Source organism: Desulfurobacterium pacificum, assembly GCF_900182835.1.
GTDB classification, from domain to species: Bacteria; Aquificota; Aquificia; order Desulfurobacteriales; family Desulfurobacteriaceae; genus Desulfurobacterium_B; species Desulfurobacterium_B pacificum.
In genome coordinates, this window is record NZ_FXUB01000001.1 from 1 (window position 1) to 56,862 (window position 56,862).

General features: G+C 37.8%; 57 protein-coding genes and 1 CRISPR repeat array (1 of these 58 only partly in view). Of the genes, 25 read left to right on the forward strand and 32 right to left on the reverse strand.

The features are described from left to right. Positions 1 to 102 precede the first annotated feature (102 nt). From QOL23_RS00005 to QOL23_RS00025, 5 genes are read left to right on the forward strand one after another with little or no spacing between them, the layout of a single operon-like run. On the forward strand, positions 103 to 576 hold the full coding sequence (locus QOL23_RS00005; protein ID WP_283399519.1) for a Crp/Fnr family transcriptional regulator: 474 nt from the start codon (positions 103 to 105) through the stop codon (positions 574 to 576). A 36-nt stretch (positions 577 to 612) separates the two neighbouring features. Next, positions 613 to 2,001, forward strand: a complete 1,389-nt coding sequence (selA, locus tag QOL23_RS00010) for an L-seryl-tRNA(Sec) selenium transferase (protein WP_283399520.1) — start codon at positions 613 to 615, stop codon at positions 1,999 to 2,001. Between the two features lie 35 nt (positions 2,002 to 2,036). Further along, complete coding sequence (locus tag QOL23_RS00015) at positions 2,037 to 4,046, forward strand: TonB-dependent receptor plug domain-containing protein (RefSeq protein ID WP_283399521.1); 2,010 nt, start codon at positions 2,037 to 2,039, stop codon at positions 4,044 to 4,046. Further along, positions 4,019 to 4,807 (forward strand): hypothetical protein, encoded by a 789-nt coding sequence (locus QOL23_RS00020; protein WP_283399522.1) that lies wholly within the window; start codon positions 4,019 to 4,021, stop codon positions 4,805 to 4,807. The genes QOL23_RS00015 and QOL23_RS00020 overlap by 28 nt, the downstream gene beginning before the upstream one ends. After that, positions 4,792 to 6,057: a GGDEF domain-containing protein gene (locus tag QOL23_RS00025; RefSeq protein WP_283399523.1), complete on the forward strand. Its 1,266-nt coding sequence runs from the start codon at positions 4,792 to 4,794 to the stop codon at positions 6,055 to 6,057. Before QOL23_RS00020 ends, QOL23_RS00025 begins: the two co-directional genes overlap by 16 nt. 24 nt (positions 6,058 to 6,081) lie before the next feature. Here the strand turns inward: QOL23_RS00025 and QOL23_RS00030 are convergent, their stop codons facing one another. The 5 genes from QOL23_RS00030 to QOL23_RS00050 form a co-directional block, all read right to left on the reverse strand. After that, a complete protein-coding gene (locus tag QOL23_RS00030) occupies positions 6,082 to 6,411 on the reverse strand; it encodes a DUF7132 family protein (RefSeq protein WP_283399524.1) in 330 nt (109 codons plus the stop codon). Then, positions 6,408 to 7,127: a LysM peptidoglycan-binding domain-containing protein gene (locus QOL23_RS00035; RefSeq protein WP_283399525.1), complete on the reverse strand. Its 720-nt coding sequence runs from the start codon at positions 7,125 to 7,127 to the stop codon at positions 6,408 to 6,410. Before QOL23_RS00035 ends, QOL23_RS00030 begins: the two co-directional genes overlap by 4 nt. A gap of 3 nt (positions 7,128 to 7,130) precedes the next feature. Then, the gene (locus tag QOL23_RS00040; RefSeq protein WP_283399526.1) at positions 7,131 to 7,469 is read right to left on the reverse strand and encodes a coiled-coil domain-containing protein; all 339 of its coding nucleotides are present in this window, start codon (positions 7,467 to 7,469) and stop codon (positions 7,131 to 7,133) included. 63 nt (positions 7,470 to 7,532) lie between these two features. After that, the gene (locus tag QOL23_RS00045; RefSeq protein WP_283399527.1) at positions 7,533 to 10,781 is read right to left on the reverse strand and encodes an efflux RND transporter permease subunit; all 3,249 of its coding nucleotides are present in this window, start codon (positions 10,779 to 10,781) and stop codon (positions 7,533 to 7,535) included. A 3-nt stretch (positions 10,782 to 10,784) separates the two neighbouring features. Continuing rightward, positions 10,785 to 11,960: an efflux RND transporter periplasmic adaptor subunit gene (locus QOL23_RS00050; protein WP_283399528.1), complete on the reverse strand. Its 1,176-nt coding sequence runs from the start codon at positions 11,958 to 11,960 to the stop codon at positions 10,785 to 10,787. Positions 11,961 to 12,098: 138 nt separating this feature from the next. Here QOL23_RS00050 and thyX point away from each other — a divergent pair, with 138 nt between their 5' ends. From thyX to QOL23_RS00095, 9 genes are read left to right on the forward strand one after another with little or no spacing between them, the layout of a single operon-like run. Then, positions 12,099 to 12,701, forward strand: a complete 603-nt coding sequence (thyX, locus tag QOL23_RS00055) for an FAD-dependent thymidylate synthase (protein WP_283399529.1) — start codon at positions 12,099 to 12,101, stop codon at positions 12,699 to 12,701. A gap of 9 nt (positions 12,702 to 12,710) precedes the next feature. Next, a complete protein-coding gene (locus QOL23_RS00060) occupies positions 12,711 to 14,039 on the forward strand; it encodes a TldD/PmbA family protein (protein ID WP_283399530.1) in 1,329 nt (442 codons plus the stop codon). A 4-nt stretch (positions 14,040 to 14,043) separates the two neighbouring features. Beyond that, on the forward strand, positions 14,044 to 14,343 hold the full coding sequence (gene rbfA / locus QOL23_RS00065) for a 30S ribosome-binding factor RbfA (protein ID WP_283399531.1): 300 nt from the start codon (positions 14,044 to 14,046) through the stop codon (positions 14,341 to 14,343). Continuing rightward, positions 14,340 to 15,320, forward strand: a complete 981-nt coding sequence (locus QOL23_RS00070; RefSeq protein WP_283399532.1) for a DHH family phosphoesterase — start codon at positions 14,340 to 14,342, stop codon at positions 15,318 to 15,320. Before rbfA ends, QOL23_RS00070 begins: the two co-directional genes overlap by 4 nt. 12 nt (positions 15,321 to 15,332) lie before the next feature. Further along, the gene (ahcY, locus tag QOL23_RS00075) at positions 15,333 to 16,592 is read left to right on the forward strand and encodes an adenosylhomocysteinase (protein ID WP_283399533.1); all 1,260 of its coding nucleotides are present in this window, start codon (positions 15,333 to 15,335) and stop codon (positions 16,590 to 16,592) included. A 1-nt stretch (position 16,593) separates the two neighbouring features. Continuing rightward, positions 16,594 to 16,941 (forward strand): phosphoribosyl-AMP cyclohydrolase, encoded by a 348-nt coding sequence (gene hisI, locus QOL23_RS00080; protein WP_283399534.1) that lies wholly within the window; start codon positions 16,594 to 16,596, stop codon positions 16,939 to 16,941. Further along, positions 16,934 to 17,224 (forward strand): phosphoribosyl-ATP diphosphatase, encoded by a 291-nt coding sequence (hisE, locus tag QOL23_RS00085; protein WP_283399535.1) that lies wholly within the window; start codon positions 16,934 to 16,936, stop codon positions 17,222 to 17,224. Before hisI ends, hisE begins: the two co-directional genes overlap by 8 nt. After that, entirely contained in the window at positions 17,224 to 17,562 is a 339-nt protein-coding gene (locus QOL23_RS00090; protein WP_283399536.1) for a PocR ligand-binding domain-containing protein, read from the forward strand. The genes hisE and QOL23_RS00090 overlap by 1 nt, the downstream gene beginning before the upstream one ends. Positions 17,563 to 17,586: 24 nt before the next feature. Further along, positions 17,587 to 18,444, forward strand: a complete 858-nt coding sequence (locus QOL23_RS00095) for a GGDEF domain-containing protein (protein WP_283399537.1) — start codon at positions 17,587 to 17,589, stop codon at positions 18,442 to 18,444. Here QOL23_RS00095 and QOL23_RS00100 read toward each other — a convergent pair whose 3' ends face one another. Together QOL23_RS00100 and QOL23_RS00105 are read right to left on the reverse strand one after the other, a co-directional pair. After that, positions 18,445 to 18,786, reverse strand: coding sequence for a histidine triad nucleotide-binding protein (locus tag QOL23_RS00100; RefSeq protein ID WP_283399538.1), 342 nt, complete (start codon positions 18,784 to 18,786; stop codon positions 18,445 to 18,447). It abuts the gene before it with no gap. A gap of 3 nt (positions 18,787 to 18,789) precedes the next feature. Further along, positions 18,790 to 20,058 carry a penicillin-binding transpeptidase domain-containing protein gene (locus QOL23_RS00105; protein ID WP_283399539.1) on the reverse strand — a complete coding sequence of 423 codons (1,269 nt, stop codon included), beginning with the start codon at positions 20,056 to 20,058 and terminating at the stop codon, positions 18,790 to 18,792. A gap of 53 nt (positions 20,059 to 20,111) precedes the next feature. Between QOL23_RS00105 and QOL23_RS00110 the strand changes: the two genes are divergently transcribed. The 3 genes from QOL23_RS00110 to mnmH are packed head-to-tail and all read left to right on the forward strand — an operon-like array spanning position 20,112 to position 22,883. Beyond that, on the forward strand, positions 20,112 to 21,161 hold the full coding sequence (locus QOL23_RS00110; protein ID WP_283399540.1) for a DNA double-strand break repair nuclease NurA: 1,050 nt from the start codon (positions 20,112 to 20,114) through the stop codon (positions 21,159 to 21,161). Then, positions 21,151 to 21,846 carry a class I SAM-dependent methyltransferase gene (locus QOL23_RS00115; RefSeq protein ID WP_283399541.1) on the forward strand — a complete coding sequence of 232 codons (696 nt, stop codon included), beginning with the start codon at positions 21,151 to 21,153 and terminating at the stop codon, positions 21,844 to 21,846. Before QOL23_RS00110 ends, QOL23_RS00115 begins: the two co-directional genes overlap by 11 nt. Positions 21,847 to 21,848: 2 nt before the next feature. Continuing rightward, positions 21,849 to 22,883, forward strand: coding sequence for a tRNA 2-selenouridine(34) synthase MnmH (mnmH, locus tag QOL23_RS00120; RefSeq protein ID WP_283399542.1), 1,035 nt, complete (start codon positions 21,849 to 21,851; stop codon positions 22,881 to 22,883). On the opposite strand, the gene QOL23_RS00125 is transcribed toward mnmH, so the two are convergent. Next, entirely contained in the window at positions 22,838 to 23,722 is an 885-nt protein-coding gene (locus tag QOL23_RS00125) for an SPOR domain-containing protein (protein WP_283399543.1), read from the reverse strand. The genes mnmH and QOL23_RS00125 overlap by 46 nt on opposite strands. 104 nt (positions 23,723 to 23,826) lie before the next feature. Here QOL23_RS00125 and amrS point away from each other — a divergent pair, with 104 nt between their 5' ends. The 3 genes from amrS to QOL23_RS00140 are packed head-to-tail and all read left to right on the forward strand — an operon-like array spanning position 23,827 to position 27,507. Then, positions 23,827 to 24,828: an AmmeMemoRadiSam system radical SAM enzyme gene (gene amrS, locus QOL23_RS00130; protein WP_283399544.1), complete on the forward strand. Its 1,002-nt coding sequence runs from the start codon at positions 23,827 to 23,829 to the stop codon at positions 24,826 to 24,828. Next, entirely contained in the window at positions 24,818 to 26,071 is a 1,254-nt protein-coding gene (locus QOL23_RS00135; protein ID WP_283399545.1) for an MBL fold metallo-hydrolase, read from the forward strand. Before amrS ends, QOL23_RS00135 begins: the two co-directional genes overlap by 11 nt. After that, positions 26,068 to 27,507: a hypothetical protein gene (locus tag QOL23_RS00140; protein WP_283399546.1), complete on the forward strand. Its 1,440-nt coding sequence runs from the start codon at positions 26,068 to 26,070 to the stop codon at positions 27,505 to 27,507. The genes QOL23_RS00135 and QOL23_RS00140 overlap by 4 nt, the downstream gene beginning before the upstream one ends. Here the strand turns inward: QOL23_RS00140 and QOL23_RS00145 are convergent. Genes QOL23_RS00145 through QOL23_RS00230 form a run of 18 tightly spaced genes read right to left on the reverse strand, consistent with a single transcriptional unit; the run spans position 27,497 to position 44,763 of the window. Beyond that, on the reverse strand, positions 27,497 to 28,165 hold the full coding sequence (locus tag QOL23_RS00145) for a uracil-DNA glycosylase (RefSeq protein ID WP_283399547.1): 669 nt from the start codon (positions 28,163 to 28,165) through the stop codon (positions 27,497 to 27,499). The genes QOL23_RS00140 and QOL23_RS00145 overlap by 11 nt on opposite strands. Before the next feature lie 7 nt (positions 28,166 to 28,172). Continuing rightward, complete coding sequence (locus QOL23_RS00150; RefSeq protein WP_283399548.1) at positions 28,173 to 28,991, reverse strand: hypothetical protein; 819 nt, start codon at positions 28,989 to 28,991, stop codon at positions 28,173 to 28,175. A gap of 23 nt (positions 28,992 to 29,014) precedes the next feature. Beyond that, on the reverse strand, positions 29,015 to 29,836 hold the full coding sequence (locus tag QOL23_RS00155; RefSeq protein ID WP_283399549.1) for a hypothetical protein: 822 nt from the start codon (positions 29,834 to 29,836) through the stop codon (positions 29,015 to 29,017). Next, positions 29,836 to 33,678 carry an Eco57I restriction-modification methylase domain-containing protein gene (locus tag QOL23_RS00160; RefSeq protein ID WP_283399550.1) on the reverse strand — a complete coding sequence of 1,281 codons (3,843 nt, stop codon included), beginning with the start codon at positions 33,676 to 33,678 and terminating at the stop codon, positions 29,836 to 29,838. The genes QOL23_RS00155 and QOL23_RS00160 overlap by 1 nt, the downstream gene beginning before the upstream one ends. A 35-nt stretch (positions 33,679 to 33,713) precedes the next feature. After that, complete coding sequence (locus QOL23_RS00165; protein ID WP_283399551.1) at positions 33,714 to 33,878, reverse strand: hypothetical protein; 165 nt, start codon at positions 33,876 to 33,878, stop codon at positions 33,714 to 33,716. Next, positions 33,879 to 34,139 (reverse strand): hypothetical protein, encoded by a 261-nt coding sequence (locus QOL23_RS00170; protein WP_283399552.1) that lies wholly within the window; start codon positions 34,137 to 34,139, stop codon positions 33,879 to 33,881. It lies immediately after the preceding gene. 47 nt (positions 34,140 to 34,186) lie between these two features. Then, positions 34,187 to 37,351, reverse strand: a complete 3,165-nt coding sequence (locus tag QOL23_RS00175; protein ID WP_283399553.1) for a helicase-related protein — start codon at positions 37,349 to 37,351, stop codon at positions 34,187 to 34,189. After that, entirely contained in the window at positions 37,348 to 38,178 is an 831-nt protein-coding gene (dapF, locus tag QOL23_RS00180) for a diaminopimelate epimerase (protein WP_283399554.1), read from the reverse strand. Before dapF ends, QOL23_RS00175 begins: the two co-directional genes overlap by 4 nt. Continuing rightward, positions 38,178 to 39,758, reverse strand: coding sequence for an AMP-dependent synthetase/ligase (locus QOL23_RS00185; protein WP_283399555.1), 1,581 nt, complete (start codon positions 39,756 to 39,758; stop codon positions 38,178 to 38,180). Before QOL23_RS00185 ends, dapF begins: the two co-directional genes overlap by 1 nt. Positions 39,759 to 39,769: 11 nt before the next feature. Next, positions 39,770 to 40,057, reverse strand: coding sequence for an RNA-binding S4 domain-containing protein (locus QOL23_RS00190; RefSeq protein ID WP_283399556.1), 288 nt, complete (start codon positions 40,055 to 40,057; stop codon positions 39,770 to 39,772). Further along, positions 39,987 to 40,304 (reverse strand): lipopolysaccharide assembly protein LapA domain-containing protein, encoded by a 318-nt coding sequence (locus QOL23_RS00195; RefSeq protein WP_283399557.1) that lies wholly within the window; start codon positions 40,302 to 40,304, stop codon positions 39,987 to 39,989. The genes QOL23_RS00190 and QOL23_RS00195 overlap by 71 nt, the downstream gene beginning before the upstream one ends. A gap of 11 nt (positions 40,305 to 40,315) precedes the next feature. Next, complete coding sequence (locus QOL23_RS00200) at positions 40,316 to 40,783, reverse strand: DUF4149 domain-containing protein (protein ID WP_283399558.1); 468 nt, start codon at positions 40,781 to 40,783, stop codon at positions 40,316 to 40,318. Positions 40,784 to 40,798: 15 nt separating this feature from the next. After that, on the reverse strand, positions 40,799 to 40,993 hold the full coding sequence (locus QOL23_RS00205; protein ID WP_283399559.1) for an ATP-binding protein: 195 nt from the start codon (positions 40,991 to 40,993) through the stop codon (positions 40,799 to 40,801). Then, a complete protein-coding gene (gene folD, locus QOL23_RS00210) occupies positions 40,990 to 41,847 on the reverse strand; it encodes a bifunctional methylenetetrahydrofolate dehydrogenase/methenyltetrahydrofolate cyclohydrolase FolD (protein WP_283399560.1) in 858 nt (285 codons plus the stop codon). Before folD ends, QOL23_RS00205 begins: the two co-directional genes overlap by 4 nt. Continuing rightward, positions 41,804 to 42,622 carry a TIGR00282 family metallophosphoesterase gene (locus tag QOL23_RS00215; protein ID WP_283399561.1) on the reverse strand — a complete coding sequence of 273 codons (819 nt, stop codon included), beginning with the start codon at positions 42,620 to 42,622 and terminating at the stop codon, positions 41,804 to 41,806. The genes folD and QOL23_RS00215 overlap by 44 nt, the downstream gene beginning before the upstream one ends. A 3-nt stretch (positions 42,623 to 42,625) precedes the next feature. Next, on the reverse strand, positions 42,626 to 43,195 hold the full coding sequence (gene coaE / locus QOL23_RS00220) for a dephospho-CoA kinase (RefSeq protein WP_283399562.1): 570 nt from the start codon (positions 43,193 to 43,195) through the stop codon (positions 42,626 to 42,628). Beyond that, entirely contained in the window at positions 43,164 to 44,234 is a 1,071-nt protein-coding gene (locus QOL23_RS00225) for an AI-2E family transporter (protein WP_283399563.1), read from the reverse strand. Before QOL23_RS00225 ends, coaE begins: the two co-directional genes overlap by 32 nt. After that, on the reverse strand, positions 44,215 to 44,763 hold the full coding sequence (locus tag QOL23_RS00230) for a CDP-alcohol phosphatidyltransferase family protein (protein ID WP_283399564.1): 549 nt from the start codon (positions 44,761 to 44,763) through the stop codon (positions 44,215 to 44,217). The genes QOL23_RS00225 and QOL23_RS00230 overlap by 20 nt, the downstream gene beginning before the upstream one ends. Positions 44,764 to 44,788: 25 nt before the next feature. On the opposite strand from QOL23_RS00230, the gene nadC reads away from it, so the two are divergent. Further along, a complete protein-coding gene (gene nadC / locus QOL23_RS00235; RefSeq protein WP_283399565.1) occupies positions 44,789 to 45,631 on the forward strand; it encodes a carboxylating nicotinate-nucleotide diphosphorylase in 843 nt (280 codons plus the stop codon). Next, on the forward strand, positions 45,628 to 46,212 hold the full coding sequence (locus QOL23_RS00240; protein WP_283399566.1) for a CvpA family protein: 585 nt from the start codon (positions 45,628 to 45,630) through the stop codon (positions 46,210 to 46,212). The genes nadC and QOL23_RS00240 overlap by 4 nt, the downstream gene beginning before the upstream one ends. Here the strand turns inward: QOL23_RS00240 and gap are convergent. Further along, positions 46,209 to 47,216, reverse strand: a complete 1,008-nt coding sequence (gap, locus tag QOL23_RS00245) for a type I glyceraldehyde-3-phosphate dehydrogenase (RefSeq protein ID WP_283399567.1) — start codon at positions 47,214 to 47,216, stop codon at positions 46,209 to 46,211. The genes QOL23_RS00240 and gap overlap by 4 nt on opposite strands. 108 nt (positions 47,217 to 47,324) lie before the next feature. On the opposite strand from gap, the gene QOL23_RS00250 reads away from it, so the two are divergent. Continuing rightward, a complete protein-coding gene (locus QOL23_RS00250; RefSeq protein WP_283399568.1) occupies positions 47,325 to 47,732 on the forward strand; it encodes a hypothetical protein in 408 nt (135 codons plus the stop codon). A 32-nt stretch (positions 47,733 to 47,764) separates the two neighbouring features. Here QOL23_RS00250 and QOL23_RS00255 read toward each other — a convergent pair whose 3' ends face one another. The 3 genes from QOL23_RS00255 to cas1 all read right to left on the reverse strand — a co-directional run bounded on the left by QOL23_RS00255 (position 47,765) and on the right by cas1 (position 52,607). Beyond that, positions 47,765 to 49,804 carry a DEAD/DEAH box helicase gene (locus QOL23_RS00255; RefSeq protein ID WP_283399569.1) on the reverse strand — a complete coding sequence of 680 codons (2,040 nt, stop codon included), beginning with the start codon at positions 49,802 to 49,804 and terminating at the stop codon, positions 47,765 to 47,767. Positions 49,805 to 49,862: 58 nt separating this feature from the next. After that, positions 49,863 to 50,926: direct repeats of the CRISPR family, unit length 36 nt; unit sequence GTCGCAATCCCTTCCGCTTTTTAGGGCATTTCAACT. Positions 50,927 to 51,099: 173 nt separating this feature from the next. Beyond that, complete coding sequence (cas2, locus tag QOL23_RS00260) at positions 51,100 to 51,714, reverse strand: CRISPR-associated endonuclease Cas2 (protein ID WP_283399570.1); 615 nt, start codon at positions 51,712 to 51,714, stop codon at positions 51,100 to 51,102. Continuing rightward, entirely contained in the window at positions 51,702 to 52,607 is a 906-nt protein-coding gene (cas1, locus tag QOL23_RS00265; protein WP_283399571.1) for a CRISPR-associated endonuclease Cas1, read from the reverse strand. The genes cas2 and cas1 overlap by 13 nt, the downstream gene beginning before the upstream one ends. 155 nt (positions 52,608 to 52,762) lie before the next feature. On the opposite strand from cas1, the gene QOL23_RS00270 reads away from it, so the two are divergent. Continuing rightward, positions 52,763 to 54,046: an anthranilate synthase component I family protein gene (locus tag QOL23_RS00270; protein WP_283399572.1), complete on the forward strand. Its 1,284-nt coding sequence runs from the start codon at positions 52,763 to 52,765 to the stop codon at positions 54,044 to 54,046. On the opposite strand, the gene QOL23_RS00275 is transcribed toward QOL23_RS00270, so the two are convergent. Next, positions 54,038 to 54,994 carry a KpsF/GutQ family sugar-phosphate isomerase gene (locus tag QOL23_RS00275; RefSeq protein ID WP_283399573.1) on the reverse strand — a complete coding sequence of 319 codons (957 nt, stop codon included), beginning with the start codon at positions 54,992 to 54,994 and terminating at the stop codon, positions 54,038 to 54,040. The genes QOL23_RS00270 and QOL23_RS00275 overlap by 9 nt on opposite strands. After that, entirely contained in the window at positions 54,957 to 55,799 is an 843-nt protein-coding gene (locus QOL23_RS00280) for a M48 family metallopeptidase (RefSeq protein WP_283399574.1), read from the reverse strand. The genes QOL23_RS00275 and QOL23_RS00280 overlap by 38 nt, the downstream gene beginning before the upstream one ends. Positions 55,800 to 55,831: 32 nt before the next feature. Between QOL23_RS00280 and rpoN the strand changes: the two genes are divergently transcribed. Next, positions 55,832 to 56,862, forward strand: partial view of an RNA polymerase factor sigma-54 gene (rpoN, locus tag QOL23_RS00285; RefSeq protein ID WP_283399575.1) — the 5' portion only. It continues 247 nt past the right edge of the window; only the first 1,031 of its 1,278 coding nucleotides appear in the window; it begins with the start codon at positions 55,832 to 55,834; the stop codon falls past the right edge of the window.

Consider the following 56,862-nt stretch of genomic DNA (forward strand, 5'->3'; position numbering starts at 1 on the left):
CTCAAGAGGCTTTAGAGCCTATGATACATGGAGTCCTTGTCCCTCTTTCGCTTTTTGTAGTTTTAACTCTAATATAAACTAATTTTTTGCAGGAGATTAGATATGGTTAAAGAGGAACTTGCCAAAGAATTCCCGCTGTTTTCTTCGTTTTCTGAAAAAGAGATAGAGGAAATTGCGAAGTATCTTAATTATGAAGTATTTCCGGAAGGAGAAGTTCTCTTTGAAGAGGGAGACCCGGGGGACTGGATATTTTTTATAGTAAAAGGTAAAGTAGGGCTTTTCCGTTCTGACCCTTTTGGGAACGATGTAAAAGTGGCTGCAATTGATGCCGGGACTCCTTTAGGTGAGCTTTCTTTTTTCAGTGACCATTACCATTCTTCTAAAGCGGTTGCTTTGAAGGAAACTCATGCCTTAGTTCTTGATAAAGAAGGGTATGAGAAGTTAAAGCAGGAAGACCCTGCTCTTGCTGTTAAGTTACTTGAAATGATAACACGCGTTATAGCTGAAAGGTTGAAAGAGATGAACAAAAAATTTGTGGACACAGTGTGCTTTATATGGGGTGGACCTAAAGGTTAGTATAATTGTGCCCACGATTTTTACAGGGGAGATGGTTTGAAGGAACTTCTAAAGAGGATTCCTAAAGTAGATTACTTTTTGAATGATAAAGATTTGTTGTTTCTTTTGGGGGACAAGCCCAGGTATCTTCTTCTGAAAGCTATAAGAGATGTTTTAGATGAGGTAAGACAAGATATACTCAGCGGTAAGAAAGTAGAGCCTGAACCTGATTTCCTTAAGGAAAAGATAAAGCAGAAGCTTAAGGGTTTTTTGAGACCTAAACTTCACAGAGTTATTAACGCCACTGGAGTTGTTCTTCATACCAATCTTGGAAGAGCCGTAATATCTGAAGAGGTAGCAGAATATTTAAAAGAACTTATTACCGGTTATTCAAATCTTGAATATGACCTTCAAAAAGGGAGGAGAGGGTTAAGGTATAGGAATTTAGAGTGGATATTAAAAGAGCTAACAGGAGCTGAAGACGTTTGTGTTGTAAACAACAACGCTGGAGCAGTTCTATTAGTTCTCTCGGCTCTTTCTAAGGGAAAAGAGGTTGTTGTTTCAAGGGGTGAGCTTATAGAGATAGGTGGTTCTTTTCGTATCCCGGAAGTTATGGAACAGAGCGGTGCAATTCTGAAAGAGGTGGGAACGACAAATAAGACACATCTTAGAGATTATGAGAACGCTATTTCTGAAAATACAGGGCTTTTGTTAAAGGTTCATACAAGTAACTACAAAATTATGGGCTTTACTGCTTCTGTTTCCACAGAAGAGCTTGTTAGATTGGGGAAAAAGTATGGCATTCCTGTTTATGAAGATTTGGGTAGTGGAAGCTTTATAGATGTGAGGAAAATAGGACTTTCTTACGAGCCTACGGTTCAGGACGTTCTTAAAGCTGGCGTTGACGTTGTTTCTTTTAGCGGTGATAAACTTTTGGGTGGCGCTCAGGCGGGAATAATATTGGGTAAAAAGCAGTATTTAGAAAGAATAAAGAAGCATCCTTTGAATAGAGCTTTACGTATAGATAAAATGACTTTAGCGGTGCTTGAAAATACGCTTGTCTACTATCTTGATGAAAAGTTGGCTTTTGAGAAAGTTCCTACGTGGCGTTTGCTTTCTCAAACCCAAGAAGAGATAAAGAGGAAAGCAGAAAAATTAATTCAGTTATTGAAAGAGAAAAATTTCCCAGCCAGAATATCTTTAGTTCAAGATACTTCAGAAGTTGGTGGTGGAGCTTTACCTACTCAACAGCTTCCCACCTGGTGTGTTGCTGTCCATCTTTCTCCTGAAAGACTTGATGAGGTTTTAAGAGGTCAGGAGATACCTGTTATAGGAAGGATTAAAAATAATCTCTACCTTCTTGATATGAGGACGGTAATGCCTTCGGAGATTTCCGCCCTTTCTGAAATACTTCTAAAGGCTGCAAATTCGGTGAAAATGGTATAAATAATAAAGGTGAGTAAAGTGTTGAGGAGAAAATAGTGGTAAAGAATAAAATTTTTGCTTTTGCTATAGGTGTTCTTTGTTCTCTCTCTTTGAGTTCTAAGGCGCAAGACAACAATTTCTCTTACTATATGGTGGAAAAAGAGTTAGAGGTCATTTCCGCTACGAAAGAGTACGTTTCTTATACTTCAGTTCCAAGATATATGAGAGTAATAACTCGTGAAGAGCTTGATAGATGGGGAGTAAGAAATCTTTTTGATTTGTTGAGGAAGTTTCCTGAGTTCTATGTTAGAAAAACGGAATTCTACCTTAATGCTGTTGGAGCTTTAGGGCTAAAACAAAGTTACTTTTCAGAGAAAGTGCAGGTGCTAATAGATGGCATTCCAATGATGGACCCTTCAACTGGTTCTTCTTTTAGTACTAACAATAACTTTTCTCTTGATAACGTTAAAAGAGTAGAAATCGTTTATGGACCTATGACTTCTCTTTACGGATTTAACGCTTCTTTGGCTATTATTAATTTGATAACTTACGATTCTGATGACCTTAATTTCAAGACCGGAACTTATGTGAATACTGATGGCTCAAATGATAGTTATTTTGTGAAAACCTTCAATTCCAACCATTGGAAGGGATTGTTAAGTTTGGATTACAACGAAGAAAAAGGTCCGTACAAAGAGTATACAGACCCAATCTTTGGTTTAAGCTCTTCTATATCTGCGTATCATAAGCACTTTACTTATTACGTAAAACTTAAGCACGATTCTGGTTTGTACTTTAACTTTTACGGCGTTAATAGAGATTCAACGTTTCCTATTTCTTTAACAGGTTTGATAACTGATGGTGATAATACCTATACAGATAGAGTTGCTTATATAAATAAGATAGGTTTGAGACGTAGTTTTGGTGAAATAAACGTAGATACTTCACTATTTTACAATTGGTTCTATTTAAAGAGGGGATATAACATCTGTCCTGCTGATTATCCTTATTGTGCTTCCATAGATTCTTCTGGTTTAATTGCCACTGAAAAGAGATACGTTAGAAACTACGGAGTAAACACGGAAGTTTCTTTTAGAGCTGCTAACGGAAAAGTAACGACAGGTTTTGAGCTTTCTCAGGTGGATATGTATAAAACGGAGATGGCTGCTAATTTTATACCGGCAACAACTCTTACTGCTCTTTTGTTAGGTAATAAAACTGCTGTTCAGACGTTCCCGTATAGAGAACTTTCAGATGAGGATAAGATTCTTGATGAAGCGGAAAGGACTATAGTATCACCTTATTTTCAGTACTTCTTTAGTGGAGAAAGATATTCTGTTCTTACGAATGTAAGGTGGGATAGGTCGTCAGATGTGGGGAGTACGCTGTCTTACTCTCTCTCTGGAATGTTTAAGGCTTCTGAAAGAACGTTCTTGAAATTGAACGTTGGTAAGTCGGTAAGGATTCCGTCTTTTGAGGAGATGTACATTAAAAACAATCCTGTCCTTTTGGGTAATAGAGATTTGAAATACGAGAAAATTTATTCTTTTATGCCTTCGGTTGAATATACAGGTGATACTTTCAAATTTTCTGCTCTTTTTTACGTTTCTTTAATTAGAGATATGATTTATAAGAGGGAGATTTCTAAGATTACACGTAAGTGGGATAACGCCTCTGAAGATGTGAGAGTAAAAGGTTTTGTTCTGTCTTTGAACAAGAATTTCTTTGAGGGGGAGGTTTATGGGGAATTGGGGAGGAGAATGAGTTTCAAAGGGATAGAGGGAACTTCCTGTGCTGAATTTCCCTCTTGGAAAGGAGTTGTAGGTTACTCTTTAATTCGTCAGAAATTTGATTTTGACGTTAATACTGAGGCTTATTCAAGAGTAGGAGACGTTCCAGGATATTACCTGGTTAATATGGTTTTTACCTTTAAACCGATGCGGTATGCAAGTTTAGGATTGAGAATTGATAACTTGCTTGACAGAAAGGTTCTTTATCCTGTATCCTCTGGCGCGATTGAAGGGGAAGGGAGAATTTTATGGTTAGGTTTAGATATTTTATTTTAATAGTACTTGCATGCATTAGTTTTTCCCCGATTTTCAATCGGGATTCTTACGCTGCCGATGTATGTATTATTGATTCGTACAAAATAAAGATAACACAGAAAATTAAAGACCAACTTTCTATGGTTCTATCTCAAAATGGGAATGTGTCGTATGCTAATTATGGAGATACTCGCCAATGTAGAGTAAAGATAATATTGGGAACGCCTGGAGTAGTAAAAGAGTTAAAGAAGGCTTCTCCTTACGAAAAGGTAATTTATACCTTTGTAATGTTTCCTGAAGTACTGGGTCTTGATAAGAAAAAGAATTTTTATGGGGTGAGGATTTTTCCTCTTCCTATGAGGACTATAAACAAGTTTTTCTCTTATACTGGTATGAAGAAGAGGAAAGTTGCGGTTATTGTTAGTAAAATGAATGAAAAAATAGCTAAGAAATATCTGCCGTCGCATTCTTTTGATATTCTTCTTATAAACTCTCGGGTTGAAGAGGCATTTCCAAAGTTAAATAAGTATAAATACATTTATATTTTTCCTGACCCGGAAGTTTTGAAGTTAGTTAACGTATTAAGCCTTGTAAATTACGCAAAACATACTGGTAAAATTCTTATAGCAGGGTTACCTGATTTGGATAGGTACGATATCAATTTTATATACGCTGTTGATTTTCCGGCTTTAACGAGAGAGTTGATTAAACTTACCAGAGAGAATCCGAAAAAGCACATACTACCGTGTCCTGCGAAGGTTAAAGTATGGGTTTCTCGTTAAGAGGGCTATTCTTTCTTGTAATTCTTTCTTCTATAGCTATCGGTTCTTTACTTGTTTCTTTTTTTTCTATACGTTTTTCTAACGATGCTGCGAATTTTTACCGTAAGGATTGTAAATACATAACTTTTTTGGCTGCAAAGAACCTGCAGTACGCTTTGAGTTTGTATGCTAATGATGCAATTATCTATCAAAACTTACAGAATATTCAGTTTCGTTTACAGGATTCTGAAGCTGCATACCTTGAATATAAGGGGAAAAGCTACATTTATCCCGATAATAGAATGGATTTGTTAAAGATTTTTGATGTATGTAAAAAGGTTGACCAAGAGAAAGTTATAGAAACCGATGCAGGTATAGTTGCCTGTTATCCGTTAAGAGAAGAGCTTGCTTCTCAATTACTTGGAAGACCTAAAAGAATAGGGACTTTTGCCATTCTTTTCAAGAAGGAGTTTTATGAAAAGGTAAAGAAAGATTGGTTGTTAAAAATTGGTATATCGTTTCTGGCGCTTATTATGGTTTTGACGGGAGGGTATATCTTTTTCTATAAAAAGATTGGTAGAGATTTGAACGTTCTTGATGAAATAATAGCAAAGGTGAATGAGTTTATAAATTCTGAGAAGAAAGAGGATGAGGATAAACTTCTTGAGGAGCTTAAAGATAGGGTAAGACGAATATTCTTTAAGGAACTTAGAGAAATAGCCAGTTTAATATATAAACTTTCTTACCGATTTGTGGAGTTGAACAACAGGCTTAAGAGAGAAGCGATAGAAGACCCATTAACTGGTCTTTATAATAGGAATTATCTCAAGAAGATTGCTAAGAATTTTATTTCTCTTGCTAAAAGGGAGAATATTCCTTTTTCTGTTGCTATTATAGATATAGATGATTTTAAAAATATTAACGATACTTACGGGCATCAGAAAGGAGATGAAGTATTGAAGGCTTTAGGAGATGTAATAAAAAGTAGAGTTAGGGGTTCTGATGTACCGATTAGGTATGGGGGAGAAGAGTTTTTAATTCTATTTATGAATGCTGGTAAAAAGGAAGCTGCTAATGTTCTTGAGGAGATAAAGGATAAGTTTTCTCAGATAGATTTTGGATTCAGAAGGAGAGTAACTTTTAGTGGAGGGGTGGCTTCTTTTCCTGAAGATGTCGCCGTTTTAAATTCGCTTGATGATTTAATTGAAATAGCCGACGAGAGATTGTATACGGCAAAGAGATTAGGTAAGAACAGGATAATTTGGTATTAAGGAAAAATCCCCGGCACCTTCTAACTAACCGGGGATTTCATCTTTCACGTCTTCGTAAGATTTATAACTCTCATCAGAAAGAATAGAGTCAATAAACTTGTCTATGTCTTCTTTCTCCAAAAATGTTCCTGTTAAAAGACGACCTGTATATTGGTCTGCTTTAATTTCCCAGAACATGTAGAAATCTGGATAAATAGCTTTTATCTTTTTGTACGCAACGCCATACTTTGAAGGCTTTTCCGGGTTTTGTTCAAGGAAAAAGTGAGAAGGGGAAACTACTATTCTCAGTAATTCTACGCCTGTTTTCGTAACTATCTTCTGTAACCTTAGTTCTTTACTTTCTTTTACTCTCATCTCTGCTGACACTCCTTGCATAAGAAGTAGTCTGTAGCTGTTTCAGGGATTTCTTCCGCTTTCACAGGATGACCGATTTTCTTAGGTTTTACGCCTTTAGGTGGAGGCGTTTTAAGAGCCTCTCTCCTTGCAGCTATTATGTCTTCACACGTTATGTCCCTTGGTATGTCAAGTATTTGGTTGGGGAAAATCAGGTGAGGATTTTTAATCTTATCAAGGTTGGCTTTATAAATGAGAGGCCACTGCCAAGGGTCTCCATAAATGTAGTCTTTGGAAGCAATTCCCCAAAGAGTATCTCCCTTCTTAACGGTGTAAGTTTTTGGTAGAGCGTTCCACTTTTCAAGCATAGATTCGCACTCGTTAACTTTAGCTTTTACTGCAGCTTCCAGTTCGGATAGCTTCTGCATCAAAGCTTCTCTTTCTGCGATTTCCTGCTGTAGTTGTTTTACTTCTTCCGAAAGCGCTCCATACCTTTCTTCAAGCTCTTTCTTTTTCTCTTCTAACATTGAGAGTTCCTGCTGACACTTTTCAAGCTTTGCCAGTAGCTCTTGGTGTTCTTTCTTCGCTTCTTTGTATGCCTTAATTAGTGATTCCGGGTAGAAAGCAAAATCTGGCGGATATAAAACGTACTCTTCAGTTGGATTTGGGCATCCAGCCTGTGCTACTCCTAATCCTGAAAGCATAACTATTGAAAAAGCGGCGATTAGTTTTCTCATTTGTTACCTCCTGAGTTCCTCTTGTAGCTGTTGAATTTTGCTTATTAACTCATCTTTTGATAGATAGGAAGAGAGCTTTTGAGTTAAAGACTCTTTTTCCTTAGTTAGTGAGTCAATTTGGGAGTTTAGCGATTCTATCTCGCTTTTGAGTTCTTCTTTCTTTTCACAGCAGGAACTTAGTTGTTGCTTTAGCTCCTCGTTCTCTTTTTTAAGTTTCTGATACTTAACAGGCAAGGTGTCCTTCTTCGTTTCTGCTTCTGGCTTTACGGTACACACTCCTGCAAGAGCAACACTGGAGCTTAATGCTATTCCTAAGAACGCTATAGCCAATTTTCTATACATATTCCCTCCAATTAATTGTCTATGTTTAGCTTACTTTTCAGTATAGCATTTACGTTTTAATAGTCAAGCTTTCCAGCTTCGTTTTTCTATCATATAGTAGATTACTGGAATTACCACCAACGTTAACGTGGTGGATGCAAATACACCAAAGAGTAGAGATATAGCTAATCCTTGGAATATAGGGTCAAGCAGAATCACTGCAGCACCAACCATTGCAGCAGCTGCTGTTAGAACAATCGGTCTAAAACGTACTGCTCCTGCTTCAATGATGGAGTCTTTCAATGGTGCGCCTTCTCTCTTTCTCATCAAGATGAAGTCAACTAATATGATGGAGTTTCTTACAACAATTCCTGCAAGGGCTATAAATCCAATCATTGAAGTTGCTGTAAAGTATGCGGTTTTGCCTAAAAGTTTTGACATTATCCAGTGTCCGGGAACTATACCTATCATCGTCAGTGGAATAGGTATCATTATTATCATTGGAATTATGAATGACTGGAACTGACCAACTATTAGTAGATAAATCAGGATTAACGCTACTGCAAAAGCTGCTCCCATGTCTCTAAACGTTTCGTAGGTTATCTGCCATTCGCCGTCCCACTTCATCATAGGTTTAAAGTCGTCTTTCGGCATTGATGGCGGGATAAACGAGTATTTAAGTTTGTAGCCGTCGGGGAGTGGATGTGTAGAGAGGTAGTGGTTTATCTGAAGTATTGGGTATATCGGCGCTTCATACTTTCCTGAAACATCTGCTATGACGTAAGAAACAGGATGTAAGTTTTTGTGGTAGATGGTTTTATCGGCAAGAACTTTTTTGACTTCTACCAGCTCTTTTAGTGGAATGAGCTTCCCTGTTTTACTCATAACTGAGAGGTTTAGGATATCTTCTACGTTTTCTCTTTGGTTCCTTGGAAGCCTTACGAAGATGGAAACGGGGTCTGAGTCGTACTGGGTATGAGCTTCGGAGACAGAAGCACCTTTAAGTGCCATGGAAATTGTTTGGGCTATTTGGGCTTCCGTTACGCCGGATTCTCTTGCTTTTCTCCTCTTAACTTTAAATTCGTATTTGTAGTAGTCTGCGTCAACTAACGTATCTACGTCAACAACTCCTGGAGTTTTCTTAAATATCTGTTCAACCTCTTTAGCTATTCTTCTTCTAACGTTGTCGTCCTTGCCGTAGATTTCTGCAACTAAAGTGGAAAGAACGGGTGGACCTGGAGGAACTTCAACAATTTTTACGTTGGCTTTCGGATTTACCTGTCTTGCTACTGCTTGAATTTTAGGTCTTTCCTCTTTTGCTATGTCGTGTGATTGCCTCTTTCTTTCGTGCTTATCTATAAGGTTTATTCTGATATCTGCTACGTTTCCGCCTTTCCTTAAATAGTAATGTCTTACAAGTCCGTTAAAGTCAAAAGGAGATGCTGTACCGATGTAGGCTTCAAAGTCTTTAACTTCTGGTATCGTTTGTAAATAGTTTGAGATGGCTTTTACTACTCTTGCTGTTTCTTCCAAAGAGGTGCCTTCAGGCATATCAACAACAACTTGGAATTCGCTTTTATTGTCAAAAGGCAGGAGTTTGACTACTACGTGTTTTGTAACGAAGAGAGAAACTGCACCTAACATAAGTATTACTACTGTTACAAGAAAGACTGCTCTTTTAAGAGAAGAATCAAGGAGAGGTCTGACTATCTTGTTGTAGATTTTGTAGGTTCTGGTTTCTTCTAAAACTAACTTTTCTTCTTCTTTTTCCGATTCTTTGCGCAGTAAGTAGTAAGCAGCCCAAGGGGATATAACAAACGCTACAATCAGGGAGAAGAACATAGCTATTGATGCGTTTACTGGGATGGGTCTCATGTAAGGTCCCATAAGACCGCTGACAAATGCCATCGGGAGAAGTGCAGCTATTACTGTGAAAGTTGCAAGGATTGTTGGGTTCCCGACTTCTGCAACAGCGTAAATGGCTGCTTGAAGCGGCGGCATCTGTTTCATTTTTAGGTGTCTGTGTATGTTTTCAACTACAACAATTGCGTCGTCAACCAAAAGACCCAACGTGAAGATAAGAGCGAACAGTGTAACTCTGTTTAACGTATAACCTGTAAGGAGGTCAACGAAGAGGGTTAAGGCTAACGTTGTTGGTATGGCGATAGAAACGACAAACGCTTCTTTTATTCCTAATGTTAGACCGATGAAGATAACAACGGCAAAGATAGCTACACCTAAGTGGAACATAAGCTCTTTGAACTTGTCTTCTGCAGTTTTGCCGTAGTTTCTGGTGACGGTTACGTGAACGGAGGGGGGGAGGATTTTGCTTTTTACATCTTTCACTTTGTCAAGAATCTGCTGAGCAACAACAACGGCGTTAGTTCCTTTCTTTTTAGCTATGGCTATTGTCACTGCAGGGAATTGGTTTCCGTGTTCTTTAAGAAATTCTTTGCTTACACCGTCTTTTTCGGCGTGGGGACCAAAACCTATATAAACGTAGTTGTTGGGGTCTACAGGAGCATCAACGACTTTTGCTACATTTTTTAAATAAACAGGTTTTCCGTTGTAAACAGCTATTACTAAATTTTTCAAATCGTCTAACGTTTTTATGAATTCTCCTGCTTCAACGGGAAATTCTTTATCTCCTTTGGTTATTTCTCCTGCAGGTAGTTTAAGGTTTGCCGACTTTATTGCTTGTGCTACCTGGAGTAATGTTACGTGATAGTTTTTAAGTTTATTTTCATCTACTATTACCTTGAACTTTCTTGTATCACCACCAATTATCCAGGCTTTTGAAACGTTTTCTACTTGCTTAACCTGAAGGCATAGTTCTTTGGCAAACTTCCTGAGTTCGTAGGGGGGGAGTTTATCGCTCCATAACGTTAGCGTTACTATAGGTACATCATTAATATCCATTGGTTTGACTAAAGGTTGAAGAGCGCCAGGAGGAAGCTTGTCAAGGTTTGACATCAATTTGTTGTAAAGTCTGACTAATGCGTCTTCCATATTCTCGCCGACTTTGAAGCGGGCAATTATTAAAGCCATGTTAGGCTTTGAGATGGAATAGACGTAGTCCATTCCTTTTATTTCCCAAATCAACTTCTCAAATCTCGTTGCTACTTTCCTTTCAACCTCTTTTGCTGAAGCACCAGGATAGGGAATGAAAATATCAACCATGGGAACTACAATCTGAGGTTCTTCCTCTTTTGGAGTAAATACTACGGCTGCAAAACCTATTAAAAGAGAAGCCAACAGGAACAGAGGAGTTAACTTTGACGTTATGAACTTTTTAGCTATGTTTCCTGCTATACCAAGTTCCAATCTTTTCATCTTTTACCTCTCTACCTTTGCTCCATCGCATAGGTTTTCTATGCCTGTCACTGCTATTCTGTCTCCGGGACGCAAACCGGAGATAATCTCAACTTTTCCGTCTATCTTTCTTCCTGTTTTAACGTATCTTAGATGAGCAACATTGTTTTTATCTATTACGTAAACGTATTCAAGAGCGCCTACTCTATATATAGCTGATTGGGGAATTAGGATTCTCTGCTCTTTCTCTTGAGGAATAAGGACGGTTGCGTACATTCCAGGAATTACGTTTTTGTAGTTTTTAAGCTTTAGTTTTATTGCAAATTTATGGGATATAGGGTCGGCGTCTTTGTCAATTTCTACTACTGTAGAAGGAAAGCTTTCGTTGTTTATTATCGTTGTTAGAGAGTCTCCTACTTTTAGTTTGTCTGCGTATTCTGAATCTATTAATGCCTTTACCTGGAGAGGGAAAGTGCCCACTTTCAAGATTCCTACGCCAGGAGATACTAAGTTACCTTCATCTGTTAATTTTTGTAAAACTACTCCATCAACTGGTGATTTCAAATACGTAAAAGATACGTAAGCTTTAGCCTTTTCAAGCATGGCTTTTGCCTGTTCTTTTTTCGCCAAGAGCTGTTTTTCTTTTGCTTTAAGTTGTCTTTCTTTCGCTTCTACAGCTTTGAGGTTTGCTTTAGCCATTTCGTACTGAGCTTTTACTTCGTCAAATTTCTGCTTTGAAACAGCGTCTTCTTTGAGCAGGTTTTTAAACCTGTTGAACGTTTTTTCGGCTAAGTTGAAAGAAGCTTCAGCAGCCTGTTTTTTTGCTTTTACTTCTTCAAGGGCGTTTTCAATCTCTTTTAATCCGGCTTCCGCCTCTTTTATCGCTGCTAAAGCTCTTTTAACGTCTGGAGTTAGAGCTTTTTTGTCTATTACAGCTACAGTTTCTCCTTTTTTGACGTTGTCTCCTGCTTTTACCTTTATTTTTAACAAGTATCCAGGGACTTTAGGAGAGATGATAATCTGGTCGGAAGGGATTACTACTCCTGAAAATGAATCGTAATCCTTAACGTAGGAAGGCTCTACAGTTTGGATTGAAATACCTTTAACAGTTTTAAATTCCAGTTTTTCTGCTTTTTCTGAATGACCGCACGAGAAGAGTAGTAGTGCTGATACGCCTGTTAGTATAAGTTTACGCACCATTGTTTACCTCTCTGAGAATGCGTTTTTACGATAGATTATCTTATTAGAATTTATTGAGATGTCAAGCATTAAATATGGTTTTCCAAACAAGTTTATGTATAATTTACAGCCTCTTAAGTTACTGTGCTGGAGAAAATCATGAGAATTGAGTTACTTTCCTTTTCCTGTATTCCTTTAGATGAAGGGGAAGATGCCTTTTTAAGGCATTCTCATTTCTGTTTTTTAGTTGATGGTATATCTCGTGCCTGTTCTCATCAGCTTGTGAGGCATAGGGTAGCTTCTTACAGTCAGCAATCTCAAAGGTACGTTTCTATGAAAGACTTTCCTTACGTTAAGCCGAAAACTGTTGAAGGTAAAGTTGTTGAGATTGATGGATTAAAGATGGATTTTGATGGATTGATGAGATTTATAGGTAAGTTTTACGAGGCTTTGGTAGAAGAGGGAGTACCTAAAGAAGATGCCAGATTTGTTCTTCCTAACGCTTGTTCAACAAGAATAGTGTTTACTATGAATGGAGAAGAGCTGGTTCACTTTTTAAGGCTTAGAACGTGTAATAGAGCGCAGTGGGAGATAAGGGATATGGCTATAGGAATTTTAAAAATTCTTATTAAGAGATTTCCGAAAGTTTTTTCCAAGGTTGGTCCTAACTGTTATTATTTGGGATATTGTACTGAAGGAAAGAAGAGTTGCGGTAAGCAGGATGAAGTTAGAGCGTTCTTTTCCAATCTTTCATCAAGTTAGGAGGTTAGCATGGAGAAGCTTATAGAGAGGGCTGCAAGTATTCTGAAAAAGCAGAGCATAGAGAATTTTGATATATACGGCGTTGAGTCTAAGGGATTTAGTGTTGAAGTTAAAAGTGGAAAAGTTGAGAAGATAAAATCGTCCAATAAGAAGGGACTGGCGTTTAGGGTTGTTGTGGATGGGAGGTTAGGATTTTCTTATACTTCCGACGTTTCAGATGATGGAATAAAGGTTGCTATAGAGTGTGCGAAAGAGAACAGTAGAGTTGTTTCTCCGGATGAGTACTATTTCTCTATGCCTGCCAAAGCAGAGGAACTGTTCCCTCTTGCTGATAGTAGGTATGAAGAGATTCCGGTTGAGAGGAAGATAGATATTGCAAAAACTTTGGAAGCTAAAGCGTTAGAGTATAGTGAAAAAGTTAAAAGAGTTAGAAAGGCTTCTTATGGAGATGGTCTTTCTACTGTTTACTATATGAACTCAAACGGTCACGGTTTCTCTTACAGTACTACAAGCTTCTCTTTGAGTATTCTTTTAGTTGCTTCGGAAGGCGAAGAGTCTCAGATGGGGTGGGATTTTGAAACTGTTAGGTACTTCTCGGATATTAATCCTGATAAAGTTGCTACAAGGGCAGCAGAGAACGCCGTTGAACTTTTGGGTGCACGTCCGTTAAAGACAGCTAAATTGCCTGTGATTTTTAAGAATACTGTTTTTGCTGAACTGATAGAAGCTCTTTCTCCAGTATTTTTGGGAAACAACGTTTTAAGGGGTAAATCTCTTTTTGCTGGAAAATTGGGTTACGAAGTGGCTAACCACGTTTTAACTATTTACGATGACCCGACAGTTAGAGATGGTATCGGGAGTATCCCTTTTGACGATGAGGGTATTCCTACCAGGAAGAAAGCTGTAATAGATAGAGGAGTTCTTAAAAATTATCTGTTAGATACCTATTCAGCTAAGAAGTTGGAAATGGCGCCTACAGGGAACGGTTTGAGAGCTTCTCTTTCTTCTCTTCCTCAGCCTGGTATAACCAATTTGGTAGTTGAAAGAGGTGTTTTGGATTTTGACGGTCTTGTTCGGACACCTGAAGAGGTGATAGTTGTTACAGATGCTATGGGTATTCATACTATAAATCCCATATCAGGTGAATTTTCAATAGGTATAAGCGGAGTTTACTATAGAGATGGGAAAAAAGTTCAGCCTGTTACTGGAATGACTGTTGCAGGAAATATTAGGGATTTATTGTTTGGAATTACTCAAGTTGGAGCTGATGAAAGGTGGTTGGGGAACGTTTCAACTCCATCTGTTCTTATTAAATCGCTTACTGTAAGTGGGGAATAGTGTAATGAAAAACGTGAGGAGAGAAAGGTTAAAATCGCTTTTAATAAGAGAGATTTCTGAGATTATTCGCCGTGACGTAGACCTTCCGGAAACGCTTTTCGTGACGGTTCAGGGAGTAGAGCTTTCCAAGGATAATTCAAAAGCTACCGTTTACATTTCTTCCTTGAAGAAAGAGGATGCGTTACGCGCCGTTAATATTCTCAACAAGGCTGAAGGGTATATTCATCACCTTTTGGGTAAGAGATTAAAGATGAGGGTTGTTCCAAGACCTCATTTTGTTGTTGCTCCGGAGGTGTTATTTTGAAAAGTTTATCAAGAGAAGAAATGGCTGAGCTTTTAAAGTCTCTGTCTGGAAAAATCCTCATTACCACCCACAAAAATCCTGATGGTGATGCCATAGGAAGCTCTGTAGGCTGGAGGAATTTCTTAAAGAAATTAGGAAAGAACGTTAAAGTTATTCTGAGGGATAGAATTCCTTACTTTTTTGATTTTATCCCTGGAATTAACGACGTTGAAGTAAGGGAAGAGATATCTGAAGAATTTGATTGGGTGATAATTACAGACGTTTCTGAAGCTAAAAGAACGGGGTTTGAATCTCTTCCTGCTAAAAGGTCAATAGTGATAGACCACCATATAACAGCAGAGCCGTTTTCTGATTACTACATAGTAGAACCTGAGATTTCAAGTACTTGTGAGCTTTCCTACCATATAATGAAACTAATTGATGAGTCTCTTATAGATAGAAACGTAGCTCTACCTATCTATACAGGAATAGTTACAGATACGGGTAGTTTTAGCTATACAAACACTTCGCCTGAAACACACCACGTTGCTTCGGAGCTTATAAAGAGGGGAGCGGAGCCTTACTTAGTAAGGAGAAACATTTTTGAGAGAAATCGGATAAACAGGTTTAAACTTCTTGAATTGGTTCTTAGAACTTTAGAGTTTGCCCTTGAAGGTAGGGTTGCTCATATAACGGTTTATAAGAGGTTTTTGGAAGAAACGAAGGCGTATCCTGAGGAAACTGAGGGGTTTATCAACTATCCTCGCTCTATTGAGGGTGTGGAAGTGGCTGTCTTTTTTAAGGAGATAGAGGAAGGGAAGTGGAAGGTTTCTTTAAGGTCAAAGGGTAGCGTTAATGTAGCTTTTGTGGCTAAAAGGTTTGGTGGTGGCGGTCACGTTATGGCTGCCGGCTTTGAAACGGAAGGAAATCTTGAAGATATAAAAAAAGATTTATTTAGAGAACTACAAGTTGAATTTGATAAAATATCAAAACTTTAATGGGAGGTGGTGGTGGATTTTCACGTTAAGGATTTGTCTCTTGCAGATAAAGGAAAAGATAGGATAGAGTGGGCAGAAATGGATATGCCCGTTTTAAGGAAGGAAATACGTGAGAGATTTTTGGAAGAACAACCGTTGAAAGGTATAAAAATAGCTGCTTGTCTTCACGTTACTACTGAAACGGCAAATTTGATGAGAACATTAAAGGAAGGAGGAGCTGAAGTTTACCTTTGTGCTTCCAATCCGTTGTCCACTCAGGACGACGTTGCTGCAGCTCTTGTAAAGCACTACGATATTCCAGTTTTTGCGATAAAGGGAGAAGATGAAGAGACTTACTATAAACACATAGAGGCTGTTTTAAACGTTAAACCTAACATTACTATGGATGATGGAGCAGACCTTATATCAACTCTGCATAAGAAACATAAAGAACTTATAGATAACGTTATCGGTGGAACGGAAGAAACAACGACCGGCGTGATAAGGCTTAAAGCGATGGCAAAAGATGGGGCGCTTAAATACCCTGTTATTGCAGTTAACGAAGCCCTTACAAAGCATCTTTTTGATAACCGTTACGGAACAGGTCAATCAACTATAGATGGCATTTTGAGAGCGACAAATAGGCTGCTTTCCGGTTCTGTTTTCGTTGTTGCCGGTTACGGCTGGTGCGGTAAGGGCGTTGCTATGAGAGCTAAAGGAATGGGAGCAGAAGTAATAGTTACTGAGGTTGACCCTATTAAAGCCATAGAAGCGAGAATGGACGGTTTTAGAGTTATGCCTATGTCTGAAGCGGCAAAGTTAGGAGACATATTCTGCACCGTAACTGGCAACATAAACGTTATAAGGGAAGAACACTTTAAAGTCATGAAAGACGGCGCTATTGTTTCTAACTCTGGTCACTTTAACGTTGAGATAGATATTCCTGCACTTGAAAGAATGGCAGTTAAGAAGCGTAGAGTTAGAGATTTCGTTGATGAATATACGCTTGAGGATGGTAGAAGGATTTACCTTTTAGCTGAGGGAAGACTCGTTAACCTTTCTGCTGCAGAAGGACATCCTGCTTCTGTTATGGACATGAGTTTTGCCAATCAGGCGCTTTCTGCTGAATATCTCGTGAAGGAAGGTAAAAACTTGAAACCTGATGTTTACGTAGTTCCGGGACATATAGATAGGAAGGTGGCTGAGCTGAAGTTAAAAGCTATGGGAATAGAAATTGATGAATTAACGCCAGAACAGATTGAGTACCTTAATTCCTGGGAGATGGGAACGTAGAATGGTAAATAGGGAATTATTGGAAAAAATAGACTTTGAGAAAGGTGGCGGGCTTGTTCCTGTTGTAGTTCAGGATATTAATACGAAAACAGTACTCATGTTAGCTTATGCAAATAAAGAAGCTTTGATAAAAACTATTGAAACAGGCTACGCTCATTACTACTCACGTTCCAGAAAGAAAATCTGGAAAAAGGGTGAAACGTCCGGTAACGTTCAAAAGGTTGTAAGAATATTTTTGGATTGTGACGAGGATACGTTACTTTATTTGGTTGAGCAGAAAGGGGTGGCTTGTCATACTGGAGAGTATAGTTGCTTTTTCAGAACGATTGCGGAGTTTGAGGATGAATAAGATGGGAGACGTTCTTGATAGATTGTACAGCGTGATAGAGGAAAGAAAGAGTACGATGCCTGAGGGTTCCTATACGGCTGAGCTATTTAGAGCTGGAGAGGACAGAATTCTCCAAAAAGTAGGAGAAGAAGCTATAGAGTCCATCTTGGCGCTGAAATCGGGGGATAAAAATCATGCCATATACGAAGTTGCTGACCTTATTTATCATCTAACCGTAGCGTTAGTTGATAAAGGTATTAAATGGGAAGATATAGGAGAGGAACTCAATAAGAGAATGAAGTAATGGCTAAAGTTCGTATTGAAAAATTGGAAGATTACATGTCTCCTGAAGATGTAGGGAGATTGCTGCAGAAATTTTTTATGCATTTAGGCTGTTCTTCTATGGTCTGGAATGAGAAAGGGGAGCTTAAATTTGTTGATTTCGTTACTCCTTACTGTCAGGAGATATATTCAAGGGTGCCTGAGCGGTGCGAAGAGGATAGAAGAAAACGTTTCAGGAGGGCTTTGCGTTTAAGGAGACCTTTTCTTCACAGGTGTTTTGCTGGAAAGTTGAACTACGTTATTCCGTTAATGGTTGAGGATAGGAACGACGTTTACTTTTTGGGAGTTGCCGGAGGGTGACAGGGGCTTGATAGGCTTTCCCGTGTGGAAAGGATAAAAATTAAAAAATTGGCTGAAGAGATAGGTGTTTCTCCTGAAAGGCTTCTTATGTTGGCACAGGAAGATTACGATTACGGTTGTAGAAGGAACGGGAATGTAGTAGCAAAGGATTTATCAAGAAAGCCTATTCTTATGTTTCAATCAAATCAGTTTCTTAAAGCTTTTAAAAGAAGAATCTTTATATCTCGTGATGAAAACTTTCCTAAGGACTATTTGGTAATTCTTAACAGGATAGAGGATTTCATTGCCGGAAGGTATAGTAAAAGGTATTTACCTTTGGATAACAGCAAACAGTTAGAAGTGATTTTTGATGCTTTTAACGACCTTGCCGATTCTATTAACTTTTTCATGTCTGTTGTAGCTCCAGAAAGGATTAAGTATTTAGCTTTTAAAGACCCGTTGACAGATGCTTACAATAGACATTTCCTATTAGAGCATATTAGGTTCTTGAGTAATTACAACGATTACTTTCCTGTTGGTGTAATTTTTATTGATATGGATGATTTAAAGAAGATAAACGATATGTTAGGGCATAAAGTTGGAGATATCTATTTGACAAAAGTTGTGGAAGCTATTAGAAATTCAACGAGGAATAGTGATAAGGTATTCAGGATAGGTGGAGATGAGTTTGTAGTTCTTGTTCCAAGGGCTGATAGAGAGATTTTAGAAAGGATAATGGATAGGATTTACAGGCAGATAGACTATATAAATAGAGTGGAGGAGTTTAATCCTCCACTTTCTGTTTCAATGGGTTATTCTATATGGAGTTCTCCAGAAATTCCATTTACTAAAGCTTTAGAAAAGGCTGATTTAAGCATGTACAGAAGGAAAAAAGAGGAATAATTACTTGCAAATCATTGGTCCTAAAGGTTTACCTGCGAAGAAGTGGAAATGTATGTGGTAAACTTCCTGCCCGCCATCTTTGTTGCAGTTTATGAGAATTCTATATCCTTTTTCATCAACGCCTAATTCTTTCGCTATTTTCTTTGCCACTAAAAATATGTGTCCTATAAGTTCTTTGTGGTTTTCCTGTAAATCATTAACGGTTTCTATGTGTTCTTTTGGGATTATAAGAATATGTATAGGTGCTTGAGGGTTTATATCGTGGAACGCCATTACTTTGTCATCTTCGTAAACGATTTTTGCAGGTAACTCTTTTTTAACGATTTTGCAGAATACACACATCTTTTACCTCCTACAGGTGTATCGGTAGTTTTTATAAAGTTTAGCAAAACTCATTGCAACTAAGGCAGATAGGTCGTAACCTGTTACGTAGTAACGACTTCCGTTAATTGCAAGGGAAGAAAAGGCTAATTTTTTGTTTCCTAACTCTAAAAAGCCTGTAAACCATTCACATCTACCTTCAGGATAGGTAAGTTCTGAAAGAGTGCCTGTCTTCCCGCCTATTGTCAAGTAAGGATACCTTCGCTTTAAAACTCTGAAGTACCGTTTATCGGAAGCTGTACCTACTTTGACGGTTAGTAGCATCATCTTTCTTATTTCTTGAGCGGTTTTAGAGGAAATTACGTTTCTGTCTATTTGAGGTTTGAATGAATATATTACTTTACCGTTTTTGAGAATTGTTGATATAAGGGAAGGCTTTAGCATAGTTCCGTTGTTTTCTATGGTTAGAGCGATTAAAGCTTCGTGAAAAGGGCTTGTGCGGGTCTCACCTAATCCTGCTGCAGTTAAGGCTAAATCGTTGTCATCAAGAGGTTTTCTTATTATTCCCCACGGGAAGTTGTAGTCGTGTCTGTTGAAGCCGAACTTTTTAGCGTATTCAAGGAGCTTCTCTTCGCCTAATAGTCTTCCCAAGTTGCCAAAGAATGGATTTGCTGAGGTGGCGAACGATTGGGCAAAGTTCCGTTTCATTTTATAAGGACTGCTTAACCATACGGTTGGAGAGCAGGAGTCTCCTTTACCGCCGCAGAGGAGGTTTGTGTCTGGCGTGGCTATTCCTTCTTCAAGGGCAGCTGCTGCAGTGATGATTTTGAAGGTTGAAGCTGTTGGAAAAGTGTTTTTAGTAGTTAAATCGGGGTAATCAATACTTGATACGGCGGCTAAAACCTTTCCTGTTTTTGGGTCTAACGCTACATAGGCGCCGTATTTTAGCTTATAGGTTTTAAAGATTTTTTTGACTTTTTCCTGTAATTTCGGGTCTATTGTGAAGATTATTGTGTAGTTTCCTGTTGTATATATGTATTTTCCGTCGGTGAGGGTGGATTTTTTGAAGAGGGAATACTGCATTTGAAAATTTGAGAGCAGCTTCTCAACGAACGTTTCTCTTTCTGAAGGCTTGGGTGCCGGTTTTTCTATTTCTTTTTCTACTTTTGTTTGGATTTGGGTTGAAGCTTCAACGTCGTCGCAGTTTGAAAACAATAGATTTATTGTGCTTGCTATTATGTAGAACAGAATACCTGTAAGTAACGGGTAAACAATAAGCTTGCGTCTTTCCATTTAAACCTCCACCTTTTCTGGACGTATAATATATGCTTGTGACGGAGGAAGCGATGAGAATAACAACTTTTCTTTTGCAAAAAGCCAAGTCTTTGACCGGAATTTCTGAAAGTTCGGAACGTTTAGGAGATTGGGAAAGCAGGGTTTTGGGTGTGTGGAACAGTGATTTTGAGGTTGAGGAGGGGGATTTTTCTCTTGCAGCTGTTGATGGGAGTGGTAATAAAAGAGCGTTTTCTGGGTATTGCGTTTACGCCGTTGGAGCTGTTGCTGTTGAGTTTTTCGGCGATGAGAAGAGGAAAGAGGTGTTTATAGCCGATGTTGATGTTTTAAAACCGGAGGAGTTTTCTGATGCGAGGATGAGGATTTTAATGGGAATCTTGGAAAATAAGGTGGCTTTGAGCGTTATTGATGAAGTTGATTATCTGCTTCTTGACGGTTCTTTGCTTGCTTCCTTTATAAAGCCTGCCGTTTTTGTTGGAGAGTTAAATGATGAAGAGAGAAAAAAGGTTGAGGGGATTTTTAAAGAGGTTAGAGGAAGATTTTCTTTAACGGGTATAGATGCTAAGAGTTATTACAGAGAACTTGAGAAGATTTTTGAGGGAATATCTTTTGCTGCGGCTTCAGGGTATCTTGAATATTTGGAGTACCTTTATTCTTTAGAGCTTTTACTGGAAAGAGGGAAAGGTAAACTAATTTCTGTTTCTAAAAGGTCAAATTCGCGAAATTACGGGTTTGACAGGTTTTTCCCAGACGCAGCGGTTCTCAACCACCTTCCGTACCTTGAAGGTTACAGTACTCCTTTAAAGGTTAGTATCTCTAAAGAAGTAAAGTTTCAATTTCCTGAAATGTTTGAGGAGGTTTTTAGGGACTTTGAATTTTCTGTGTTCTTCTATAAGGAAAGGAACTGTCCTGCTTTTAAGGTGGAAACGTTGGTTCCTTTGTCTGAAGCTTTAAAGGTTATAAGGAGGCACAGGACAGGTGGATATCCTTTTCCTTTAAAGATGGCGCATGATAATGTGAAGATTGGCAAGAAAGATATGGAAAAAGTTATTTACGCCTTAAAGCATAGGGGAGTTTCAGGGAGGGAGGCACTTGGGGAGTAGCAGAAAGGTATTTGTAGGAGAGAAAGCTTTAAAGTACGATGAGTTCTTTTCTACAAAGTATGGAAGAAAGGTTTTTTTGTTAGAAAAGGATTTAATGGCTTATTGTTTGAAAAATTTGAAGGTTTCGTCGGTTCTTGAGGTTGGTTGTGGAACGGGGGTGTGGGGGGAGTTCTGGAAGGACTATTTGAAAGCAAGATTTGTTGCAGGATTGGATATTTCTTACGATATGTTGAGACTTGCAAGGACTAAGGGATTTGGGGAATTATTGTTAGGTTCGGCAGAGAGTATGCCTTTTAAAGAGAAGAGTTTTGATTTGGTTGCTTTTGTTACGAGCCTTGAGTTTATTGAAAATAGGGAGAAGACAGTTTGGGAGGCTTTAAGAGTAACAAAGCGTTATTTGGCTGTTGGGTATTTAAACAGGTTTTCTTTTTTGGCTTTTAAGAGGAGGGTTAAGAGTTTTTTTCATAGGTCTGTTTATAAGAAAGCTCAGTTTTTGACTGAGAAGGAAATTGAAAAGTTAGTTGGAAGAGTTGCGGAAAAGATAGGTAAGTCTGTTAATTTGATTAAAGGGGGAACAACGCTTAACTTTTCCACTGAAAGATTTGTTAGTTTGAAATTAGAGAGATTTTTGAGTTTTAACTTGCCTTTTGGTGGATTTGGCTTTGTCGTTTTTGAGGTAGGTTGAGGATGGAGCTTGTGAAAGAGATAGACGTTAAAGATGCTGTTGAAAAAGGATTTACGTTGGTGGACGTCAGAACACGGAGAGAATTTGAGGAGTTTCACATTCCCGGAGCTGTAAACGTTCCGCTTTTTGATGAAGAGGAAAGGGAAAAGGTTTCTAAGGTTTATTACGAGAAGGGTGAGAAGGAGGCGAGGATTTTTGCGCTTGAGCTTGTTTCTCCTAAACTTTCAGGGATTGTCAGAAAGATAAGAGAAATTAAAGAGAAAAAAGAGAGAGTTGCTGTTTACTGCTGGCGTGGAGGGATGAGGAGTTTAGCCGTTGCTTCTATTTGTAATTTATGTGGCGTTTACGTTTTCAGATTAAAAGGCGGATACAGGGCTTTCAGGCGGTATGTGTTGGAAGAGATTGAAAGGTTAGTGGAGGATAAAAAGTTTATAGTTCTTTATGGTCCTACTGGAGTGGGTAAGACGAGGATTCTGAGGAAATTGAAAGAAGGGGGTTTTCCGATTTTAGATTTGGAAGGGCTTGCTGGACATAGAGGGTCGGTTTTTGGTGGTATAGGGTTGCGCCAGCCTTCTCAGAAGATGTTTGATTCTCTTTTATGGTTGGAGCTTAAGGAGTTAAAGAACCAGCCTTTTGTTATAGTAGAGGGTGAGAGCAGGAAGATAGGGAATATTCACCTGCCAGAGCCAGTATGGAAAAAAATGCTTGAAGGAAGAAGAGTTTTAGTAGAACTGCCTTTAGATGAGAGGGTGAGGATTTCTATGGAGGATTATGGGGTGGGGGATTTTCCGATTTCTGTTTACCTTGATGCTTTGAAAAGGATAAGGAGGATTTTGGGCGATAAGAAGTACTCAGAAATAAAGGGGTTAATTGAGAGTGGAAAGTTTGAAGAAGCAGTTAGGGAATTGATGGTTAATTACTACGATAAGCTTTATGAAAAATCCACCCCACCCCCCCACACCACCATTAAAGCAGAAACCTTTAATCAAGCCTACGAATTGCTTAAATCTTTTTTAACCCAGCGTTCAGGTAAATAGTAGCACTTTCTAATGAAAGCTTCTGGATAGATTTTCCGGGCATCTCTCAAGAACTTTTTTGCCGTTTTATAATCGTTCCAGAAACCGGCACGTAGTGAGTAATACTTTCCTATTTTTTCAATCCTTATGAAAGGAAGAAAAGAAACGTCTTTCAACTTTTTGTCAAAATCTTTTATGGATGTACCTGTGGCAAGTTGAATGCAGTAGTAGGTTTGTCCCTTTTTTAAGTTTTCATCCTTTCTTTTCTTGATTGTTCTATCCTTTTGCGGAGGCGGTATTATTGTTTTACTTGAAAGAGCTGTTTTTCGCTTGTCGGATTTTGTTTTTCTGGTTGTGATACTAATCTGTTTCTCATCAAACGATGAAAATCTGTTGTAGAGTCCGGTAAGGACAAAAGCACCTAAAATAGTAGCTAAAACGATAGTTATAACTTTAAGATAGTTTTTTCTCTTCTTTTCGGAAGATTCAAAGTTCTTTAAAGTTTTGCGGATGGCTTCTGATTCTGTGTAATTCATTGAGTTCTGGGGAACGTAAAGAATCAGTTTTTTGCGAAAACTATCAATGATAAATCTCAGAAGCTTTTGTTGTTTTGGGGTTAGCGATATAAATGAACATATACACTTTCCATCTTCAATACTGCAAGAGAACTTTACGTCCTCTATTACAATTTCGTTGTAAAAATCGTAAGGTATTACTATTTTTCCTGTTAAGAGTTCGTTTGATTTTGTAAGTTCTCCTGGCGTTGGAATTTCTACTTCAAATCCTTTTTCCCATAATTTTTTGATTCTGTAAACTTCACCGTTAACCTCAAGGTGTGCGATGAGGTTTACCTTTTCCATTTCCCTCCCCTTTAGTAAAAATTGATATTTGCAAGGAATTATACAAACTCAAATCTTTATAAGAGACTATATTTAAACTTGATAACCTTCATTTGGAGAGAAAAATGCCTGCTGTAGAAGGAAAGTACTGGACTGCCTTAGATAACGGTTTTGTAAGGTGTGAACTCTGCCCGAGGCACTGCACGATGCCGCCAGGCGGAACGGGATTCTGCCTTGTAAGAAAAAACGTTGACGGGAAGCTAATTACTACCATTTATTCTGAAATAACTTCTGGTGCTTACGACCCTGTAGAGAAAAAGCCTCTCTACCACTTTTATCCCGGTTCTGTAATCTTTTCAATCGGAACGAATGGCTGCAACCTTGACTGCAAATCGTGTCAAAACTGGGAAATATCAAGGAGAATAACGTTAAGGGAAGTTTTTACTCCAGAAATGGCGGTTGAATACGCCGGAAGATACGGTTCAATAGGCATCGCTTACACTTACAACGACCCGATAGTGTGGTTTGAATACGTTCTTGATACGGCTAAACTGATGAAAGAAGCAGGTTACGTAAACGTTATGGTGACAAACGGCAACATAGAATTAGAGCCATTGAGGGAGTTACTGCCGTTTATTGACGCTTTTAACGTTGACCTTAAAGGTATGGATAGGGATTACTACTTGAAGTTTTCTTCCATGCCGAATCCAAACGTATGGCAGGTGTGTGAAGAGATAAAGAAAGTCGGTAAGCACCTTGAACTGACAAAACTTATCGTTCCGGGCTTTGATGAGTTTACTCCCGAATACTTTGAAAGGTTTGGAAAGTGGATAAGCGAGAACTTAGGTAAAGAAGTCCCCATTCACTACTCAAGGTTTTTCCCTGCCTACAAGCTTTCAAATACGCCGCCAACTCCTGTTGAAGTTTTGGATATGGCTTACGACGTTACGAGGGAATACCTTTACTACGTTTACGTTGGCAACGTGGTTGAGCCGGAGAGGGAATCAACTTATTGTCCTAAGTGCGGGGCGCTTCTTGTGAGGAGAGTGGGCTACAACGTGGAAGTGCTGTTTGGTGAAGATGGAAGGTGTCCACAGTGCGGCAGGAGGGTGGATTTTGTCTTCTAACCTTCTCGTACCTTTGGGCGGCGGGAACGAAATAGGTGCCAGTGCCTACCTTTACTTTATCGGCGGCGCAAAAATCTTGGTTGATTCGGGTATAAGGTTTTCAAAGAAAGACCCCTATCCTGACTTTGAGCTTTTAAAGAACATAACGCCGGAGCTTGATGCGATTTTCCTTACCCATGCCCACGTTGACCACTGCGGAAGCCTTCACGTTCTTTCATCTCTCTACCCCGATACGCCGATATTTATGACTCACGAAACTGCGCAGCTTCTTTCTTTAATGGTGGAAGATGCTATAAAGGTAAAGTATATAAACGATAAGAATTCTCCTGATGAGTGGAGGGAATACAGGCTTTTAGATGAGATGCTGGCGAGGGTGGAGAGGAGAGATTTTTTTGACGTTGTGAAGATTAAAGATGTTGAGGTGAAAATTTTCCCGGCAGGTCACATTTTGGGGGCAGCTTCCTTCCTTTTCCGTTATGGCGATTCGCGTAGCCTTTTTCATACTGGTGATATATCTCTGACTGCACAGGAAACTGTAAGCGGAGCGGTGCTTCCTGAAGAGAAAGTTGATATTTTAGTTTCCGAAAGCACTTACCTTGAAAGAAGAAAAAGGTTTGACAGGGAAAAATCGTTAGAAGAGTTTTACTCTACGGTTAGGGAAACTATTGAAAGAAGAGGAAAGCTTTTACTTCCCGTTTTCGCTTTGGGAAGGGCGCAGGAGATAATTTCCATAATCACTAAAGGTATAGAGGAAGGCAGGATTCCGCCTTTCACCGTTTATATTGATGGTCTGGCAAGAGAGATATCTACTATTTACGAAAATCTTTTGGACAAGACTTTTTACAACTTTTTCGTTCAGCCCGCGCCGTTTTTTGAGGGTATTCCGTTTGAAGAAGCCTGCGAAGAAAAGGTTAGAGAAGCAGACTGCATCGTTTCAACGTCTGGAATGTTAATGGAAGGAACGCCTTCCTATGTTTACGCTAAAATTATGGGGAAAAATCCCAAGAACACCGTTATTTTCAGCGGTTATATGGTGGAAGAGAGCTTTGGTTACAAGCTTTTAAACGATAGAAGAGTGCTTAAAAATTTTAAGTTTCAGATAAAGAAGCACCACTTTTCAGCTCACTCTGACGATGAAGAGTTAAAGAAAATAGTTGAGATTTTAGAGCCTGAAAGGACTGTTTTCGTTCACGGAGTGGGAAATAAGAATCAGACGTTCAACAGAGAGGTGGTCAGGTTTTGAGGTGTTATTTCGGTTATCCCGACTCTTTTCTGGAAAGAGAGCCGTTCAGGGTAAAGGATTTGTTCCTTGAAGAGATAAACGTTGACTACGGAAGCGTTCCTGTAGAGGTAAAGAGGAAGCTCTTATCGGTTTTAGACAACGTTCATGAGAGCAACTACCTTTTTATCGGGAACGTGATTTACGATGCGATAGATATTTTAGAGTTTTCTCTGTTTTCGCTTCCTGTCAGGGAAATCTCTTCAATCGTGCTTTCGGGCTATCTTTACGGAAAATCCACCTTTTTGGTGAGGAATCTGTTTCGCAACACGTTTGCTTCAAACCCTGAAATTTTCTTTGACTTTAACTTCTTCCCTGATGACTCTCTGGTCGTGAACGTTGGCTACACGCAGACTTCTATTTCGGTTGGTGGTAAGTATCTGTTGAACGTTCCGATTGGTGAGTTTCACTTCGTTGACGTTTTGGGTAATTACCTGTTTAACAGGTTTATCTACGAGTCTGGCGTTTCAAACGCTTCTTTGAGAAAGAGCGGAAAGAGGGGTGAAATCCTTGACAGAATGAGAAGCGCTGCTGCCAGGATTTTGTTTAAAGGGCAGAAGAGCGTTGAAGTTAAAGAGTTTGAATACGAAAGAGAAGTTGAAGAGTGGGAGGTTGATGCGGTTCTTTCAACGGTGGTGGGGAGTTGTGGTTACGGGGATTTTTTTGAAGCGCCTTTTGACTTTTCTACTTCAGTTGTTCACGCGCTTTACAGATTTGAGGAGATTTTTAAGGAAAGACCCAGAATAAAGAACGTTGCTGTTATAGGAAGGCTTCGCCGTCCGATTGTTAAAACGCTTAAAAAGATTATTCCTGTGAAACCTGCAGAGCTTACCGGCGTTGAGTTTGCCGATATGGAGGTTGTGAACAAGAGTTTTAAGCCGGTGTGTGAGAGGGTGGATTTTCCAAAACTAAGGTGGCAGGGCGAGGAAGTTGTTAATCAGGATAAGGAAGAACCGTCTCTACACCGTTTGCGGTATCTCTTCAATCAGAGAGATTTAAAAGGAATAAGCGTGCTGGAAGATTTAGTTGAGAACGGAGATGCAGACGAAAGAGTTGTTTATGAGCTTTTAAGCATTTTGAAAAGGTGTTCCTTTAAAAGGAAAGAGGATATTGTTTATCTGAACTACGCTATTTCGGCGCTTTCAAAGTTAGAAATTCCAGAAGGAATTCTTCCAAAAGTAATTGAAGAGATAGGAAAAAAAGCGTTCAGGTGGGAAATACCTTTAAATACGAAAATGAACGTCCTTTACTTTTGTTACAAGTATAAAGAAAAGCTGAATAATACGCTTCTTGAAATATTTCCTGCCGTTCTTTCAACCTACGTTAGAAACGTTAAACTGCCAGAAGGTGAAAGAAATTTCATTAAGGTTGTTGCCGAAAGCGTTCTCTCTAAAAGATAAGACCTGATAATTTTAAAGCCTGTTCTAAATCTTTCTGAAATTCGGGTTCACCTCTCCTATTTCTGAGCAGATAGGCAGGATGGAATGTTGGGATTACTGTAATTTCCTTTCCGCCTATTTCTACTTTTTGCGGTTTGCCTCTTAACTTTGAAATAGCGGTATTTGGTGGTAGGTTCAAAATCGTTCTTGCTGCAAATGCGCCAAGACAGAGAATAACGTCCGGCGAGATTAATTCTATTTGCTTCTCAAGGTAGGGGTAGCAGGCTTTTATTTCGTCTGGTTGAGGGTTGCGGTTTCCTGGCGGTCTGCACTTAACGATGTTTGTTATGTAGACTTTATCTCTGCTTACACCGAAAAGGTTTAAAAATCTTGTAAGTAGTTGTCCAGCCCTTCCCACGAAAGGTCTTCCCTGAAGGTCTTCCTGCTCTCCCGGCGCTTCACCTACAAACATTAAAGGCGTGTTTGGGTCTCCTTCACCGAATACGACGTTGGTTCTGGTTTTACAGAGCCTGCATTTACAGCAGTTTAGGACTTCCTCTTTCAATTTTTCAAGGGATAGATTACCTTGCTTTTCTTCCTGCACTTCTCCTCCGCTTACTTTTACCTGCTTATAGCCCATAAGTTCAAGGAATTTTAACGTTTTTTGAAGTTCATTCATTGCCTTTTTACCCTGTATGAGAAAAATATATGCTTTCCTCTTCTTTCCATTTCCAGAAGTTATTATTGTAGTAATTCTTCATTGATTCAAGTATTTCTTCTTCAATAGCTTTGTTGAAAATTTCTGGGAATTTCATATGCAATTCAAGAGGGTCTAAATTTTCATACTTTTTGAAATCTTCTTCTGATTTAATAATTCCGTTTTTCATTAATACAGCGGATAAAAATTCTTCTTCAAAAAAATAATCGTCTAGTGCAAGCTCTTTTATTTCTTCCTTTTTATCTTCTATGTAAATGCAAAACATAATTTCTTTGGCTGTCTCTAAAAGTTTTCTTGAAGTATTTATTCTTTCTTTTATCGCTTGCATTATTAAGTGGAATTTATGGTTGCTATCAGTTAACTTTCCATTACAGTAAAAATCGTAGTTGGGCATTCCGTAGTAAGCAGTTCCGGTGTATTCTATTGAGTGATTTTTAAAAAGTAAAGAATAGAAATTCTCATGTAGGTTTTGGGGTATGCCTTTTTCAATTATTTTTTCTTTTAAATCATCAACCAACTTATTCAAAGGTTTGGAATTGTCATCCGGTGGTAGGAGAAAAACTGTTCTTAAACATCTTATAACGTCTAATTCAGCCAGAAAGAGTTTAGACAGAATCATGACTCCCTTTTCTTTAGTTTTAACAGAGTTCTCCTCTGATATGGATATGGTTTTTTCTAAGATTTTTATAGATGATTCAGAATCTCTTAACTTTTCAAGAGCTTCTTTCAAGTAAATTCTTCCTGCGAACCATCTTCTGCTTGGATGTAGATTAGGAACGTATCCCATTTGCCCTCCGTGTTTGCATACTTTTAAATTAATCTGAATAAAGTGTAGTTTTCTGTTGCTGGACAATAGCTTAACTGAATATATATTCTGTCAAATCTATTGTTCGCTTTAGTTTTTCCCTTCAGCAATAAGTCTTTGAGAACTTTTGTGTTTGTTATGTTATCATCTATACGAATTACCAACCATAAAGGATTTTCTTTATAATTCTTATTTTCTTTTTTTTGAATTGCTTTTTCTATCCTTCTTGCCAACTGTTCAGGGTCTGATATCCATTTGTTTATTTCAACCTTTAGACAATGGTTTTTCCATATGGTTATTTGTTCTGCGAAAGATAGAACTTGACTGAGTGGTTCAATTTCTTCTAACTTTATAACAAGAGACTTCTTAAAATTAGCATTGTTTATGTATTGCTTCAAAAATTTAGTAATCTCAAGAGTAAACTTCTCCAAAAACTTTTTTCTTTTCTCAACTTTGAAATAATAGTTTGGGTTAATAAGGATATACATATTACTCAACCCTTCTTGCCTTATTGTTTTTTCTACTTTTGTTTCTAGCTCTTCATAAAGTTTGTTCTTGGATATAGTTTTATCATCCGCAGAAAATACTTGAGTTACTTCAACAAATACAGTTCCTTTTCCCTTAATTTTACATTTAAAGTCTGGCTTGCTTTTCCCGTTTTCCTCAAGCTTCTCGTATTCCAATATTAAAAGTCCTTCTTTTTCCAGGAGTTGTTTTTTAAATTCATGAAATATGGAAATTTCATCAAGTCTATTAATCTTTTGCTGGCTAAGTTTTTCAGAGTAAAGCGAGGGTTCTTCTATTTTTCCTATGTTATTGTTTCCCATTATACACTCCTTGCCTTCTTTAAGCGGTTTTGGACGAGTTCGGCGACGGCGTAGTAGACTTCTTTGCGTTCTTCTCTGGTTAAGTCAAGGGCGTCAAAGACTATGTCGTCAAGGGCTTTGCGGTCGGGAAGGGGCTTTGGTTCTTGTTCTTTTATTGGTTTATTCGGGTCAAAGCCAAGCTCGGTGAAAATGGAATGGATTGGTCTATTTTTAATAACGTCAATTATCCTTATGCAAGTATTAGGAGGCAGAATTTGAGGAATAACAATGAAACTCATCTCTACTTCATAAACCGTAAGATCTAAAAGTCCTTCACCAAGCCCTTGTCTGGATAGAATCTCAAGAGAAAGAAAAAATATAGGATGATTAAAAGAAATAACTAAATTTTCTTTTTTTGAAGATGCATATATTTCATAAAGTCTTTTATCTACGAGAAATTCTTCGTTTTTTACAACTTTAAAACTATCGTTGAAACCAGCGGGAATAATAAAATCACTAATTCTTCTTTTTCCGAGTTGCCACCATTCCCTTCTACTCCTACAAGTTGGTCTTTTATGAAATCCTTGCTCTTCTCCCCACTTTATATAATCAAGAGCAAAAGTTCCTTTTAGTTCTTTTTTGGTTTTGTTACACATGAAGACTCTATACTTTAAATCCTCTTCTCTTACAATTATTGTTTTAAGTTCTCTTGGACTTTTTATTATAGGTTTCAAAAATTCCCTTTCAATCAGAAAGAGTTTGTAGTCTTTTGTGTTCTTTCCCCATTTGCTTGGCTTTGCTATTCGGAGTCCTGCTCTCTTTATTTCTTCAACTGAAGTAAAACCTCTCAAGTTTTCAACTTTTTCAAGTTCTCTATTAGAAAGCTTATCTGTTAAATCCTCAACATAGAAAAATTCGTTTGCTCCTGTTTTTATTCCAAATCTTATCTCTGCAATGTCTCCAAGTCTTACAAGTTTCCCTTTTCCTTTTTTGAGAATTGTAAAGAAAATGTCAGGAGCTCTCAAAAACTTCCCACCCCATTTGTTGCCTTCATATTTTCCATCTTTAGTGCCGTCATTTAATAAATCTTTCTGTTTCACTGGAAAAACTCTAAAGGCGTCTTTGCTGATAACGTTTTCGGCAAGTTCAGTTAAATCCTTGTTCTCTACTTTCAGTTTTACGTTGTCTATAAACTGAAGGTATTCTTTGAAACTATGGCTGTTTACTGCTTCGTCAAAAGGTATTTTCCACATTACAAATTTTGCAGTGTTTTCAAGGTTTTCCTTTTCTTTAGCTTTATCCGTCGGGGCAGAAGAAAAAACAATTACGGTGTTAACGTCTGCTTCCTTAAAGCTTCTCTTACTCTGGTTGTCGTTGATTGAGTAAATTTTGGTTCTTTTTAAGAAGAATTCCTGCAAGGATTTACCGAATCCAACGTCAAGCCACGAGTTTGAAGTAATGAAGGCAAGAGTTCCTTTTTCGTTTAAGAGGCTAAGAGCCTTAAAGTAGAAATAGACGTAAAGGTCTGCTTTTCCATCAGGTTTATACTCTTTGCCGTAGAGGTTAACAACCATGTTTTGAAGTTTCTCTTTATACTCTTTTTTAAGCTTTCTCCATTCAGAAGGTTTGTAGTCTTCTTCGTTTTTGTCAGGAGGGGCAATTTTTTCCTGTCTTACGTAAGGAGGATTGCCGATAACTATATCAAAACCGCTTTTGTCTCCGTAGAAAACTTCAACAAAGTCTATATCCCAGATGAAAGGTCTTTTGCCTTTTCTGAGAGCATTCTCTGCCTGTTTCCATAGATTTAGTTCTTTTTCATATTGTTTTATTTTCTCTATCCTTTGTTTTTCAAATAGTTCCAGTTCCTTTTGTAAGGTTTTACCAAAAAGGTCTTTTTCAAAAGAAGGTTTACGCAATTTTTCGGAATCTATGTTCTTTCTGATTTCTCTGATTTTTTCTTCTACTATCTCTTTAAATAGATTAAATTCTTCCTGTTCAATTTCCCATCTCTTTGGGGCATCAGTCTCATTCCTTGCATACTTCAATTTTTTGTTTTTGAGTCTGCTAATCTTATCTTTCAATCGCTTTGGAATAGAAAACTTTGACTTAAGTTCTTGTCTTTTGGCTCTTAGAATAGAAAAGTCTATTCCACCAAATTCTTCTATAAGGCTATCTCCTGCGCGTAATTTAAAAGAAAGATTGGGAAGAAGTGGCTTTATAAGAACTTCCTCACGAGATAATTCTGTCTCAACTATTAGGAAAAGCCAGAGCCTGAGCTCTGCTATTCTTACTGCCCATTCCATTACATCAACGCCGTAAACGTTGTTCTCTATTATCCTTTTCCTGATTGCATAGTTACTTTCTTTGACTTCCGGGTCAAACCTGTAAAGCTTCTGGTAAAGTTTATAGAGAGTATCCACCATACCAACAAGGAATGCTCCGCTACCGCAGGCTGGGTCAACAACTTTCAGCTCATCAAGAGCTCTTTTTAGAGTATCAAAAACGTTTCTATCCGCAGGCTTGAAATCATCATCAAAGATGAAATTGTAAATAGTTTCGTCTGGAAGATTGGTATTGTTTTTGAGATAGTAAATGAGAGATTGAGTTACCATAAACCTTATTTCAGGTTCTTTTGTATAAACAATACCTTTAAGAATACCTTCGGTATCTATCTCTTTTTCAGGATTTTGCAAAGCGCTTGCTGAATCAATGTGAACAAGTTTTTCGTAGACAGTTCCTATAAATTCGGGATTGACTGCAACGTCTCTGTCATCTTCTAAATCTTCAATGATTGTAAAGTTGTAGCTGTTTAAGAAAGGAATAACTCCTTCTTTTTCTTTATTATAAGGGTCTTCTTCTAAAAAAAATTCATCTGGAATGCTAAAGGATAATCTGTCAAGGTCATTCTCTTCAAAAAGTCCACCGTTAAGATATGGTGTTTCAAGTAAAACTTTTCTAACATTTTCAGGAAGGTAGCGATATTTTGAGTTTATTTCCCCTCTCTTTCCGTTAAAAGCGGAGAAGAAAAGGGGTTTAATCCACTCAGAGTAAAAGGTTCCTTCTTTTTCAGGATTTTGAGCTATGTAGCTTTTGTATTCTCTAACAAGGAAATCTATTAAGCTTTCTTCTTTGAGAGAATTAAACCACTTTTTTTTCTTTTGAATAAAATAGACAAAAGTTAATCTGTTTAAAAGCTGATGGGCTGTTTCCTTTGATTTCTTCTCTGATTTTTCTGTTTTGTCTTTTATTTGATTGTAAATTATTCTCCATAAAGTTTTGAAATAGAGAAGATACCTTCTGAAAAATTCATCATTTATTTTCTCAACGCTGAAGGTTTCTAAAACTTTCTCAATTGTTGGGTTTGGCGTCTTTCCCAGTTTTAAAAGCTGGTTTAAAGCAGTTTTTGAAGCTTCGCCTTTACCAAGTAACAAAGAAAACCTTTTGGGAGTTGTTGAAACTTCTTTGAGAATTCCTGATTTATCAAAGGTATAAGTTTTAAAAACAAAAGAGAGTCTCCAGTTCTCAGAATCGGGAACGTAAAAGGCTACTATGGCAGCTTCAGCGTTATATTCATCTATGATTCTTGCTACAAAGTCTCTTTGAGTTTTTCTTGCTCTTTCAAGAGTTGTTTCTTTATTTAGTTCAACAGTTATAAAAAGAATTCTGTTGTTTTCTTCATCTTCGTAAGTTCCAAAAATTTCGGCTTTTTTGATGGTTTCTTTAAACCTTTCGGGATAGTTTTCCAAATTTGCTATTTCAAATCTCTCTTCAAAATCTGCTGATTCAAAAACAGTTTTTAAGAAAGTTTCAAAGTTTGATTTATCAAATGGATTTTCTATTAAGGTTTTTACTATATTTTCCACAACTCCCCTCTTTTGCAGCTATAAATTTTCTGAGACTATTTTATACCGAAATGCTCGCAAATCTCCTTTGTTGTGAGAACTTTAATGTCTGGAGAAAAGAATTTTTTATCATTTGTGAGTATTGAATCACACTTTTCCTTTTTTGCAAGAACATACTGGATAGTATCTTCAAGGTTTTTAAAACTGCTGTTATTCTTCATTTAGATTTTACTTCCCATTTCTACTTTTAGTTCCTGAAAAGTTTTGTTTTCTACAACTCCTTTAAAGTGCTTTCTATACTCTTTTAACCGTTTAAAAGCCTCTATTCTCTTTTTCCTTTCAATTTCTTTTATTTCCTCCTCTATCAACTCTTCAATAAGAGCACTTTGGGTTTTGTTATAGGTTTTTGCTAATATTTCAAGGTTTTTTACTGCTTTTGGAGACAGCGTAATTGTTTTTCTTACTTTCTCTGCAGTAGCCATTATACACTCCAGTAAGTTTTATCTATGCATATCTGCCTATATATAAGTTACTGCTGCTTTGTCAAGTTTCCTCGGTCAACACCGAAATATTGAGATAGTATGACTTCTATATGTGATTCATCGTAAATAGTCTTTTCTTCCTTTTTTTCAAAGCAGTAGCTTTTTAGAAACTCATCTATGACGTTAATTTTTTTCTCAACGGTGTTAGCTTCTTTAATTTTTTTGCTAAGGTTTTTGAGCGTTCCTTTTGGTATCTTTCCTGAGTTAATTAAATCCGTTAGGTTTTGAACTAACTTTCTATTTTTCCCATCTTTTAAAGTATTTTTAAGTGCCTTCAACTCTTTTATCAGGTGTTGTTCAGCTCTTGAGAAGCTTTTTGTAGACTTGCTTTTAGCTAATTCTTCCTGTAAAGATTGGTTAAAAGCTGTTCTGTTTTTTGTCAGAAGGTCGTAATAGCTTTCAATAGGAATCTTTATCCCTTTTTCTGAGGGTTCTGTTTCCAGTAGTTCAATTGCTTTTAGGAAGTCTATCTCTTGTGGCGGTTTGTCTTTATAGGAGAGATAAATTTTCTTTAGGTTTCCTTTACGAAATAGGGTTACAAGAAATTCTCTCTTAAATGCTCTACCAGAACGGGCTTTCTTGGGGAGTCTTTTTATCTTTTCAAAAAGCTCTGGATTTTCTTTTTTAATTTCTCTTAGTAACTTAACGTATTTAAGAAAGGATTCTTCTTCGTCTTCCTCTTCTTTCACTGAATTGATTTTTTCAAATAATCCGTGGGCATCAACTTCCTCTTCTTCAGTTAGATACTTTGCATCTTCTCCAAGAGCTTGATGGAAAGCCTGTAGCTTTGCAATAGCTGCTGCTTCAAGTCCAAGTTCTTTTTCTGTTGTTCCTACAGGGAAGAAGTTGTAAATGTAAATCTCTTTAAAAGAGGTTCCTACTCTGTTGATTCTTCCAACTCTTTGTAAAACCTTTGTTGGATTCCACGGAATATCGTAATTGATTATGATGTTTGAACGGTGAAGGTTTATACCCTCTGCCAAGACGTCTGTTGTAATCAGGATTTTAATGTTGTCCTTGCGTTTTATTGCGTTAGGGTCAAAGTTAGCGATAATTTCTTTTCTTACAGATGGTTTTGATTTTGAAGAGTAAACTAAAACGCAGTTTCCGAAAGTTTCTTTCAGTTTTTTTCCTAAGTATTCTGCAGTTTCGGAAAATTCTGTAAAAATAAGTATCTTTTTTGCTTTACTGAGTATAGAATCCTTACCGCTTAATAGCTCTAAAAATTTAGATAGTTTGGGGTCTCTATTTACTTTTAGCCATCTGTTTCGTAAAGTTCTTATTATTTCTGTATCGGTTTTGAGCTTTTCGTAAAAGTCAGGGGAGAGCTCTTCTTTGGTGTATTCCCTGATTTTTCCTTCTTCTACGAGTTCTAAGAGTTCGTCAATGTTGTCTTCTTCAAGCAACTCATATACATCAACATCTTTGCTTACAAGGATTTTTCCTTCCTTTTCAAACATGTTCAAGAATCTTTCGTGAGATTCAAGGAATCTATCAAGTGTTTTTCTAAAGGCTTCAAAGCTGCTTTCAAGGCGTTTTAAAAGAAGCGTTTTCATAAGACCTGAAAGGTTCATTTGAGAAATAAATTCAGGGTCGTTTTCTTTCAGTTTTGTTTTGAGGTAAAGGGCAGGTCTGTATCTTGCATAGGAAAGGTTCTTTATCGTTTCTATGGTTTTGTTGTATAAGTTATCAAGCTCTTTATCTAAAAGGTAGTAAATTCTCTTTGGAGGTTTCACTTCGGGGAAAGAAACTCCCTGAGCTTTTAAATCTTCTTTAAAGAACTTTTCCACTTCTTTTCTGGTTCTTCTTACCATCACGTATCTTAAAATCTTTGTTCTGATTTCTTTTCCGCATTCTTTGAGGACTTCCTTAAACTTTTCAGGGTTCTTTTTTCTGTCAACTCTTTTTATTTTCCATTCAAGATGTTTGAAAAAATTTTCAAGATTAGTGACTCCTGGTATGGTGGAACGATAGCGGTTCTGGAAGAGAAGGAGCTGACTTTTAATGTCTGATGGCTTATTGTTGTAAGGAGTGGCTGTTATGAGAATTACTTTTTTCCCTTTGCATATTGAGTGTAAAGTTTCGTAGCTTTTGGTTTCTTCATTTCTAAACCTGTGTGCTTCATCAACGATAACCACAGAATAATCTTTGAATTCTTCTGGCGAGAGGTTTCTTAAAAGTCCTGAAGAGATTACCTTTGCGGGAACACGGAATTCTCTTAAGGTATCTTCCCAGTATTCTGTAAGGTGAGGAGGAGCGAAAACTAAAATTTTTTTCTGCAGTTTTGCAGCTAACATTGAGGCGATAAAAGTTTTTCCAAGTCCAACGACGTCAGATAGAAATACGCCTCCATGCCTTTTAAGTTTGGATTCAGCATCGGCAACGGCTTCAAGCTGGTATTGTAGCTTTTTGAAACCTGGTGGAAGGAAGAGGAATTCATTTTCTTTATCGTAGTCAATCTGGTCTTGAAGGAATTCGTAGAGAAACTTTAAGTAAAGCTCGTAAGGAGATATAGTTTCGTTAAGATAGGTTTTTTCTTTAATCGTTTTAACAATATCTTCAGAGATGTCCTTACATTCTTTCCATAGAGCTTCAAAGCGATTAATGGCGAATTCAACGTCTGCTCTGTTTTTTAATTCTACGTTGAATTCTAAGTTTTCTTTGAGTCCTGAGATTGTAAAGTTTGAAGAACCTGTAATTACTCTACCAAGGTCTATTCCACTTCTACTCTTAAAGATGTAGAGTTTCGCGTGAAGCGGCGAATGAGGGTAGTATTTTATCTGAAGTTTTCCGTTTTTTATCCATTCTATGAACTTTCTTATGGCTTTTTCCTTTTCTATGGAATCTTCGTAATCTCCTCTTGAAAGTTCTTCCACAACTTTTTGAAGGTATTCATTTCTTGTTTCCTCTACGTTTTTTGCTTTTTCTACGAGGTCAAAAACTTCCTTTCCAATTTGCATTCCGACGATAATTCGGATTCTGTCAACTTTTTCAAGTTCTTCATACAACTGATGAAGTCCAGAAAGGTAAAAGTAGCCAACGATGATATCAAGTTCTTTAGTGTCGTTGAAAAGGGTTTTAAATCGGTCTATCAGTTTTCTTCCTTCTTCGTTTGTGAAGAAGGTTAAATCATTTGCAAAATTAACGCTCATTTCATTTGCCTTTCTAACAGTTCCTTTTTCAGTTTTCCGTCATAAACGTAGGTTGTTTCTCCTTCAAGGTAGATGTTTTTAAATTCTCTGTCAAAGTAAATTTTCAGTCTTTCGCCGCTTTTTACTTCAACTTCAACGGGTGATTTTAGGTTGTAGAGTTTTGCGGCAATTATAGCTGAAGCCGTTGCTCCTGTTCCGCAGGCTAAAGTTTCTCCTTCAACGCCTCTTTCGTAGGTTCTGACGATTACTCTGTCAAGTCTGACTTCTGCAAAGTTTACGTTTGTGCCTTGGGGGGCGAAGAGGGGGGAGTGGCGGATTTTTCTTCCTATTTCTTCAACGTTAACGCTCTGAACTCTATCAACGAGAACTACGACGTGGGGAACACCAGTATTGACAAAATGAAGTGTTAACCCTTCCCACTTTATATTTAAATTCCAATCTGTTGGTTGTGTCAGTTTTACCTTAACAGTTCTACCGCTAACTTCCGATTCTATAATTCCTGCTTTTGTTTCAAATTTGTGCCTTTCCGGGCAGATACCTTTCTCTACTACGAACCTTGAGACGCACCTTGCACCGTTTCCGCACATTTCAGCTTCTGAGCCGTCAGAGTTGAAGAATTTCCACTTAAAGTCAGTGTTTGGTATTTCACTTTTTTCTATCAGAATTAATCCGTCTGCACCAACGCCTGTTTTTCTGCTGCAGATAATTTTTACGGCGTTTTTAACGTCAAGCGGTTTTATGAATTCGTGAAATTCGTTGTTTCTGTTATCTATAACAACGAAATCGTTGCCTGTCCCCTGGAGTTTTGCAAAGTTTAGCGTTTCCACTATTCAACCTCGTTCCATACCTGTGGTAGTAAGAACCTTCTCAGTTTTCCTATTCTCGTTCTCGGTAGTTCTCTGTCAACGATTTTGAACTCTTTTACCTTTTTGTAAGGTTGAAGGTGCTTTGTATATTTGTGGATTTCTTTTTTGATAAAGTCTTTAACGTTTTCTATTCCTTCTTCCATTAAGAGTTCAAAGTCTGGGCGGACAAGGGCTTTCATTGTTCCATCGTAAAAAATCCCCACCTCCAACACATAAGGACTCTTCAAAATCTCTATTTCTATATCTTCCGGATAAACGTTTTTCCCGTTATCCAAAACGATAACTTCCTTCGCCCTTCCGGTTATATGAATAAACCCATCTTCATCAACAAAGCCTAAGTCTCCCGTGTAAAACCAGCCGTCTTTTATCACCTTTTTTGTTTCTTCCGGCTTGTTGTAGTAGCCTTTCATTACGTTTGGACCTTTAACGATAATCTCGCCCTTTTCCGTTGTTTTAACTTCAACTTCATCAACAGGAGGTCCTGCCGTTCCTATCTTCTTGGCATCAGGTCTGTTTACCGATATAAGCGGAGATGTTTCTGTCAGCCCGTAACCTTCTAATATGTTAAATCCAAAAGCTTCAAAATCTTTCCATACTTCCTCGCTCAGCTTTGCTCCGCCGCTTATCATGTATCTCAAATTTTTCCCTATGCGGTTGTGTATTTCTTTAAATACTTTTTTCTCAACAGGTTTAACGTCAAACTTTCTGAATAGTTTTAGCGCACTTATGACTAACCTCCTCTTTAAAGGTGGAAGCTTTTTAATTTCAGCCATTATGTTGTGGTGGATTACCTGATAGAGTTTCGGAACGCCTATCAAAATGGTTACTTTCTGCTCATTAATCGTTGAAAGTATGTCTGTTGGCGTTAGTTTCTCTATAAACGCTAAGGGAAGCCCTAAAGCTGTTGGTAGTAAAACTGTTGTCATTAATGGATAGGTATGGTGAAATGGAAGGATAGCAACGAACCTGTCATTTTCGTTCAGAAATCCTAAGTTCTCCACTGCTCTTACGTTATGGTCAAGGTTACCGATTGTTAACATTACGCCTTTTGGATTTCCTGTCGTTCCGGAAGTGTAGAGTATTACAGCAACGCTATCTTTGTCTCTTGCTAAAAACTGGATTTTTCCTTCTTCTGCTTTTAGTTCATCAACGTTGATTATTTTTACATGGTATCCCATGTCTTTTATTGCTTCTTTTGCTTTTTCTACGTTTGCGTTTGAAGTGATTATGTATCTTGGTTGAGAGTCTTTTAAAATGTTAAATAATTCTTCTGTAGAGAGGAGATAGTCAACGGGAACGTTTATTCCTCCTTTAAACGTGGTGGCGAAAAATGCAGCTATCCACTCGGGTCTATTTTCCATAAAAATTGCTACTCTATCTTCAGGTTCTAAGGGAGTTAATTTTTCCTGGATTGTTGCTATTAAATTCCCGAATTCTCTGTAGGTTATGGTTCTGTATTTGCCGTTTTTCTTCTCAATGAATGCCTCTTTGTCTGAAAGCTTTTCTACATTCTCATAAACTCTTTCAACGAACGTTTTCATAGAACACTCCTTTATAAGAGGTCTATAATGTTTTTCAAGTCTTTTCTCTTTTCTTCCAAGATTTCAATCAGCTCTTTAGATTCTTTTTTTGAAACGTTTTTTGTAGATGGAACTTTAACAACTTTGAATTTAATATACTTGGAGATTGTATCTATCTCTATAACGTCATTTTCAGATATCTCTTTTGCCGCTTTTGCCTTTTTCCCGTTTACTTTTACAACGCCTTCATCACACATTTCCTTCGCCTGAGTTCTTCTCTTTACTATTCTCGCCAACTTCAGGAACAGGTCCAGCCTCACCTTTTACCTTCCTTTTCTTCTTTAATGTTTCTGGGAGTGTAATGATTTTAAGTAACAGAGACAAAATACCTGCAGTTAAAAATCCTGCGATGAAAGAGAAAACGATTACTACGAAAAGCTTTGTATGGAAAACGCCAACGAACGGAATGGCAACGTTTACATCTTGAAAATTTTGAAGAGCAAACAAGGTTACTGCTACAACTATAAGAGCTACTACAAATGAATAGACCGTTTGTTTAAACGTCATTTTTACCTCACTTAAAAGGTTAAAAATAGAGAAGTTATTCCTAATACCATCCATAGACACAGTAATGTAATAGAGTTTAGTAGCATAGAAATTTTATGGATTTTGAGGAAGGAGTCGTATTTCTCTTTGCTGTTAGTCTCATAATATTCAACTTTCAGTTTAACAGCTTTGGGATATAGATAAAAGCCGTTGATAAGATTTAACATTCCTGCTAAAAGGAGAAGTAGGATATTGAATGCGGAAGCGAAAGATAAGTTGTTCTTTATCAATAGGTAAAAGCTCGTTATAGACAGCATACTAAGTATAAAACATAAAGAAAAGTATTTGCCTAAAAGGAATTCGGTGTACCTTCCAGCTTCTTCTTTTGGAAAAACTTTGAATGCTGCGGGTGCTGAAAATAGAGTAACGAAGAAAGCGCTACCGCTCCAAAGGGCGATTGCGTACAGATAAAATGACTTCAGTATGTAATAATATAGCATTGTTTGGCTACTCCTTTAAAGGTCAGACCATTTCATAGTGATTGCATCAACAGGGCAGTTTTCAACACAAATATCGCAGCCGTTGCACTTTTCTGGATACATGACTACAGCTTTTTCACTGCACATTACAAATACGTCCTTAGGGCAAACGTCAGCGCAGATTCCACATCCAATACATATCTGTTGATTAATGTAAGGTACAGTTTTCAAATGTTCATCCTCATTTTGTAAGCTTTAACTGTATTATATAAAAGCATTGCTATTGTCATGGGTCCAACTCCACCTGGAACAGGGGTTATGGCGTAAGCCTTCTCTTTCACGTTTTCAAAATCCACATCACCAACTATTTTACCGTTTACTCTGCTTATACCAATGTCTATTACTACGGCTCCCTCTTTGACCATATCAGCTTTTATAAGGTGAGGAACACCTGTTGCAACGCATAAAATATCAGCTTCTTTTGTGAAAGATGCCAAATCTTTTGTGTAAACGTGGCATACAGAAACAGTAGCATTTGCGTTTATCATCATGTTGGCTAAAGGTTTTCCAACGATGTTGCTGTGACCAACCATAACTGCGTTTTTACCTTGAAGTTCTATTCCGTACTCTTCAAAAATTTTCATCACTCCAGCTGGAGTGCAAGGCATAAGTCCTTTTTCGTACAATCCTAAAAGGCATTTACCTGCGTTCTCTGGATGAAATCCATCAACGTCTTTTTCAGGTGAGATGTACTCTATTACTTCTCTGCAGGAAAGATGTTCTGGTAGCGGAAGCTGAACGATTATTCCATCTATTCCTTCGTCTTCATTAAGTTCTTTAACTATATCGTTTAGCTTTTCTTGAGTTATATCTTCTGGCAGTTTTACATCAACGGAACGAATTCCAACAGCTTGACAGGATTTTATCTTGTTTCTTACGTAAATTTCACTTGCTGGGTCGTTGCCTACCAAGACAACGGCAAGTGCTGGTTCTCTCAATCCCTGCTTTTTGAGGTTTTCTACTTCTTCTTTTAGTTCCTTTTTAATCTTCTCCGATAGCTTTTTCCCGTCTAATATAACTGCCATCTTCTCTCCTTACGTAGAATTCCTGTATTCTTTCAAAATTGGAAACGTCGCCTTCTTTATCTATTTCAAAAGAAACTCCGCAAAATTGTATCAATTTTGGCTTTTCGGGGACTTTAAACTTTACGGGTAGCTGTTTTACGAAGCGAAAAATCCCCTCCTCTACCCCCATTCCAATTACAGATTCCACTGCTCCGCACATTCCAGCATCTGTTATGTAAAGGGTTCCTTTGGGCAGTTGTCTCAGGTCGGCAGTCTGAACGTGGGTATGAGTTCCAAAAACAGCGGTAGCCCTTCCATCAACGTAGTAGCCGAACGCCTGTTTTTCTGATGTAGCTTCGCCGTGAAAATCCACCACCACCACATCCGCTTCCGTTTCTTCAACTATTCGGTCAAAAGTCCTGAAAGGATTATCAAGACATTCAACGAAAACTCTACCCATTAGATTGATAACCAAAACTTTCTTCCCACAGACTTCAAAAACATCAAAACCCTTCCCGGGAGTTCCTTCAGGATAGTTAGCCGGTCTCAGTATCGGATACTTATCTATAAACTGATATATCTCCTTTTTGTCAAAGGTATGATTGCCGCCGGTTATTACGTCGGCGCCGTACGATAGCAAAGCTTTCGTTATTTTTTCCGTTAAGCCGAACCCTCCGGCTGCGTTCTCTCCGTTAAGAATGCAGAAGTCGTACCTATTTCTGTTTTCTTCTAAAAACTGGTGAACCGCTTTTCTTCCTGGTCTTCCTACAACGTCACCTATGAAAAGTATTCTCATCTTTTACTCCGTGACCTGTTCTATAAGCCTTTCAGATTGCTCTTTAAGGTGCAAAAGGTTTTTAGTGTTGCATATAAGATAGTCGGTATACTTGAATTTAACAGCGTAAGGTAACTGCATTCTGTCTCTCAAAATGGCGTTTTTCAATCCGAATTTTTTGGCAGCTCTTAAAAGCCTCTGTCCCCGATATGCGTAAACGGTAACTATGGCATCAAAAATTTCCTGCCAGCCGTATTCAACTATAACTGCAGCTTCAAAGAAGATGGTTTCCTTTTTCTTTTTCAGTTTTTCTATCGTTTCTAAAACGAACGGATGGATTATAGCCGTCAGCTCTTCTAATTTCTCTTTATTGTTGAAAACCAAATTTCCCAACTTTTTTTTATCTATTTCACCTTCGCCGTTTAATATTTCTTCTCCAAAAGTTTTAACGACTTTGTCGTAAACTTCGTGTCCTTTCTTTAGAAAACTTTTTGCTAATTCATCTCCGTTGATGACTTTAAACCCTTTCAAACGTAAAAACTTGCAAAAAGTACTCTTTCCGCTACCTATGTTGCCCGTTACTCCAATTAACACTTCCGTTCTCCTTCTTCTCTATGAAACTTTCAAAAACCGGTACAACCATAACAGCTATCGGAACGGCAATGACTATTCCCAAAAATCCCCCTAAATACCCTCCAACGAAGATAGAGAACAGAATTAGCAGTGGATTTATTCCTGTTGTTCTGCTCATTATTATTGGATAGATTAGATTTTCCAAACCTACTTCTGTAAGAAAAACCGTTAAAACACCGATAACTGCCGTTAAGGTACCGTTATCAAAAATCGCCAAAAGAACTGAAGGAATTAATCCGGAAAAGAATCCCACGTAAGGAATCATATTTAGAACGCCGGCGACAAAGCCTATAAGGAAGGCATACTTTATTCCAACAATGTAAAGCCCTAACGCTATGTAGATTCCGACGAAAAGTGCGACAAACATTTGACCTATAAGGTAGCTGGAAAGGGCGTCGTGAACCTTGTCTATCAGTTTCCTCAACTCATCTTTAATAGAAATTGGGGAAAGCAGTAGATATAACTCCTTTATTTTCTCTGCGTTTACCAGCATATAGTAAGTTATAAGAGGAACTAAAACTGCGTTTATTGTTATACTGATAGCTGAAAAGACGCCGCTGAAAAGTCTTTGAATAAGGTTTCCTATGGGCATAGAGCCGAGCTGGGTGTACAAGCCTTTTAGTATGGATTGAAAGGTCAAAGTGCCTGTTGAAAACTTTTTAAAGAAATGTTCGCCGAAAAATCCGTATATAAAAGTGTCCACTTTTTTAATAAGATGTGGCAGGAATTCAATAAAACTTTGAACCTGAGATACAACTGTTGGGAGGATGATGAAAAGAACTATAAAAATTACCCATAAGACTGTTGCTAACGTTAGTACTGCTGAGATTCTTCTTCTACCATTTGTTACTTTTGAAAAGAACCTGAAAAGTGGATGGGAAACGTAGGCAAAAGCAGAACCTAAAAAGAACGGCATTACTGCCGGTTGCATCAAAAACAGAGATAAGACGAGAACGGCGAGAGTTCCTATAAAGTAAATTTCACTCAGGTATTTCCTCATTACTTAACTCCCGAATTCCTTTAACGGTGTAACCAACTGCTGATGCTACGGTAAATGCAGCTGTTGTTAAGTATAGACCTTTTAAAAATTCTGCGGGTACTCTGAAGTTTAAGCTAATAAGCGTAATGAAAACTGTGAAAAACTGGAAAAATGCAGTTAATTTTCCCAAAATTGAAGGCTTAATTCTTTTAACCTTTCCGAAAACGGTAAGCAACCATCCTCCCACTATTATTAAAACATCTCTACTTAAAACCAAAATTGTTAACCATACAGGGATGATTTTATCAATGTACGAAAGCATAACAAACGCCGAGTTGATTAGGAGTTTATCTACTATCGGGTCTAATATTACTCCTATTGTTGTAACTTGGTTTAGTCTTCTTGCTAAAAAACCATCAACAGCATCGCTTACCGCCGCAAGTAGAAATATCCACGTTGCTAATTCAAAGTTTCTGTAGAAAATGGCTATAATGAAAGCTGGTATCATAAAAGCTCTAAAAGCGGTTATAATGTTTGGCAGGTTTACCATAGAGTAGCTCCTTTTCGGAGGAATTATGAATCAGCTCTATATAGAACGGTTAATTTTATCCTTTCTTGAGGAAGATTTAGGCTTTCAGGGAGATTTGTCTTCTGCACCTTTGCCAGAAAAAGAATGCACGGCAGAAGTTATAGTCAAACAGAACTGCCTTGTGTGTGGAATCGGTTTTTTTGAGAAGGTTTTTCTGCTTTTAGACTCGGAAACGACTTTTGACTGGCGCGTTAAAGATGGAGATGAAGTTTTAGCTGGTTCGGTAATCGGTTATATTAAGGGAAACTTAAAAGCCGTTTTGCAGGGCGAGAGGACAGCTCTTAATATACTTCAAAAGCTTTCAGGTATTGCTACAAATACGGCAAAGTACGTTGAGCTTTTAAAAGGTTCTTCTATAAGGCTTTTGGATACGAGAAAGACAACTCCAGGCTGGAGAGTTTTAGAAAAGTACGCTACAAGAGTCGGTGGAGCTTTAAATCACCGTTTTGGTCTTTACGATGCGGTTATGATAAAAGATAACCATATTAAAGCTTACGGTTCTGTTAAGGATGCTGTTTTGAAGGTGAAAGAGGTAATTCCTGTAACTACAAGAGTTGAGGTAGAGGTTGAGAACGAGGAACAGTTGAAAGAAGTTCTTGAGGTTTTAGATTACGTTGATATAGTTATGCTTGATAACTGGGATTTAGAAAATATCTCTCCTGCGGTTTCCGTTTTGAAAGAACGGAAGAAAGACGTTAAGATAGAACTTTCAGGTGGAATTGATATTGAGTCTCTTAAAAAAGTAAGAGACTTGCCGATTGATTATGTATCTACGAGTAAAATTATTACTACTGCTAATTGGATTGATATAAGTATGGAGTTGCTATGACGTTGCATCCTTTGAACGCTTTAGATGCTCTAATACTGATTATTTTAGGATGGAACATCGTTAGAGGTTTCAATAAAGGTTTTGTTGAAGAAGTTATCTCTGTTGTAGGAGTAGTGGTAAGTATTGTAATAGCTTTTAAATTTTCGCATGTGGTGGCGGGGATTTTTTCAAAGGATTTAACCATTCAAACTGTAGTTTTTTCTGGTTTCTTCCTCTATGCTGTGTCATTTTTAATTTTCAAGTATCTTGCGTTTTCTATAGACAGAAAACTTTCCAAGACAGTTTTGGGAATTTTGAACAACGTTCTTGGATTTTTGTTTGGCATCGTTAGAGGAATAGTGATAGCTTCTCTTTTTGTGGTTGCAGTATCTTTCGTTGCTCCAGAAAGCTATTTGATTAAGAAGAGTTATTTAGGAGGAATATGCGTTCCTGTTATAGACTTTGCTGTTGAAAGGCTACCTGAAAGGACTAAAGAGAAATTACTGCCAAGATGGGAGTTAGCCAGAGCAATTTTGTTAAGAAACTGGAAATCTTGGGATAAGAACGTTAAAGAGTTTGAGAGAAAAGAGAGGGCTGTTTAAAGCCCTCTCTCTGCCATAATTTTCATCAAGTCTCCGAGTCTTGTGGAATATCCCCATTCGTTATCGTACCACGCTAAAATTTTTACCATATTTCCACCGATTACATCTGTACTTTTTGCGTCAACTATTGAAGAGCGCGGGTCTCCGGTGTAGTCAATGGATACTAATTCTTCTTCTGTGTAACCTAAGATTCCTTTAAGCTCTCCTTCTGCGGCTTCTTTAAGTGCGCTGTTTACTTCTTCTACCGTAACGTCTTTTTCCAAGGTACATACGAAATCTATAAGTGAAACATCTGGTGTAGGAACTCTGATGGATATACCGTTAAACTTACCTTTTAGTTCTGGAATTACAAGCCCTACAGCTTTCGCTGCTCCTGTTGTTGTCGGAACCATGGAAACGGCTGCTGCTCTTGCTCTTCTTAAATCTTTGTGAGGAGCATCAAGCAGTCTCTGGTCTGCCGTGTAGGCGTGAACGGTTGTCAAAAATCCAGATTTTATTCCAAAGTTTTCTAACAAGACTTTTGCTACAGGAGCAAGGCAGTTTGTTGTACAGGAAGCGTTAGAAACGATTCTATGCTTTTCTGGGTCGTAGATATCGTGGTTTACACCAACAACGATTGTGGCATCAGGGTCTTTTGCAGGTGCAGAGATAACAACTCTTTTGGCTCCTGCTTTCAAATGTTTTGATGCTCCTTCTCTGTCTCTGAATCTTCCTGTTGCTTCAAGAACTATATCCACATCTAACTCTTTCCACGGGAGTTTTTCCGGGTCTGGCTCTGAGAAAACTTTTATTGATTTACCGTTAATAATGAACTCGTCGTCCTTTACTTCCACCTCAGCGTTGAGTTTTCTGTGAACGGAATCGTATTTGAGAAGGTGGGCAAGGGTTTTAGCGTCGGTCAGGTCGTTTATGGCTACGATTTCAAAATCTGGGTCGTTAAGTCTGATTCTGTGAAAGCACCTTCCGATTCTTCCGTAACCGTTAATGGCTACTCTTATCGCCATAGTTCCTCCCTTTTAGTTTGTTGACTCAATGATAAACTTTATGGGAGTAATGTTCAAATGCACATTTATGTTATACTTAGCTAAATAGTATTCTGATGGGGGGGGGAAATGACTTCAAAGTCCTTAATCGGAACGTTTATGAGGGCTTATAAAGATGCATTAGAGAGAGAATCAAGCAGCATTACTGAGCTACAAAATCCTATATTGAAGCAAAATATTTTAGATATTGCTGTCAAGGTCTTATCAGAGATAGAAGATTCTTTTCTCTTAGAAAAACAATCACATGAATTCCAGGCTCTTACTGAGATTCTCCTGTTGAGGATAAAGAAATTAATAGATGAGAGAATTACTGAGAAAAACAAAGAAATTCTTAGTAGGATAGACGAAAAGCTTAGTACTATAGAAAATATACTTGAAGAGCTAAAAAAGATAGAAGATAAGATAGAAAGCAAAATGTCAAGAGCCTCCGTCATATATAACTATTACGATGAAGAAGAGGAAGATATGATAGACTAATTATTAACTAATAAGGACAAAGTATTGTCGCTTTATTGCGCGGTTTTCTGTTGTGTTAAATTTTCAACGTATTCAACAGCCAAGTTAATGATATCTTCTTTAGATTTTGTTGAAGAAATAGCTTCGTCTATCATCTCTTTTTTTAATAGAAGTTTTTCGTAAATTTTCCTATCAATTGTTAGACAATCCCTTTGAGCAGCTCCTCCAACAGAAGGATTCAATTTACTGAGAAGGATAAAGTAATCAACGTAAGACGCCTCTTGACCTATTCTATGTATTCTATCCATAGATTGTGAGAAATTTTCAAACCTGTAGTCAAGGCTTGTGTAAATAGCAGCGTCTGCAGCTGTTAAGTTTAATCCAGCACCTACTGTTTGCGGATGTGCAACGATTACCTGTAAACTTCCATTTTGAAAGTCAGAAATTATTTCTTTTCTTTCATTAATGGGAACATCGCCGTCTATTTTAGCCGCTTTATAACCTTTTTGAGTTAAGTACCTGCATATTCTATCTATTTCAAATCTATAAACTGACCATATAACCGTCTTTTTCTTTCCTCTTTCCTCAAGAATATCTTCAATTACTTCCAATTTTTCATTACTTACAACTAACGGTTCTGCTTCAGGGGATTCTTTTATGAAACCTGAAGTTATTTGATTAAGTTTGTTAAGCAAAGCCCAGATATGTGTGGCGAAAACAATAGCTTCTTCCTTAACTTTATTTTTTCTCCATCCTTCAATCTTCGCAATTAAATCCTTTTCTAATTTAAGATAGTATTTGGTAGTTTTTTCTTTAAGGAGAACGTCCCTTATTAAAAATCTTTTAGGAGGAAGTTCACTTAAAACCTCCTCTTTTTTTACAATAAAGGATATACCATCAATAAGCTTTCTAAATTCCTTTCGTTTATTAAAGTAAATTTCCTCAACGCCGCTTTCCGAATCAATAAAGTAAGAACGAAAAATCGCTTTACTCCTTAAAGCATGCGGGTGTAGAAATATCATTTGAGCATATATATCTTCAGGACTTCTTGTTATAGGAGTCCCAGTTAATATGTATCTTCTTCTGCTTACTCTGGATAAGTAATAAATCCCTCGTGTTCGCTTAGAAAAAGTATTCTTAATTTTTTGAGACTCATCAGCTACTGTAACTTCCACAGTATTCATCACTTTTAGAGCTAAAAGAGCATCACTTATTAGCTTTCCTATTTTTCCAAATCCCTGTCTTTGTAACAGTTCAAGTTCGTAAATAAGTTTTTCCCTTTTCTTTTTTGAAAAGAGAGCTTTTCTAAAACCGCTTTTAAGCTTCTTTAAGAAGCTTTTAAGTTTATTGTTTGCATATCTCTGGCTACTGTCTTCTCCCGGGAATTTTCTAAATTCAGGTAAGAGTCTCCACCAGAAATCGTAGCTTAAAAAAAGATAGTTCAATCTATCTTTTGGACTTTCAACCCAATCCAAGATTTTTTTCCTTTTTTCTTTTCTATTCCCATCAATTGCAGGAAATACGTTAAAAGGAACCGTTTGGTTTTTCTTGATTTCTTCTATCCAGGTACTGTATATAACCGATACAGGAGCGAAAACCACGACTTTACTTATATTTTCTGTAAGAAAGAGATAATTCAACGTGTCTATCAGTGCCTTTGTTTTTCCTGTCCCTTGTTCCATAAATAAAGCGTATTGTCTATTCAATATCAAAAGCGTAGTTGCAATTTTCTGATGAGCATAAGGCTTTACTTTAGAAGGATAATCAAGCGGAAAATAAGAAGTTGAACCAGTTAAATTAGCTTTAACTTTCTGATTGCAAAGATACAATAAACTAAGCTGTACAACCTCATCTTCTATTCTTTTCCTTTCTTCAAAGTCATCAGTTTCTGCAATTGTAAACTTTTCTAAAAGTTCATAATCCTCAGATTCTTGGTAAGGTTTGTAAAAAAACTCATAGGCGTAAAAGGGCAATTTAGCGACTATATCACTTTCTTCATTGTATTTCTTTCTAACGTATAATGGTATAGGGTCAAATTCTCCAAACTGACCTTTCCTTACTAAAAAGTGGTCAGGGTTTGATTTTATTATCATTCTGCTTCTTCCCACTTCAATTTTCTAGTTAATTATAGCGCTTTTCCCCAACCCTTGTACTGCAATCCCTTCCACTTTTTAGGGCATTTCAACCTATGGTAGCAATTACGCCAGAGCAGTTTGAATTTGAGTCGCAATCCCTTCCGCTTTTTAGGGCATTTCAACGGAGAATATTCCGCCCAGACTTTGAATATGTAATTATCCTAAAGTCGCAATCCCTTCCACTTTTTAGGGCATTTCAACTTACGAACAGACGAGGATAGAAGTGTTTCTTACTCTACCCTCTGGAGCCAGCATAACCCTCAGGTGGAGCTACTGGTTAATCGGGTCGCAATCCCTTCCACTTTTTAGGGCATTTCAACCTGCAAAAACCGGTTTAGAAGTAGTAGCAATCACTCGGTCGCAATCCCTTCCGCTTTTTAGGGCATTTCAACTTACTTAAAGAAAAATGAATTGGTAAAAGTAGCAATTAATGAGTCGCAATCCCTTCCGCTTTTTAGGGCATTTCAACTGGGAAATTTTAGGTTGGAAAAATGAAATTATCAATCGTGGGTCGCAATCCCTTCCGCTTTTTAGGGCATTTCAACTATTCAAAGTTAGCCGAAATACATCGCAAAGATAATGGAATTTGTTGCAATCCCTTCCGCTTTTTAGGGCATTTCAACTCGTTGTGAAGATGAAAGCCTTTGGGAATGGTTTATTGAGTCGCAATCCCTTCCGCTTTTTAGGGCATTTCAACTTAAGGGAGATATAAAGGAATGCACAGAGTTAGTTCTTGTCGCAATCCCTTCCGCTTTTTAGGGCATTTCAACTCTTTTTTGAATTTCCATCAGAAGTTTAATTCTTGCGGGCAGTCGCAATCCCTTCCGCTTTTTAGGGCATTTCAACTCTGAAGAGGTGAGAGTTGAGTAAACGAACGGAAAAGGTCATAGGTCGCAATCCCTTCCGCTTTTTAGGGCATTTCAACTTTCGCAAAGAAGGCAAAGAAACCATAATGTTTACCTCCAAAAAGTCGCAATCCCTTCCGCTTTTTAGGGCATTTCAACGAGAAGTATTAAAACAAAAAGGCTGGATAATAGTATCCAGGTCGCAATCCCTTCCGCTTTTTAGGGCATTTCAACCCTATCCTTAACCTTAAGTATTTATTTTCAAAGGATTTAAAGTTAATTAAACTTCAGAGAGAAAGGTTTTAAGCCGTTGTTACACAGTATATTTCTAAGTATATAAAAGTTAGATTCCCCTAATTTCCCTATTCATCTTTCAAAGAACCGTTTCTTAACTCAAGTTTAAATTTTTTAAATCAAAAAATCAAGTTTTTGATAAGGAGTTCCTATTCTTATAGTTTTCTTTTGGCTTTTATAATCAAGCGGATATATGTTAATTTTCCCGTAGTAAGAATAAGGAATCAATTCATTTATCAGATGTGGAATTAGTATTGGTTTACTGTCTATCTCAAACACGCTCAATTGAACTCTAATACCATAAGATTCAAGGATTTGGGAAAGTTCTTTTCTAATGCTATTGTTGTGTATGTCATAAACTATCAGGTATCTACTTATTCTTTTGTTAGAGGTAAGCTGATAGTATATCTCTTCGTTTAGCATAATTTTTACCTGGTACTTTTCTGCTCTCGGAAATTCATTCTTTATCTCTCTGAGTACTTCTTTTACCTTTTTGGGCAAATAAACTATATTCTTCTTAGCCCATTTACTTATTGGGTAAAAGAAAACCCTGTCGTCCTTTTCTATCCACTCCTGGATTTTAAGAGTTATTATTTCTATTTGATTTTCGTAGGGAGAATAAATTTCAAAGCAACTATATTGAACTCGTTTACCGTATTCTTCAAGATAATGTGCTATTTTGTTTCTTATACGGTCATCTGTTATATCGTAGGCTGCTACATAGAACACTTTCTTCTCACAATTAGAGTTAACCAGTTTAAAAATTGCAGGGAAAAAGATTCTATTTCTTCCCTAATGTCTTCTTCCAACAGGATTTCAAGAATTCCTCTAATAGCTTTTTTATCTATTCTGATTCCAGCGTTGGTTTTATAAAAATCCTTTTCTTTAAACAATCCTTTAGAAAACATCTTTCCTACTAATTTGATTATTGGAGGTCGCGAGAGTTCAATTATGTCTGAAGCAAGAGTGGCATGCGTCCCCCTCCTGCAGTGGAAGAAACCTTTGAAAGGTTCGTAACCTTTCGCCAAGATGGCACACAGAATATTCAGGGTAAAAATTGAAAAGGAAAAGCTTAAGACAGAATTCACTTCATCTTCCGGAGGATGGTAGCTCCTTTTTGTAAATTTGAATGGAGGTGGAATTTCTCTTCTAATCTCATCGTACATGATTCTTCCCATCTCTCCATCAATTGTCAAAAAGTCATTTAGCGTCTCCGCAACTTCTATTTTCTCGCTTAAAGAATGGAATTTTTCTTCTCTTAAGAAGAAATAACGCTTTATCACAACAAGCTTCCTTCTCAACAACTCTCTTATTAAAAGGTTCTTTTCACTTTCAAAAACTTTGAACTGACACATTTTTAGGTTTAAAGTTTCACTTTTAAGTTCCCAGGGATTAACAAAAGCTTGAACTTGGAGCTGATTATTAACAAAGATAACAGGTCTTTTGTGTTTCGTTAGAAATCTCACAGCAGATGCACTTATTTCCACTCCGGGTAGTAGAATGAGATGACTAATTATTCCCAATGGAATCTTTGTCTTTGCGCTTTCACTTACAATAATTAAACTGCTAGCTTCTTTTCTTACCTTTTTGCCGTAGCCAGTTACAAGGATGGGTTTTCTCAACCTTACCCCAGAATTCCAATTATGTAGATTATAGTTTAGGTTCTTTATTTATGGAATACTAAATAGCTTTTTTAGACAGAAATTTAATGTTGTTTGGTTTTTGCGTAAAGACGCATTATATTTTTCTGTTCAAGTAAAATAAGCGGAGTTTGGGTTTGAAAGTATTAAGATTGGATTATGTAAACCCTTATCAAGTTTTCCTTTTCTTGCGTTCTTGCGGTTATCCTGTCCACCTGTTTTTAGATTCGGCTTTTGTGAATGAAAAAACGGGAAGGTTTTCCTTTATTGCTATCGGTAAAGAGGAAGAGTTAGTTCTTAAAAGTGATGTTGGGGCGTTTGAAAAACTAAGAGCGTTTGTTTCTAAATTGAGGGAAAAGTACATTATTCCTGAGCTTCCTTTTGGCGTTTTTGGTTTTATCTCCTACGATGCCAACGTTTTTATAGAGCCTTCTGTTAAATCTGGGCAGGTTGATGATATTGGTTATCCTGACGTTTATTTCTTTTTACCGGAGACGCTGTTTATTTTTGATAACGTAGAGAAGAAAGCCTGGTGTATTACTTTTTCAAAGCTTTTAGAAATTGGTTTGATTTCAAAGCCTGAAGGAACGTTCAGCGCTAAAGTTTCTAACTTTAACATGACAAAAGAGTATTTCGTTTCGGCTGTGGAGAAAATCAAAGGTTACATAGCTGCTGGGGATACTTTTCAGGTTAACTTTTCTCAGAGGATTGACGTTGATTTTGAGGGGGATTTTTTGACTCTTTACCACGTTCTCAGAAGTATTAATCCTTCGCCATTTTCATTCTTTCTGGACCTTGGGGATATTAAGGCTGTTTCCTGTTCACCAGAAAGGCTTGTGTTGAAGAAGGAAAATTTTGTTGAAACGAGACCTATAGCTGGAACGAGACCGAGGGGAAGAAGTAAGGAAGAGGAGGAAAAATTACAGAAGGAACTGCTTTTGTCAGAAAAGGAAAGAGCGGAACACATTATGCTTGTTGACCTTGAAAGAAACGATTTGGGCAGGGTTTGTAAGTACGGGACGGTAGAGGTGGATGAGCTTATGGTTTTAGAGAAATATTCTCACGTTATTCATATAGTCTCAAACGTTAAAGGGGAGTTGAAAGAAGGAGTTGACGAGGTTGACGTTATAAAGGCGATGTTTCCTGGTGGAACGATTACTGGCGCTCCAAAGGTGAGAACTATGGAGATAATAGCGGAGCTTGAACCTACAAAGAGGGCTTTATATACCGGTTCTGTCGGTTATATAGGGTTTAACGGAGTTATGGATTTTAATATTGTTATAAGGACGCTGCTTTTTAATGGGGGACGGGGATTTTTGCAGGTAGGCGCTGGAATTGTTTGGGATTCAGACCCTGTTAAAGAATATGAAGAAACTCTTCACAAAGGTGAAGCCCTTTTAAAGGCGCTTTCTTCATTTTAGGATTCTCCTTCCTAAGATGTCGTGCAGGTGAAGTATACCTTTTACGTTGCCTTCTTTGTCAACCACAGGTAAAACGGTAATTTTATGTTTTTCCATCTTTTCTATCGCTTTTTCTGCAAAGATATCTTCTTCTATTGTTTTTGGGTTTTTGGTCATTATCCCTTCAGCTTTAGTTTCAAAATTAACGCCTTTTTCCATTGCTCTTCTTAAGTCTCCATCGGTTATTATCCCAACTAATTTTCCTCCGTCCATTACTAAAGTTGAACCTAACTTCTTTGAGGACATTTCAAGAATAACTTCTTTTAAAGGTGTTTGTGGCGAAACGACAGGTATTTCTTTTCCTGTTCGCATTATATCTTTTACTTTTGAAAGTCTTATGCCCAACTTTCCGCCTGGATGAAACTTAGCAAAATCTTCGCTTTTGAATCCTTTAAGTTTCATTAAGACTACTGCCAACGCATCTCCTAAGGCTAACGTTACTGTAGTTGAAGTTGTTGGAGCTAAGTTTAAGGGGCAAACTTCTCTGTCAACGTGAAGGAGTAGCGTAACGTCTGAAAGTTTCGCTAACGAAGAATTAGGGTTGTTGGTTATTGCAATTACCGGAATTCCAAAGCTTTTTATGACTGGAATTATGTTAAGTAGTTCGGCAGTTTCTCCGCTGTTTGAAACAGCTATTACGGTGTCGTCCCCTTTTAGCATTCCTAAATCGCCGTGTGCTGCATCGCCGGGATGGAGGAAGAAAGCTGGAGTACCTGTGCTTGAAAGGGTAGCTGCTATCTTCTTACAGATAAGACCGGATTTTCCTACGCCTGTTAAGACTACTCTACCTTTTGTGTTGAGGAGGATTTTTACCGCTTTTTCAAAGTTTTCGTCTAACTTTTCTGCAAGTTTATTTAAAGCTGTTGCTTCTTCATTTAAGACTCTTCTTGCTTCCTTTAGTATCTCCATTAAGCCTCCTGAGGACTATCTCTCTGTATCTATCTTCGTTGAAGGGATTTGTGAGCCAACTTTTAGGGAACGTGGAAATAAGTCTGTTTAACCTTTCTATCCTCTCTCTGTTTGTTGGATGGTCCATAAATAGTTCTGTAATGCCGTTAGGCTTGAACTTCATTAGGGAGTCAAGGAGTTTTATCGTTTCTACCGATGCAACTGGGTTCCAGCCTGCCTTTCCGGTGAAGTAAGCGCCCATGGCATCCGCTTCAAACTCTTCTTTACGGCTGTAGCCTGCTACTACTATTCGGTAGAGAACGTTTAATATTTCTTTTTCTGCCACTGTTGGCTGGTGTTCCCTGAATGCGAGGGAGAGCAAAAGGTTTATACCGTAGATGAGTTGAAGCCTCCTTATTGCATGTCTGCCTACGATGTGACCTACTTCGTGTCCTAAAACGAAGGCTAATTCCGCTTCGTTATCAAGGTGCTTTAAAAGTCCTGTATATATGTAGACCCAGCCTCCTGGTAAGGAAAAAGCGTTAAGTTCATCGGATTCTATAACTTTAAAGTGGTATGTTATATCGTGACGTCCGCAGACGGCTACTATTTTTTGACCTACTTCTTGAACGTAACGGTTGATTACAGGGTCTTTACAGAGTTTAGCCTTCCTTTCTATTTCTGCGGCAGCCTGTCTACCTATTGCTACTTCTTGAGAAGTTGGGATAAAAATAAAGGACTCTTCACCGAACGGAGACGTGCGAACGACACCACAGGCTGATATAAAAAGGGCAATTACCGTAATCAGGGTATAAATTTTCTTCATAGCAGTGAAATTCTACCAACAGCAGAGGAGCAATGGAACAGGGTTTAAATCAGAATTTAGAGCTATCTCTGCAGCTGAAGCTCACGCCTGGGCTTTACCTGCAGTTGGAGCTTTTGCAACTTCCGATACTGAAGCTTGAAGAGGTTATAAAGAACGAGTTGGAAGAAAATCCTTTTCTTGAAGTTGAAGAGGAAGAAAAAGAGGTTAACGCTGAACCTATTCCCGACTTTATTTTTGAGGGAGGGAACGTTTTTGTCAGCGATGAGGAGGTGGAGCAGCCGATACCGGATAGGAAATCTTTAAGGGATATTCTGCTTCAGCAGGCAAGGTGGGACTTAACTGAAAAAGAGTTTAAGGTTGCAGAATTTATTGTGGATAACCTGGAGTATAGAGGCTTTCTAACGTTAAAGGAGGAGGAAATTGCTGATAAGTTGGGCGTTCCTGTTTCTCTCGTTAGGAAAGTAAGAGAGTTTGTGAAGAGTTTAACGCCTGTTGGGTGTGCCTCTTATACGGTTAAAGAAGCCTTTGAAGCGCAATTGAAAGAGTTGGGCGCTTCGGATAAATATGTAAAAGCTGTTGATTACCTTGATGTTCTGGCGAAATCGCGAGAAGAGTTTAGAGAAAAAAGTGGGCTGTCGGAAGATGAATTAGAGGAATTTCTGTCTTTTTTAAGGCGCCTTGACGCGGAACCGGGCAATATGGGAGATTTTAATCCTGTTATTTCTCCTGATGCTAAGGTTTACCTACTGAAAGGAAAAGTAATTGTTGAAATTACAGAACCGCCAACCTTTAAGCTGCGAGTTAATCCTTTTTACTTAAAGTATGCAGATAATAAAGAGCTAAAGAAGTACGTTAACGAGAAGTATCAAAGGGCGCTGTTTATCTATAAAGCCATTCAGCAGCGGAAGGAAACGTTAAGGAAGATAGTGGAATGCGTTTTTAATGAGCAGATAGAGTTTTTGAAGGACGGTAAAACGGTAAAACCTTTAAATTACAGGCAGATAGCTGAAATGACTGGTATGCATGAATCAACAGTGAGCAGGGCTGTTAAGGATAAGTTCGT

Bases quoted from the DNA above. Each gene is read 5' to 3' on its own strand.
- gap (WP_283399567.1), bottom strand. From the start codon at position 47,216: ATGGCGATAAGAGTAGCCATTAACGGTTACGGAAGAATCGGAAGGTGC.
- QOL23_RS00215 (WP_283399561.1), bottom strand. From the start codon at position 42,622: ATGAGAATACTTTTCATAGGTGACGTTGTAGGAAGACCAGGAAGAAAA.
- rbfA (WP_283399531.1), top strand. From the start codon at position 14,044: ATGAAAAACGTGAGGAGAGAAAGGTTAAAATCGCTTTTAATAAGAGAG.
- QOL23_RS00150 (WP_283399548.1), bottom strand. From the start codon at position 28,991: ATGGGATACGTTCCTAATCTACATCCAAGCAGAAGATGGTTCGCAGGA.
- QOL23_RS00185 (WP_283399555.1), bottom strand. From the start codon at position 39,758: ATGAAAACGTTCGTTGAAAGAGTTTATGAGAATGTAGAAAAGCTTTCA.
- mnmH (WP_283399542.1), top strand. From the start codon at position 21,849: ATGGAGCTTGTGAAAGAGATAGACGTTAAAGATGCTGTTGAAAAAGGA.
- QOL23_RS00030 (WP_283399524.1), bottom strand. From the start codon at position 6,411: ATGAGAGTAAAAGAAAGTAAAGAACTAAGGTTACAGAAGATAGTTACG.
- QOL23_RS00275 (WP_283399573.1), bottom strand. From the start codon at position 54,994: ATGGAGATACTAAAGGAAGCAAGAAGAGTCTTAAATGAAGAAGCAACA.
- QOL23_RS00230 (WP_283399564.1), bottom strand. From the start codon at position 44,763: ATGGTAAACCTGCCAAACATTATAACCGCTTTTAGAGCTTTTATGATA.
- QOL23_RS00255 (WP_283399569.1), bottom strand. From the start codon at position 49,804: ATGATAATAAAATCAAACCCTGACCACTTTTTAGTAAGGAAAGGTCAG.
- hisI (WP_283399534.1), top strand. From the start codon at position 16,594: ATGGTAAATAGGGAATTATTGGAAAAAATAGACTTTGAGAAAGGTGGC.
- QOL23_RS00020 (WP_283399522.1), top strand. From the start codon at position 4,019: ATGGTTAGGTTTAGATATTTTATTTTAATAGTACTTGCATGCATTAGT.
- QOL23_RS00125 (WP_283399543.1), bottom strand. From the start codon at position 23,722: ATGGAAAAGGTAAACCTCATCGCACACCTTGAGGTTAACGGTGAAGTT.
- QOL23_RS00025 (WP_283399523.1), top strand. From the start codon at position 4,792: ATGGGTTTCTCGTTAAGAGGGCTATTCTTTCTTGTAATTCTTTCTTCT.
- QOL23_RS00050 (WP_283399528.1), bottom strand. From the start codon at position 11,960: ATGGTGCGTAAACTTATACTAACAGGCGTATCAGCACTACTACTCTTC.
- QOL23_RS00090 (WP_283399536.1), top strand. From the start codon at position 17,224: ATGGCTAAAGTTCGTATTGAAAAATTGGAAGATTACATGTCTCCTGAA.
- hisE (WP_283399535.1), top strand. From the start codon at position 16,934: ATGAATAAGATGGGAGACGTTCTTGATAGATTGTACAGCGTGATAGAG.
- QOL23_RS00240 (WP_283399566.1), top strand. From the start codon at position 45,628: ATGACGTTGCATCCTTTGAACGCTTTAGATGCTCTAATACTGATTATT.
- folD (WP_283399560.1), bottom strand. From the start codon at position 41,847: ATGGCAGTTATATTAGACGGGAAAAAGCTATCGGAGAAGATTAAAAAG.
- QOL23_RS00145 (WP_283399547.1), bottom strand. From the start codon at position 28,165: ATGAATGAACTTCAAAAAACGTTAAAATTCCTTGAACTTATGGGCTAT.
- QOL23_RS00110 (WP_283399540.1), top strand. From the start codon at position 20,112: ATGAGAATAACAACTTTTCTTTTGCAAAAAGCCAAGTCTTTGACCGGA.
- QOL23_RS00035 (WP_283399525.1), bottom strand. From the start codon at position 7,127: ATGAGAAAACTAATCGCCGCTTTTTCAATAGTTATGCTTTCAGGATTA.
- QOL23_RS00170 (WP_283399552.1), bottom strand. From the start codon at position 34,139: ATGGCTACTGCAGAGAAAGTAAGAAAAACAATTACGCTGTCTCCAAAA.
- QOL23_RS00225 (WP_283399563.1), bottom strand. From the start codon at position 44,234: ATGAGGAAATACCTGAGTGAAATTTACTTTATAGGAACTCTCGCCGTT.
- QOL23_RS00100 (WP_283399538.1), bottom strand. From the start codon at position 18,786: ATGTGTGTATTCTGCAAAATCGTTAAAAAAGAGTTACCTGCAAAAATC.
- QOL23_RS00250 (WP_283399568.1), top strand. From the start codon at position 47,325: ATGACTTCAAAGTCCTTAATCGGAACGTTTATGAGGGCTTATAAAGAT.
- thyX (WP_283399529.1), top strand. From the start codon at position 12,099: ATGAGAATTGAGTTACTTTCCTTTTCCTGTATTCCTTTAGATGAAGGG.
- QOL23_RS00045 (WP_283399527.1), bottom strand. From the start codon at position 10,781: ATGAAAAGATTGGAACTTGGTATAGCAGGAAACATAGCTAAAAAGTTC.
- QOL23_RS00005 (WP_283399519.1), top strand. From the start codon at position 103: ATGGTTAAAGAGGAACTTGCCAAAGAATTCCCGCTGTTTTCTTCGTTT.
- QOL23_RS00105 (WP_283399539.1), bottom strand. From the start codon at position 20,058: ATGGAAAGACGCAAGCTTATTGTTTACCCGTTACTTACAGGTATTCTG.
- QOL23_RS00040 (WP_283399526.1), bottom strand. From the start codon at position 7,469: ATGTATAGAAAATTGGCTATAGCGTTCTTAGGAATAGCATTAAGCTCC.
- QOL23_RS00195 (WP_283399557.1), bottom strand. From the start codon at position 40,304: ATGACGTTTAAACAAACGGTCTATTCATTTGTAGTAGCTCTTATAGTT.
- amrS (WP_283399544.1), top strand. From the start codon at position 23,827: ATGCCTGCTGTAGAAGGAAAGTACTGGACTGCCTTAGATAACGGTTTT.
- QOL23_RS00200 (WP_283399558.1), bottom strand. From the start codon at position 40,783: ATGCTATATTATTACATACTGAAGTCATTTTATCTGTACGCAATCGCC.
- QOL23_RS00155 (WP_283399549.1), bottom strand. From the start codon at position 29,836: ATGGGAAACAATAACATAGGAAAAATAGAAGAACCCTCGCTTTACTCT.
- nadC (WP_283399565.1), top strand. From the start codon at position 44,789: ATGAATCAGCTCTATATAGAACGGTTAATTTTATCCTTTCTTGAGGAA.
- QOL23_RS00060 (WP_283399530.1), top strand. From the start codon at position 12,711: ATGGAGAAGCTTATAGAGAGGGCTGCAAGTATTCTGAAAAAGCAGAGC.
- QOL23_RS00165 (WP_283399551.1), bottom strand. From the start codon at position 33,878: ATGAAGAATAACAGCAGTTTTAAAAACCTTGAAGATACTATCCAGTAT.
- QOL23_RS00280 (WP_283399574.1), bottom strand. From the start codon at position 55,799: ATGAAGAAAATTTATACCCTGATTACGGTAATTGCCCTTTTTATATCA.
- QOL23_RS00175 (WP_283399553.1), bottom strand. From the start codon at position 37,351: ATGAGCGTTAATTTTGCAAATGATTTAACCTTCTTCACAAACGAAGAA.